We start from the raw sequence: 53,951 nt of genomic DNA on the forward strand, positions 1-53,951 counted from the left end.
AAAAACGCCTGCCAGTGATTTATCTCACTATACCTTAGGGTGTGCCATGTGCAAGATACCCAGGGAACCGGCGCGCGATGCTTGTCGTGCTCCGGTGCGGACTGGCTAAAATTTTTCGAAACTCAGCCGATGTGTCGATTTGAACGCATCGCTTCATTTCATGGCCTGGCGCCGTTCGCGCCTGGATGCACGATCAATTGAGCCTTCGGCCGTGATCGGTCGGCCGTATCGAGATCAGCAAAAGTCATAGTCGGGGGCAATCATGCCGAAGACCAAGCAGCAGCATCTTGATCGTGACGCAGGACCGAAGCGGATTTTGGCGCTCGACGGTGGCGGCATTCGCGGCATTCTGACGCTCGAATACCTGGCCGCGATTGAGACGCAGTTGCGCGAGCGGTGCAAGAACAACGACCTGTTGCTGTGCGACTATTTCGATCTGATCGGCGGTACCTCGACGGGATCGATCATCGCTGCCGGGCTTGCCTGCGGCATGACTGTGGACGCCCTGAAGAAGCTCTATCGCTCGATCGGCACGGACATCTTTCAGGAATCGTTCTGGCGGCGAGGGCTGCTGGCGCCGAAATTCAATTCCGACGCCTTGCAGCGTGCGCTCGATGCGCAGCTCGGCGCCGATACGGTGCTCGGCAGCGACCACATCCGCACCGGCTTGATGATCATGACCAAGCGGCTCGACACCGGCAGTCCCTGGCCGCTGCACAACAATCCGGATGCGGTCTTTGCCAAGCAGGACAGCGCGTTGCGGCTGACCCAAGTGGTGCGCGCCAGCACCGCGGCGCCAACCTATTTCAAACCGGAGGAGATCACGATCTCGGCGCGCGACGGCCACACGGTCAGCGGCGCCTTCGTCGACGGCGGCGTCAGCCCGTTCAACGATCCGGCTCTGCAACTCCTGATGCTCGCGGCACTCCATGGCCATGGCTTTCGCTGGCATAGCGGCAAGGACAAGCTGCTGCTGATCTCGGCGGGTACCGGCGTATTTAGGGCAACCTATTCGACCGACCAGATCGTTCACATGCCGGCGGCGGAGCAGGGTGTGCGCTCGCTGCAATCGCTCATGGACGATTGCAGCCGGCACAATCACGGCATGCTGCAATGGCTGACCAATTGCCTGACACCGTGGCCGATCGATCGCGCGGTGACGGATATGATTGCGGACAGCCAGAACGGGCCGCAACTCGCGACCTATGCGCGCTACAACGTGCTGCTGGAAACGGCTTGGCTGAAGGAGAAACTCCGCATCGATCGGACGCCGGACGCGCTTGTGGAGGTCGCAGCGATGGACGACCCGAAGAACATGGACGAACTCGCCGGCATCGGACAACTCGCCGCGAAGGAGCAGGTCAAGCCGGAACATTTCCCACAGGCCTTCGATCTCACGTGATGTCGCGCGCAGCGGCGTCACAACACGCGGATCCCGGCTTCGACAAGGAATCTGGCTTCAGTTAAGTTCGTCACCTGGACACAATGATCCAATCATGAGTCGAGGTGCCGCCATGGCCACGGAACAAGACGCCAAGTCACCGAACACGGTGGTTCTCTTCAGCGGTCACATGATCGATGCGCCAGATCGAAAAACGCCACGCTTTCCCCCGGACAAGGAGCCGGCTGCGGCCGCTGCGATCGCCGACGCGCTTTCGAGGATCGGTGTCACCAAAGGTGATCTCGCCATTTGCGGCGGCGCCTGCGGTGGCGACCTGTTGTTTGCGGAAGCTGCACTCGCGCAGGCCATGCAGCTTGAAATCTATATTCCATTCGATGAACCAACGTTCCTTGCCGGCTCGGTCGATTTCGCCGGCGGCAACTGGCGCGCGCGCTATTTCGCGGCGAAATCGAAGGCCACGCTCCACGTCATGCCCGACGAACTGGGGCCGCTGCCGGCCGGCGAGAACGCCTACGAGCGCGACAATCAATGGATGCTGGAGCGGGCCGCCCGGTTTGGCGACAAGAAGCTCGCCTTCATCTGCCTGTGGAATGGCGAAGGCGGTGATGGACCCGGCGGCGCCAAGCACCTGATGGATGAGGCAGGGCGCAAGACGACGTGGGTTTACTGGTTGGATACGAGAAAATTATGGGACTGAAGGATTTGCAAGATGCCGTCGTGTTTCATGATCATGCCTTACGGTCGCAAGCCGACCCAGGCCGACCCCAAGTCTGGTCCGGCTGAGATTGACTTTAACGCGCTATGGGATCGCTGCTACGTTCCGGTCATCAAGGCGCTCAAGTATGAGCCGGTGCGCGCTGATCAGGACACCAGCGCGTTGATTATCAGCGAGATGCTGGAGCGGCTCTACTTCGCCGATCTCGTGCTGGCCGACATGACGATCCCGAACGGCAATGTGTATTACGAGGTCGGTATTCGTCATGCATCGCAGGAGACAGGGTGTGTCCTGCTCGCGGCCGACTGGTCGAAGCCGCTGTTCGATGTCGCGCAGATGCGAACCATTCGATATCCGCTGCCCGAGGGAGAGATCACCGAGGCAACCGCCACCGCCGTGCAGAGCGCGATCAAGGATCAGATCGAGGCGCGTCGTGACGGAGTTTCGCCGATGCACCAGTCGATCCCTGGCTATCCCTGCAAGGTCGATCCGGAGAAGGCGATAACCATGCGAGATCAACTCGCCGAGCAAGCCGAATTCCAGACCAAGATTCGGGCAGTGCGCGCAGCACCCAAGGCCGAGCGCATGAAGCGCGCGCAGGCGTTGGTCGCCGCGGAGGGAAATCCACCCCTAAGCTACGCGAAGGCCCTTGCTTTGTTGCTGTTGTTGCGCGACTGCGTCGATACCAAAGCGGATTGGAACGCCCTGCTCGACTACACCCGCGGGCTTCCCAAGCGCTTCGCGAACGAGCCGGAAGTACAGGAAAATCGCGCATTCGCTGTTGCCCAGGTAGGGGACGATGTTCGGGCCATCGCCGAAATCCAGACACTGATTGATCTTGCGGGGCCGACACCGGAACGCTTAGGCCTGATGGGTGGTCGCTACAAGCGTCTCTTCAAGGCTCCGACCGCCAGTGCATCCGAGCGCAAGGGAGCCCTTTCCAAGGCGATCGACTGCTATGAGCAGGGAATGGACCTTGATCTCAACGCCTATTATTGCTCCAGCAATCTGCCGCGACTCTATCGGACGCGGGGAAAAGCAGGTGATGAGGAGCGCGCGCAGACGGCCCTTCGTGCAGTTATCGCCGCCTGCGAGCGCGCCAGACGGCTGCAGATCGCCGATAGATGGTATCGCCCGACGCTGCTTGTTGCAGCATTTGACCTGGGCGAGGCCGACAAGGCCGACGACCTTGCCGAGGATGTGATTGCCGAAGGCAAGGCCAAATGGGAAGTCGATAGCGTGCTGGACGACCTCGAAACCACTGTTACACAGGTCACCGACCCTGCTAAGCGCGCGCGCTTGTCCGCCATTGTCGACAAGATCAAGACAGCCTGATCACGCGCGTCTTGCATTTTGGCGTCAGCCGAGCCGCATCGATAGCTCGACATCTTCGCCGAATGGCACGGACAAATAGCCGCTCTCCGGTGAGCGCACCCGCGCCAGATAGTCGGGGCTGTAATCGGCATTGTCGGCGACGACGAAGGCGCCGGGCTTCAGGCGGCGCTCCACGAGATCGAGGATGTCGGGGTACAGCGCCTTGGCGCCGTCGAGCAGCACGAGGTCGATCGTCTCGGGCAGATCGGTGCGCAGCGTCGTCAGCGCGTCGCCCTCGCGGATCTCGACCAGGTCATCGAGACCGCCGGCGACGAGATTGTCCCGGGCACGCGCCACCTTGGGCGGCTCGAACTCGGATGTGATCAGCCGGCCGCCGCCATTGTCGCGCAGCGCGGCGGCGAGGTGCAGCGTCGAGATGCCGAACGAGGTGCCGAACTCGACGATGTTCCGCGCCCGCGTGCCGCGCGCCAGCATGTAGAGCAGCGTGCCGGTCTCGCGAGAGACCGCGAGCGGCACGTTGTTGAAGCGGCTGTAGAGCGCGCGGTAGTCGGTCCTGCTGCGCATCAGGCCCGCCTGCTCCTCGTCGGAAAGGTCGGCCACCGCGCGCCGGGTTTCTTCCCTGGCGGCGGAAGCTTGCTTGAACAGGCGGTCGAGCAGGCCCGCGAGCTCAGGTGAAACGAGGGTGGTCATGTGGGGTCTCCGGTCAAAAAGCGGCGCATCCTTGCGCCCCGCCAGAAATACGAATAATTAGTCGCATTCGCTAATCGCATTCCCCAGGGCATTCATGACCGGACGGCGAAGCTCTTCAATTTCCTCGCGAAAACAGCCGCAACAAGCCCGCTCGGCCGAACTCGTCGCGGCGATTCTCGATGCGGCTGTTCAGGTTTTGACGAAGGAGGGCGCGCAGCGTTTCACCACAGCGCGGGTGGCCGAGCGGGCCGGCGTCAGCGTCGGCTCGCTGTACCAGTATTTTCCGAACAAGGCGTCGATCCTGTTCCGGCTGCAGAGCGACGAGTGGCGGCAGAACTCCAGCCTGCTGCGCAACATTCTCGCTGACCGTACGAGGCCGCCGTTGGAGCGGTTGCGTTCGCTGGTACACGCCTTCATCCGCTCCGAATGCGAGGAAGCCGCGGTGCGCGTCGCACTCAACGACGCCGCGCCGCTCTATCGCGACGCGCCCGAAGCGCGCGAGGTGCGGGCATCCGGCGAGCGCATCGTCGAAGTCTTCATGCGTGAGGCATTGCCAAGGACGTCGGATGCCGTGCGTGCGAAGGCCGGCGACCTCATCTCGACGACGATGAGCACGGTCGGCAAGAATTTTTCAGAAAGCCCGCGAAGTCCGGCCGAGATCGAGAGCTATGCGGACGCGATGGCCGACATGTTCTGCGCGTATCTCAGGAGTCTTGGAACGCGCTGAAGTGCGCACCGTCGATCCGGCCGTCGTTCACGTGTAGTGCTTGGCGACGAGCAGAAACCCGAGCACGCCGCCGGTCACAGCGAAAACGGCCGCGCCATTGCAGAAACTCATGTAAGCGGCCGACCAATAAGAAGCAGTCCGAGAGGCGGTCGCAACTTTCTTCGGTTTCCGAGCCAAACCAATGTAATCCTGAAAAAGGCGCCGCCACCAGGTCAACGCAGGTGACGGCGCCCGTCTGAGGGCTTCAGGGCGAAACCCCGCTTGAACGTAAGCCGCGATGATGAACGGTTCGTATACCGCTGAACGTCGCCGGCTTGCATGTTAGCAGAGGCGTTCGAGAGTTCCCTTAGAACGAAGCGTAAGCGTTTCGGAACGCGATGGCGCCGGCCAGTGAGCGCGGCCGCGTGCGCACGGCATGTCCGTCGTTGCCGCTCTGGACGATCCACTGGCCGTTCTCTTGGCCCACGATCTTGCCGACGTGATGACGCCAGACGACGATCGCGCCGACCGAAGGTCCGCCTGCATTACTGCCGTATCGCGCCCAGGATCGCGCCAGATTGTATTGCGGACCGGGATCGCTGCCGACCTGCGTGCGCATGAACCACCCGCACCACGCAGCCGGGCGGCCGGAATGTGCATGGTGTCGATGATGGTGATGACGGCCGCGAGCTTCAGCAGCAGTTGAAGCGAAGGCCAAGAGCACGGCGACAGCCGCGAGAGTTTTACGCATTACAAAGTCCTCTTGTTGTTGGCAGACCATCCTGATTTTGGGAGGGGCGCAGCGATGATCTGCGATTTGGTTGCGAAGCGACCGCACCGGCCAGGCGACGCAAAACAGAGGCGGGACATGGCCCGCCCGGGCCTTTAAGAAACGGGCTATGGCCAAAATATGGCCGCTAAATCCCGTCTGGCGGCTGAGGCATGGCCCGACATGCTCTGCGCATATCTGAAACGCCGCGCGCAGTGCTGATAACGGCAGAATTGCTCCGAGAGCATGTTCTTGGGTACCGCGTCACGCAGAACCGGGTTAACAGAAGCGCCCGGCGGCAGACGGAGCTCGCTTCGCTCAGACCAGCGTTGCTAAAGAAGCTAAGCCGCGATCCGACAGGGGCCAGTTCGCTGGCAAGCAATCGTGAACCTCGAGCAACGTCTGAACGAACTCAACATCGAGCTGCCGATTTCGGCGGCGGCCGGCGGCGCCTACGCGCCGGTCGTGGTCCATGGCGACACGATCTATGTCAGCGGTCAGCTTCCGCGCGACGGCGACAAGGTGCATGTCGTCGGCCAGGTTGGCCGTGATGTCACACTGGAAGAGGCCAGGCGGGGTGCACGGCTGGCGCTGATCCGCGGATTGGCCGCGATCAAGGCGCATCTGGGGTCGCTCGACAATGTCACGCAGATCCTGAAGCTCACCGTGTTCGTGCACAGCGCCGCGGATTTCAGCGGTCAGACCGCGGTCGCCGACGGCGCATCGGAGCTCATCATGGAGCTGTTCGGTCCGGAGCGGGGACTGCACACCAGGACGAGCGTTGGCGTCGCGCAGCTTCCGCGCAACGCATCGATCGAAGTCGAGTTGATCGCAGCGCTGGCGCGCTAGGCCGAAGCGCGTCTTCCTCTTCCCATGCCAATTTCGCGGAGCACCTCAGCCAAAAGCTGCATGCTTACGCGTCTGTGTATTGACGGCTCCCGAGCTTCGGGACGACACTGATGCCAACAAGAATGAGCTCGTAGGCATCTGGTCTAAGTTCCCGGAGAGGACACCATGTCGAAACGCAGCGACTCGCGCCGCGCAGGCGCGCTCGATCTCGGCCGCCGAAATTTCCTGAAGGGTGCAACCGTCGCCGGTGCGGCGGCGCTGGCTGCCCCAGCCGCCGCCAACACCGCGATGTCAGGGATTTCCGAACAGCGCTCCAAGGCTGCGCCCCCAGGGCCGAGGCTCGCGGCGGCCGATGCGATGCCGCCGCCGGCCGATCCGGTCAATCAGACCTCGAGCGGCGGCGACTTCATGGTCGACGTGCTCAAGACGCTCGACATTGATTACCTGGCGATGAACTGCGCCTCGAGCTTCCGCGGACTGCATGAGGCCATCATCAATCATGGCGGCAACAAGAAGCCCGAGATCATCACCTGTCCGCATGAAGAGATCGCGGTGCATATGGGCCAGGGCTACGCCAAGATCGAGGGCAAGCCGCTCGCCATGATCTGCCACGGCGTAGTCGGGCTGCAGCATGCATCGATGGCGATGTACAACGCCTGGTGCGACCGCGTCCCCGTCATCGTGATGGGCGGCAACATCATGGAGGCCGACAAGCGCGCGCCCGGCGCCGAATGGCCGCATTCGGCGATCGACCCCGCGGCGCTGACCCGCGACTTCGTCAAGTGGGACGACCAACCGGCCTCGCTGCAGCACTTCGCGGAATCGGCGCTGCGCGCCTACAAGATATCAACCACGCCGCCGATGGCGCCGGTGATGCTGTCGCTCGATCAGGAGCTGCAGGAAAACCCGATCGAGAATCGCGACCGCCTGCGCATCCCGAAATTCACCCCGGCGCTGGCGCCGCAGGGCGACGACGCAGCGCTGGCCGAGCTCGCCAAAATGCTGGTCGCGGCGGACAATCCGGTGATCCTGTGCGACCGGATGGCGCGCACGCCCGCCGGCATGCCGCGCCTGGTGGAGCTTGCGGAAACCCTGCAATGCGCCGTGATCGACAATTTCGGGCGGATGAACTTTCCTTCGCGCCACCCGCTGAACCAGTCGTTCCGCCGCTCCATCCTGTCGCAGGCCGATCTGATCCTGGCGCTGGAGGTCAACGACATCTGGGGCTCGCTCAGCGATTTCCATGATCGCATCGTGCGCACGTCTGAGCCGCGCTACAAGAAGACGGCCAAGATCGTCACGCTCGGCACCCGCGGCCTGTACATGAAGGCCAACTATCAGGATCTCGGCCGCTATCAGGAGGTCGATCTCGACATATCAGGTGATGCCGAAGCGAGCCTGCCGGCCCTGATCGAGCAGGTCAAACGGCGGGTCGACGAGGGACGCAAGGCCGCGTTCGACGCGCGCGGCAAGAAGCTCGCGGCGGCCAAGCTCGCCACCGTCGAGCAGGCGAAGCTTGACGCCACGATCGGCTGGGACGCGAGCCCGATCACCACGGCGCGGCTGTGCGCCGAGCTCTACAGCCAGATCAAGGATGAGGATTGGTCGCTGGTCGGCACCTCGATCGGCCTGTCATGGCCGCATCGCTTGTGGGATTTCACCAAGCCGTATCAATGGAACGGCGGCTCCGGCGGCGGCGGTGTCGGCTACACCCTGCCGGCTTCGCTGGGAGCCGCGCTTGCGAACAAGCGGCACGGACGGTTGACGGTTGCGATCGGCGGTGACGGCGACTTCATGTTCGTGCCGTCGACGCTCTGGACGGCCGCACACCATCAGATCCCGATGCTCTATATCGTGCACAACAACCGCGCCTATCATCAGGAATACATGTATCTGCAGGCGATGGCGGCGCGCCACGGCCGCGGCATCACCAACGCCGATATCGGCACCACGATCAAGGATCCCTTCGTCGACTATGCGCCCGTTGCCAAGGGATTCGGCGTCTATGGCGAGGGACCGATCAGCGATCCGGATGCGCTGGCGCCCGCGCTGAAGCGCGCCATCGCCATGGTCAAGAGCGGCCAGCCGGCACTGCTCGACGTCGTGATGGATCAGCGGTGAAGCGGAGATGGCGATGATGAGGACATCTGTGAAGCGTCTTGCCGCCGTCGCCGCGATCGCGGGGGCTTTCGCTACTGGCAATGTCGTTGCATCGCGCGCCGAGGACGCGCCGGCAGGCGACGCCGTCAACGGCAAGCGGCTTTATCTTGCCGACGGCTGCTTCGAATGCCACGGCCGCGCCGGGCAGGGCGGCCGCTTCAATTATCTGACGCCTGCGCTGGCGCAGATCGCGCTGCCGGTGGAGTCCTTCATTGCCTTCCTGCGCGAGGCGCCGAACGACATGCCGTCATTCTCCGCCGACGTGCTGTCGGACAAGGATGCCGCCGACATCCACGCCTATCTCAGCTCGCTGCCGGGACCGAAGGCGGCCAAGGACATTCCGCCGATCCTGAACCAGTGAGGATGTTCGCGGCGCGCCGGACCGTCTCGTCCTTGCTCTCGCGCGCTTTGGCTTCGCCGGACGCGCTTCGCCCTTGCAGCCCATGAGCGGCGGCGCCACGCGACGCAACACGCACTTGTTGATCAGGCTCCGCGATTGGCTGTGTTCGATCGCGTTCGCCTTGTTTTGACGAGGTGATGCGAAACGGGCAGGGGCGTCGGCCATCGCCTGTTTCAGATGGCGTAAGGCGACGCGGCAGGGCATTCGTCATTGCGCTGAACGTTCAGTAAAATGATCTACTAAACATCAGGCAGAGCCCAGCGCCGGGTGCTTGCCACTATCGGCATTGGTGCACTGCAGCGATTCTATCGCGGAGGATAGCGCAGCCGGCTCTTCTTGAGGCTCGCAAGAAATCGGCTTGACGGGTTCCTGAATTTAGTAATACGTTTAGTATTACAAAAACGATAAACATCGCGCATCGAGCTGATGTGTGGGAGGAGCCCCGCCATCCGGACCCCAACTTCCGGACGCGTTCAGTCTCGCTCTCCATCATCGCTCATCAACTCGGTTTCGTAGTCTCGGCGTCAATCCGGCAGGGATGCGCCGGGCGAGTTAGGTGCTTCAACGATAGGGAGGAAATGGATATGCGAAGATTGGGATGGTTACGCAGTACGGTGGCGTCCGCGGTCGTTGCGGCCGCAGCACTTGGCGGTCTCGGCGGCGGGCAAGCCGCAGCGCAAGGCAAGCAGCTCACGCTGTGCTGGGCGGCATGGGACCCGGCCAACGCGCTGGTCGAACTGGGCAAGGACTTCACCAAGCAATCCGGCATCGAGATGAAGTACGAGTTCGTCCCCTGGACGAGCTACGCCGATCGCTTCCTCAACGAACTCAACTCGCACGGTAAGCTGTGCGACCTGATCATCGGCGACAGCCAATGGATCGGCGGCGCCGCCGAGAACAAGTGGTACGTCAAGCTCAACGACTTCTTCGACAAAGAGAAGATCTCGATGGACGATTTCGTCCCGGCGACCGTCGTCGGCTACTCGCAGTGGCCGAAGAACACGCCGAACTACTGGGCGCTGCCGGCCATGGCCGATGCGGTGGGCTGGACCTACCGCAAGGACTGGTTCTCCCGGCCCGAGATTCAATCCGCGTTCAAGGCCAAGTACGGCCGCGATCTGGCGCCGCCGAAGACCTATGACGAGCTGAAGCAGATCGCCGAGTTCTTCCAGGGCCGCGAGATCGACGGCAAGAAGGTCTACGGCGCCTACATCTTCACCGAGCGCGGCTCGGAAGGCATCACGATGGGCGTGACCAACGTGCTCTACAATTACGGCTTCGCCTACGACAATCCGAAGAAGGCGTACCAGATGCAGGGCATCGTCAATTCCGCCGACGCGGCCAAGGGGCTCGAGTTCTACAAGGAGCTCTACAAGTGCTGCACGGCGCCGGGCATGACCAACGCCTACATGCAGGAAGGACTTGATGCCTTCAAGTCCGGCCAGGTCGCGATGCAGATGAACTGGTTCGCCTTCTTCCCCGGCCTCTACAAGGATCCGAATGTCGGCGGCGACAAGATCGGCTTCTTCGTCAACCCGGCAGGTCCCAAGGGGCACTTCACGCAGCTCGGCGGACAGGGCATCTCGGTGGTCGCGACCTCCGACCACAAGGACGACGCGCTCGCCTACATCAAGTGGTTCGCGCAGCCCGCCGTGCAGCAGAAGTGGTGGCAGATCGGCGGTTACTCGGCGCTCAAGGCGGTGGTCGACGCACCCGACTTCCCGAAGAGCGCGGCGTTCGCGCCGCAATTCCTGGAGTCGATGGGTATCGTGAAGGACTTCTGGGCCGAGCCGTCCTACGCGCAGCTGCTGCTCGACATGCAGAAGCGGGTGCATGACTACGTCGTGGCCGACAAGGGCACGTCACAGCAGGCGCTCGATCTCCTGGTCAAGGACTGGACCAAGGTGTTCAAGGAGCAGGGCAAGGAAGTCGCCTCGCAATAGCCCCCGCCCACCTCATCTGAACTGGATTCCCCGAGGGCCGCCTCGGGGAATCCGAACCGGCCCAGCCCTGCTGATGGACACGATGACGACGATCCTCCAACCCGATCATGCTACGATCCCAGGCGTGAGCAAGCCTGTAAAATCCCGCGCCGGGCGGCGCGTCCACGGCCTGTCGGACCGGGCTATCGCCTGGCTGTTCGTCGCGCCGACGATCGCGCTGCTGCTCGCGATCAACATCTTCCCGCTGATCTGGATGATCCGGCTGTCCTTCACCAACCTCAACCTCAGCATGTCCTATCTGCCGCTGCGGTTCGTTGGCCTCGACAATTTCAGGGACATCCTCACCGACGAGGACGTCTGGTTCCGGCTGCAGACCACGGCGCAGTTCGTGATCTCGTCGGTGGCGTTGCAGGTGGTCATAGGCTTCGGCCTGGCGCTCCTGATCAACCGTCAGTTTCGCGGCCACAGCTTCTGGACCACGATCATCCTGCTGCCGATGATGCTGTCGCCGGCGGTGGTCGGCAATTTCTGGACGCTGCTGCTGCAGCCGCAGATCGGGCCGTTCAACTATCTGATCAGCCTGTTCACCGGCGTACCGCCGAGCTCGTTCAGCATGACCGGGCAGGTGTCGCTGGCGCCGTGGACCATCGTGCTGGTCGATACCTGGATGTGGGCGCCCTACGTGATGCTGATCTGCCTCGCCGGGCTGCGCTCGATCCCCGATTACATCTATGAGGCAGCCGAAGTCGATCGCGCCTCGGCCTGGCGGCAGTTCTGGTCGATCACGCTGCCGATGACGGTGCCGTTCCTGATGCTCGCGGTGCTGTTCCGTGCGATCGAGAATTTCAAGATGTTCGACATGGTCAACCTCCTGACCTCGGGCGGGCCGGGCTCGACCACCGAGCTGGTGTCGATCTCGCTGAAGCGCGCGGCATTCGAGAAATGGCGCACCGGCTATTCCTCGGCGCTCGCCATCATCCTGTTCGTGACCGTGTTCGGCGCCGCCAACATCTACGTCAAGACGCTCAACAAGGTGAAGCAACGATGACCGCTGCCGCCACCAAATCCACCGCGCATTCGATCGTCGAGGCCTCGCCGCGTACCAAGGCGTTCGCCGGCGGCCTCGTCATCCTGTATGCCTTGATCACGATCCTGCCGCTGCTGTGGATCGTCGCCACCGCCTTCAAGTCGCAGAGCGACGCCATCGCCTATCCGCCCAAGGTGATCTTCGAGCCGACCCTCGAAGGCTATGTCAACCTGTTCACCGTGCGGACGCGCCAGACGCCCGACTTCATCGCCAAGCTGCCGCCCCCGGAAACCTGGTACGACACGCTGGTGCGCAAGCGGGACATGGTGATCGCCGGGCCGTCCAAGGTCGTGCCGCGCTTCGTCAACTCGCTGATCATCGGCTTCGGCTCGACCTTCCTCGCGGTCTTCCTCGGCACGCTCGCGGCCTACGCGTTCTCGCGCTTCCGCATTCCGCTGGCCGACGACCTGCTGTTCTTCATCCTCTCGACGCGCATGATGCCGCCGGTCGCGGTGGCGATCCCGATCTATCTGATGTACCGGCAGCTCAATCTGACCGACACGCGACTCGGCATGATCCTGCTCTATACCGCCGTGAACGTCTCGCTCGCAGTCTGGCTGCTCAAGGGCTTCATCGACGAGATTCCGCGCGAGTACGAGGAGGCGGCGCTGGTCGACGGCTATACGCGACTGCAGGCGCTGCGCAAGGTGGTGTTGCCGCAGGCCGTCACCGGGATCGCGGCGACCGCGATCTTCTGCCTGATCTTCTCCTGGAACGAGTACGCCTTCGCGGTGCTGCTGACCAGCGGCGAGGCGCAAACCATGCCGCCGTTCATCCCCTTCATCATCGGCGAGGGCGGGCAGGACTGGCCGGCGGTTGCCGCCGCGACCACGCTGTTCGTCGTTCCGATCGTCATGTTCACCGTGCTGTTGCGCAAGCATCTGCTGCGCGGCATCACCTTCGGAGCGGTGCGCAAATGAGCGGGTCTGTGGTTGCCAAGAATGGCGCAACTCGGGGTGGCGTAGCGCGCTGGTTCCGTCGCGGGCCGTGGGAGGCCATCGCGATGACCCTGATCGGAGGCGGCATCGTCATGCTGGTGCAGCCCTGGTCGATCGATCTCTACAGCTACTCGTTCGTGACGATCCTTGCCGGCACGGTCGGCTTCGTGATCGTCAGCCATTTTCCGGAATAGCGCCATGGCACAGATCCGCATCGAAAACCTGCGCAAGTCGTTCGATCAGTTCACCGCGGTGGAAGGCTCGACCTTCACGATCGACGACGGCACGTTCTTCGCGATGCTCGGGCCCTCCGGCTGCGGCAAGACCACCACCTTGCGCATGATCGCCGGCCTCGAGCTGCCGACCGAAGGCAAGATCCTGCTCGATGGCGAGGACGTCACGTTCCACCGCGCGGCCGCGCGCGATATCGCCTTCGTGTTCCAGCTGTTCGCGCTCTATCCGCACATGAATGTCGGGGAGAACATCGGCTTTCCCCTGAAGTGCCAGGGCATGGGCCGGCGCGAGATCCGCCAGCGCGTGCAGGAGACCGCGCGGATGTTGCAGATCGAGCATCTGCTGTCGAGCAAGACCTCGAAACTCTCGGGCGGCGACCGGCAGCGCGTCGCGCTCGGGCGCGCCATGGTGCGGCGGCCGAAGGCGTTCCTGATGGACGAGCCGCTGGGCGCGCTCGACGCCGAGTTTCGCCATTTGATGTGCGGCGAGCTGCGCGACCTGCACGATCGCATCAAGGCGACCACGGTCTATGTCACGCATGACCAGCTCGAGGCGATGTCGATGGCCGACCAGATCGCCGTCATGAACAAGGGACGTGTCGAGCAGATCGGCACGCCGCGGGAGGTCTATGACCGGCCCGCGAGCATGTTCGTGGCCGACTTCATCGGCTCGCCGCCGATGAACTTCCTGCGCTTCGAGGGCGGCCTGCGATCCGGCGACCGCGCGGTCAGCTTCCACGACACCCGGCTTGCGGTGCCGGAGATCCGCGAGGACCGCGCCAGCGCGCCGCTGGCGCTCGGCGTCCGTCCGGAGCATATCCGTTTCGCCGACGCGGGCGCCGTTCGCGGCGAGGTGTTCGGCGCGGAATATCTCGGCACCACGCAGATCGTCACCGTCGACACGGCCTATGGGCGGGTCGCGGCGCGACTGCCGTCCAGCGCGTCGGTGCGGATCGGTGAAACCATCGGCCTCGAATTCAATGCTGCGCGGCTGGCGTTGTTCGACATCGGCAGCGGCCTTGCGATCAGGACCGCGAGCGCGGAGGGCGTGCGCCATGGCTGACGTCACCCTGCGCAATGTCAACAAGCGCTTCGGCACGGTCGAAGCCGTCCGCGACCTCTCGCTGACGGTGAGCGACGGCGAGTTCCTGGTCCTGCTCGGGCCGAGCGGCGCCGGCAAGACCACGACGCTGCGGCTGATCACCGGACTGGAGAGCCCCGATACGGGCTCCGTGATGATCGACGGGCGCGACGTGACGCATGATCCGCCGGGCTCGCGGGATATCGCCTTCGTGTTCCAGCAATACTCGCTGTATCCGCATCTCACGGTCTACGACAATCTGGCGTTTCCGCTGCGCTCTCCGGCGCGGCGGGTGGCGGAGCCGATCATCCGCAAGCGCGTCGAACAGACCGCGGAGCTGCTGCATATCGCAAGCAAGCTGAACAACCGCGCCACCCGCCTCTCTGGAGGCGAGATGCAGCGCGTGGCGATCGGCCGCGCCCTGGTCCGCGATCCCTCGATCTATCTGATGGACGAGCCGCTGTCCTCGCTCGACGCAAAACTTCGCGCGGAGCTGCGACTCGAACTCAAGCGGATCCAGATCGAGCTCGGCGCGACCATCCTTTACGTCACCCACGATCAGGTCGAGGCGATGACGATGGCCTCGCGTATCGGCGTGATCAGGGACGGCCGGTTGCTTCAGCTCGGCACGCCCCGCGAGATCTACGAGAGCCCGTCCAGCAGCTACGTCGCCTCGCGGCTCGGCACGCCTCAGATCAATTTCCTGCCGGCTCGCCTGCTCTCCGATGTCGCGGTGCCGCTGGGGACCGAGACGGTCGGCATTCGCACCGAGCATCTTCAGCTCGCTGCGCGCAACGGCGGGCAGATGGTCGGCCGCGTGCATCGGGTCGAGCACCTCGGCGAGCAGAATCATATTCATCTGGACTATAAGGGCGAGACGCTGGTGACGCTGGCGGATCCGCATCAGCCGCTGCAGGCCGGCCAGGAGGTCGATCTGCATCTGGTGCATCCGTTGTGTTTCGACCGCGCGGGGCAGCTTATTCCTGCGGCGGTTCATTAGAGGGGCGAGAGGATCGAGGAGATGTCGGTGCCATCAGAGACATTGAAGTCGTTGGTCAAGGCGGCTGCAGAGCAGGTCATCGCCAGCGCGCCGGAGCTGACGAGCCTGGATCAGGCGATCGGCGATGGCGACCACGGGACCAACATGAAGCGCGGTTGCGAAGCCGTGCTCGGCAAGCTCGATGCGATCTCGGCGCAGCCGCTCGACGAAGCGCTGAAGATGATCGGCAAGACCCTGGTGATGACGGTCGGCGGCGCCTCGGGGCCGCTCTATGGCAGCTTCTTTCTTGCCGCGGGTGAGGCGCTGTCGCACGACAAGCATCTGCCCGAGGATCTCGCCGACGTGTTCGGCAGCGCCGTGAACGCAGTGAGCGCGCGCGGCCGCTCGCAGGTCGGCGAGAAGACGATGCTGGATGTGCTGGTTCCCGTGCTCGAGACATTGAAGACGGCGGCCGGCCAGCCGGATCTGATCGCGCGGGTGCGCAGCACCGCGAGCGAGGCGGTCGAGCGGACGGCGCCGATGCAGGCCACCAAGGGACGCGCGTCGTTCCTCGGCGCGCGCAGCGTTGGGCATGTCGATCCCGGCGCGCGGTCGAGCTGCGTGCTGGTGCAGGCGGTGTGCGCCGGCCTGGAGGCACGGGCATGACCGACACCGTGGGGATCGTGATCGTCTCGCATTCCAGCGACATCGCCAAGGGGACCGCCGACATGGTGCGGCAGATGGTCGGCAGCGAGGTCAAGGTGGCGTTCTGCGGCGGCAATCCCGACGGCGGATTGGGCACCAGCGTGCCGCTGATCATCGATGCCATCAATGACGCCTGGTCACCGAAGGGTGTCGCGGTGCTGGTCGATCTCGGCGGCGCCGAGACCAACAGCGAAATGGCGGTGGAGATGCTGGAGCCCGCGCGGCGCGATCTCGTTGTTGTCTGCAACGCGCCGATCGTCGAGGGCGCCGTGATGGCGGCGACCGAGGCGGCGGGCGGCAGCTCGCTGGCCCAGGTCAAGGCGGTGGCCGAGGAACTCTCTGCCGATTGAGATGTCGGCGAAGCGATGATGGATGATGAGTATGCTTGATAAAGCGGACGGACAGATATTCACCGGCAATGTGCGGCTGGTGCATGCGGTGGGCATGCATGCGCGCCCGGCGGTCAAGCTGACCAAGCTCGCCAAGAAGTTTGAGGCGCAGATCTCCGTGCGGGTCGCGGGTGCGCCCGAGTGGATCAATGCCAAGAGCGTGGCCAAGATCATGGCGATGCGCGCCGCGCACGGCAGCACGATCGAGATCAAGGCATCCGGCAGCGACGCCGAGGCCGCCGTCGCGGCTCTGGTCGAGCTGGTTGCCAGCGATTTTCCGGATGGAGCAGGCTAGCATGCAGGGCGGCGCTGCAGGATCGGCTTACCGCGGCAGGACCGCCTCGATCGGTTTTGCCCATGGTCCGCTGGTCCGCGTCGATGCAGGCGCGGGCGGCGAGCGGGTCGCCGGCACGCTGGTCGAGGAGGCGCTTGCGTTGCGCAGGGCGATCGATCTGGCGAGCGGGCAGATCGCCGATCTTGCCGCCAGCGCCGGCGGCGAAGCCGCGCAGATCCTCGAATTCCAGGTCGCATTGCTGGAGGATGAGGATCTGATCGAGGCGATCTTCGCGTCGATCGGCGAGGGGCGTCCGGCCGACGTCGCATGGCGCTCGACGCTCGACGAGCACATCGCGGAGTACAATGCGGCGGCGGATGAGTATCTGCAGGCGCGCTCGTCCGATCTTGCGGACCTGCGCGACCGCGTTGTCCACATCCTGCGCGGCGACGAGGGCGAGCCGCTGAAGATCCCGAGCGGAGGCGTCGTCTGTGCCGACGACCTGCCGCCGTCGCGCTTCCTGGAGATCGACTGGTCCGGCGGCGGCGGCCTGGCGCTGCTGCACGGCAGTCCGACCAGCCACGTCGCGATGCTGGCGCGGGCGCGCGGCATCCCGATGGTCGTGCAGCTCGGCGCCATTCCTCATGCCGGTGCCACGGCGCTGCTCGATGGCGAAGGCGCGACGCTGGAGCTCGATCCCAGCGCCGAGCAGGTGCGCATCTTCGAGAAGCGGCGCGAGAGCCATCGCAAGAGCAGGGCATCCGCGCGTGCGATCCTGCGGCGACCGACGGCCTCGTGGCGCGGCGAACACATCAAGCTCCTGATCAATATCCAGCGGGTCGACGACCTCGATGATGCGGATGCGCAATATGCCGACGGCATCGGCCTGATGCGGACGGAATTCCTGCTCGCCGGGCGGAGCGAGCTGCCGGATGAGGAGACCCAGTTCCAGGCCTATGATGCGGTGTTGCGCTGGGCCGGTCAGCGGCCGGTCACGATCCGCACCTTCGATGCCGGCGGCGACAAGCCGGTGCCCGGCTTTACATTCGACGGCGAGGCCAATCCGTTCCTCGGCGTGCGCGGCTTGCGGCTGTGCCTCGCACGGCCCGAGATTTTTGCCGTCCAGCTCCGCGCGCTGGCGCGCGCCGCGGTGCGCGGCAATCTCAAGGTCATGTTCCCGATGGTGACGTCGGCGGACGAGCTCGAGGCGGGACGGAAGCTGTTCGCCGACATCGTGCAGCGCTTGCAGGCGGCCGGCATTGCCGCGATGCTCCCGGAGCTCGGAATCATGGTCGAGGTTCCGGCGGCGGCCCTGGCGGTCTCGAGCTTCAAGGCGTCGTTCTTCTCGATCGGCTCGAACGATCTCGCGCAATACGTGCTGGCCTGCGATCGTTCCAACGGAGCTCTCGCCCCCCTGATGGACCCCTTGCATCCCGCAGTGCTCGAACTGATCGCGCGGACCGCCGAGCACGGCCGCCGCGCCGGCGTCAGTGTCAGCCTGTGCGGCGACATGGCGGGTGATCCGCGCTGTCTTCCCGCGCTGCTGAATTGCGGCCTGCGCGAATTGTCCGTGAACGCGTCGGCACTGGCGCAGATCAAGCAGACCATCGACCGGCTGAGCAGCGGAGGCGCTGTTGGCTGACACGGCGGCCGATGAAGCGCCCGAAGCCGGCGCGGTTGCGGTCTACAAGCGCATCTTCAAGGAAGTGCTGGAGAGCCGCCCGTCCGGCATGCGGCTGCGCCTCGCCCATGCCATCGGCAAGAACCGCAGCTTCGTCAGCCAGATCAGCAACCCGGCCTATCCGGTGCCGATCCCGGTGCAGCATCTCAACACCATCTTCGATGTCTGCCACTTTCCGCCGCAGGCGAAGACCGCCTTTTTGCGCGCCTATGCGCGCGCGCATCCGCGCCGCGTCGGCCGGCTGAGCGAAGGCTCGCACGAGCGGACGCTGACATTGCATCTGCCGGATCTCGGCAGCGCCAAGCGCAACGCCGAGCTCGACGCGCTGCTGCAGGAATTCACGCGGCGCCTGATCGGCATCATGCGGGAAAAATAGGCGAAAACGCCGAACGAAGCGTTTTCGAGCGAAGTGGATACCGGTTCGCGTGAAGAAAACGCGTCAAAACAACAACCTGGAGCTTCGTTCCGATTGATCGGAACGAAGCTTTGGACGAAGCGGGGAGGACACCATGAAGAAGTTCATCAATGCGGTTGACAATTTGCTCGGCGAAAGCCTCGACGGCTTCGCCGCAGCGCATGCCGATCTGGTCGTGCTGGGCGCCGAGCGCAAATTCGTGCGTCGCCGCGAGCTGAACGGCAGGAAGGTCGCGCTGGTCTCGGGCGGCGGCAGCGGGCATGAGCCGCTGCATGCCGGCTTCGTCGGCCACGGCATGCTGGATGCGGCCTGTCCCGGACAGGTGTTCACCTCGCCGACGCCCGACCAGATCGTCGAGGCTGCGCAGGCAGTCGCAGGCGATGCCGGAGTGCTGTTCATCGTCAAGAACTATGCGGGCGACCGCATGAATTTCGAGATGGCGGCCGAGATCGCCGAAGGCCGCACCGCCACCATCGTGACCGACGACGACGTCGCGGTCGAGAAATCGACCTACAGCATCGGGCGCCGCGGCGTCGCCGGCACATTGATCGTCGAGAAGATCGTCGGCGCTGCCGCCGAGAAGGGCGCCGATCTCAAGACCTGCGTGGCGCTCGGCGAGCGTGTCAACGCGCGGACGCGTTCGATGGGCGTGGCGTTGACCAGCTGCACCGTCCCGGCCGCGGGTACACCGACCTTCGCGCTCGGCGCGGACGAGATGGAGATGGGCGTCGGCATCCACGGCGAGCCGGGCCGCCGCCGCGTCAAGCTTGCGGAGGCCGACGCGATCGCATCGGAAATGACGACCGCCATTGCCGACGATCTCGCTGCGCCCGCAGGCTCGGAGGCGCTGCTGCTGGTCAACGGCTTCGGCGGCACCCCGACGATCGAACTCTATCTGATGTACAACGCCGCGCGCCGCATGCTCGAGAGCCGCGGCCTGCGCATCGCGCGCTCGCTGGTCGGCAGCTACGTCACCTCGCTGGATATGGCCGGCTGCTCGCTCACCGTCAGCCTGCTCGATGCCGAGACGTCGGCGCTGTGGGACGATCCGGTGCGCACGGCCGCATTGAAATGGTGATTGCGGCCGGTGTTATCGGCATGGGGCTTCGTTGAGCCAGTCCGCCTTCGCCAAGGCTTCGGCGGGACAGCCTTCGCCGCTTCGCATCGATAGAATCGCGTCTGGCTTGCCAAGCCGTAGCTGCGAAGCAGCGAAGGCTGGTGCCCCTGGCCGGAATCGAACCAGCACTCCTTGCGGAACTCGATTTTGAGTCGAGCGCGTCTACCAGTTCCGCCACAGGGGCATTCGCGGTGGTCCAAGCCGAAACGGGGCCGGGGTCGCGAAGCGCGGCGGACTATAGCGGGCGGCCCGTCACGGTCAACCCGCGCGGATGTGATTGTCCCGCGCCTCGACAGCGGTATTTTCACGCGATACGACCCGGGTTGAGCATCGAGCAGGGGCCATGACCCTGCCGAACGATGCTCGCAGGAGGACTGCCGTGACGCTCGCCACCGCCCATCCGTCGGATGCTTCCGCCACCGGCAATCCGGCACTGACCTCGGCGCTGGCGATTGCCGTGATCGCGGCGGCAACGCTGGCCGGCGCCTGGTTCTTCCAGCTGGTGCTGGAGATCATGCCCTGTCCGCTCTGCCTGGAGCAGCGCTATGCCTATTACCTCGCGGTCCCGCTCGGCGCCGTGGTGGCGCTCGCGGCCGCCCGTGGCGCGGCGCGCCCGGTGCTGCTCGCGGGCCTTGTGATCCTCGGCCTCGCTACGCTCGCCAATGCCGGGCTCGGCGCCTATCACGCCGGGGTCGAATGGGGGTTTTGGCAGGGGCCGACCGACTGCACCGGCCCGATGGTGGATTTCGGCAAGGCCGGCTCGCTGCTCGATCAGCTCGACAAGGTCAAGGTGGTCCGCTGCGATGAGGTGCAGTGGCGCTTCCTCGGCATCTCGCTCGCCGGCTACAACGTGCTGATCTCGCTCTTGATGGCCGCGATCGCCGGCTGGGGCGTGGCGAAGGCAGCCAAGGTCTGACTGAGTGGCCTGATTTGCAGGCCTCGTCTCAATCGATCTATTTCTTCTTCCCCGGCGTGAAGCTCGGCTGTCCGCCCTTCAGGCTGGGTGCCGCGGCGATCACCTTGATCTTCTCCTTCTTGGGTTTCTTGGTTTCCCGGTTGCCGTGTCGCTCGCCTTTGGACATGTCGGTCTCCCTCTGTCTCTCGAGATCATCGGCTCGGTCAGAGCCTGCCCTCCGGAGCAGTCCCGAACGTCGACGTGGATTTGCTTTGCCGGAAGTGATGATGATCGACCGTAGGCCGATCGCACCGGAATAGCGAGCGCCAAAGCGGTCTGCGGCGCACTGTGGCAACAACACGCAGGATGCTGTGAGAAGCGGTCTTTGCCCCGCGTTCGGCGAGAAAGCCAGGAACACCAGGAAAACCAATAAGAAAGCATTGGCTATTGCTGCCGAAGCGGCGCATGCTGCCACTGGGGCCGCGCACCGGCGCAAGGCGTTTCGCAAAAGGCTGGCCCATGACCATGCGCTCCCGACGTGAAATCGTCACCTTCCAGCATCCATTCCGGATCAGAGGCATCGATCGTGAATTGCCCGCAGGCGCCTATGACGTCATCACCGATGAAGAGGCGATCGAAGGGCTCTCATTCGCGGTGTTCCGCCGTGTCGCCACGATGATCATCGTCCCGGCACAAGGCTCGCGCGGATTGACGACGGAGATGGTGTCGATCGGCTCGGTCGATCTGGCGGACGCCCAGCGTATCGACGCGAGCGCATCCAATGACTGACGAACCGCTCGACCTCGATCGCCGCCGCGGTATGGCAGCCCAGAAAGCCACCGATATTCGCCGTGCGCTGGCGGAAATCGAGACCCATGCGAGGGATCTGCGCGAACGGCAGGCCTCACTCGAGACCGGACTGCTGGCGGTACCTGCGACGTCGTGGCCGGAGGTGGCCGCCAAGGCGCGCTACGTTCTGAATCTGTACGCCGCGAGCCTGCCGCCGGAGGATACAAGGCATCGCGATCTGGTCACGGCAATTCTCGAGGACTTTGTCCGACTCACCGAGCCGCGATGAACCAGAACCACTTCGCGGCTTTGAAGGAGCTGGTCACATGACGCTTACCCAGGGTCGCTTCATCAGCTACGAATACGACCGGATGGTCGTGCTGTTTTCGATGCATGACGACGAGAAGGAGATCCATTGCGCGATCTCGACCTCTGCCATGGATGAACTGGAAGGCGGGGTGCTCGGGCGCGCGGGCCACCGCGAGACTCAGTTCATGCGGCTGCGCGAGCGCATCGAGGCCTGCGCCGATGGCAAGTACCAGGCGAAGGAGTTCGAGGGGGCGCCGCCCCGGATCATCCTGCGCAGCATCGATTTCCGGAAGCCAAGGTAGAGGATTCCCTGTGCGAAGGCCCTGACGCGCGTGTCAGGTGTTTCAAGGTGGAGGCTATCCCGCCTTCACCGTTCCCGATCATGCGCGACAGACGAGCCTATGCTGATCATCGTGCACCGCGTCCCCGTCGAATTGTTGCTGTTGGCCAATGAGACGTTGTTACGCCTCAAGAGCCGGCGCAATCTCGTCGCCACGCTGATGAGCGAGCAGCGCCCGAGATATACGATCTCCGAGATCCATGGTGCGAGCAGCCGGCTGACCGCGCTATGGCGCGCAGTGGCCAGGGAGCGGCTCGAGGAGTGGAGCGAAGCACAGCCCGATTCGGTCTATGCCCAGATCACCGGGCCGTTGTGGCACGCCGCAGCCGTCGCGAAACTACAAATGGACCGGGACGAGGAGCTATGGTTCGATCCCGGCGAACTGACAGCGTTGGCGCGATCGTTTCGCGATCAGCCGGACCAGTCAGTGTCTGAAGTGTGATCCGGAACCTGATCACCTAATCGTCGACGTCGTCCTGCGGCCGTCCGAACAGGTGGATGATGCCCGGCGTCGAGATGGTGACGAACAGGAAGCGCGACAGATGATGCGCGCCGACGAAGATCGGGTCGATGTGCAGCGTCAGCGCCAGCGCCAGCATCGCGTCCATTGCGCCGGGGGCGAAGGCGACCACGACGTCGGCGAGCCGCACATGGGTGGTGAAGCCGATCACCGCGACGAACACGGCCGAGATTGCGATCGCGATCGCAAACGAGCCGAGCCCGGCATTGACGTGACTCAGCAGGGTCGAGGTCTTCATCCGCGCAAACCGGGTGCCGATCAGCGCGCCGATGCCGACCAGCGCGATGTTGCGCAGCCAGGGCGGCAGGCCGCCATCGACCAGGCCCGAGCCGTGCAGCAGGCTGGAGGCGAGCATCGCGCCGAACATCCAGCTGGCGGGAAATTTGATCCAGCGCAGCAGCAGCGAGACGCCGATCGACCCGGCGACCAGGGCGACAAGGCCGAACGGCGAGGCCACTGTCGTCGGCAATGGCGGCGGCGCCGCGTGCGTCACCCCGGTCAACGCCAGCACCAGCGGCAGCGCCGCGGTCAGGATGATGACGCGCATGGTCTGCACCACGGCGATCGCCGCGACGTCGGCGCCCTTTTCCGCGGCGAGGATCGTGATCTGCGAGAGCGCGCCGGGGCTGCCGGCGAGGAAGGCCGAGGTCTGGTCCCAGCCATGCATGCGCTGCAGATAGACGCTCGATCCGAAGGTCGAGCAGAACGTCGCCAGCGCCAGCAGCGCGATGGTGAGCGGATAGGAACTCATGTGCTGCAGCAATTGCTGCGACATCAGCGAGCCCAGCGAGATGCCGAGCAGCAGCAGCACCGATTGCGTCAGCACCGGCGGCACCGCGAGCGGCCGTCCGGCCAGTGCGGCGATCGCGACCGCGCACATCGCACCCGAGATCAGCCCGCCCGGCAATCCCGCCCATAAAAACAGCAAGCCGCCGGCGGCGCCGATGACGAGTGTCTCGAGCCCGTTCAGAACTTTGCTGCGGTCGGGAATGGCGGTCGCCATCGAAGCGCGGATCAGGGTCACGCCGCCTTATGGCAAATTCGCAACCACGCGACAATTGCATCTCGCGATTGCAGCATTGCGAATGAAAAAGCGGCCGCGTCTTCCCTTACCCTCCCCTGGAGGGGAGGGTCGCTTCGCATGAAGCGAAGCGCAATGCGAAGCGGGGTGGGGTGATCTCTCAACACGGGCAGCGCCCGCCGTGAGAGACCGTCACCCCACCCCGCCGCTCATTTCATTCGCGTCGACCCAAGAGCGAGCTTCGCTCGTCTCGCCCCCCCCAGGGGAGGGTGGGCCGATCACACGTACTACTTTACTTCGCGGCCGGCGCTGCGGCAGCTCCGCCCGCCTTCTTGCACTCGGAGCGGAATTTCTTGCGCTCCTTGCCGTGCAGGCCCTTGGCGTCGGCCTCCTTCGAGCATTCCAGCGACTCGGCGGTGCGCGGCTTGGCTTCCTTGGCCATCTTGCCGTCAGCCTTCGGAGCGGCCTCCTTGGCGGCGGGGGCGGCGGTTTGCGCGAAAGCTCCGCCCATCAGCAGCAGGGAGGCAAGGGCGGTTGCGGTCGCGAGCGTGGAAATCTTCTTCATGGGGCACCTCGTGAGGGAAGGAGCCGAAACGTTGCGCGGCGATGATGAACCGTGGATGAATATGCGGTGGTCCCGCCGCCACAATATTTTAACAGCCAAGGGCGTCCGCACGTTGTCGCAAGTCGGGGTTGCGCTAGGATAATGGTCTTACGCCAATGCCCCCCACGGGAAACCCCAAGGGAGACCCAAAGGGAAACCAGGGATGACGGGAGACCAGGGATGACCATTCAGACCAGATTGTTGTGTGTGATTGCGGTGTCGGGCTTTGCAGCCTTTGCGGCGAGCGCGCCGGCGCAGGCCCTGACCGCGCAGGAATGCAGCGCCAAGTACCAGGCGGCCAAGACGGCCGGCACCCTCAACGGCCAGAAGTGGAATGATTTCCGCAAGGCGCAATGCGCCGCCGACGCGACCCCGGCTGCGGCGCCCGCCGCTCCGCCGCCCGCTGCCGCCGCGCCCGCTCCGGCTGCGCCGAAGGAAGCCAAGCGGGAAGCCGCGCCCGCCGCGGCACCCGCCGCACCGGCAGGGCCCGCCGTGTTTCCGAACGCGGTCGATCCCAAATATGCCCAGGAGACCCCGGGCAAGCAGCGCTTCAAGACGTGCGACGATCAGTACAAGGCCAACAAGGCCACCGGCGGCAATGGCGGCCTGAAGTGGATCCAGAAGGGTGGCGGCTACTGGAGCGAGTGCAACAAGCACCTGAAGGGCGCCTGAGCCAGCTGAAGCGAATTTGACGGGCGGCCGGCGTAAGCCGGCCGCTTTGCTTTCGGCCGCAGCGTTATTGGCTTTCCGTGAGCAGCTTGTCCGCCGATTGCGCCAGCAGTTGCGCGCGCTTGCGCGGGCCGCGTTCGAGAAACAGCAGGCTCTGGCCGAAGATGAAGCAGTAGAACAGGAAGGCCTGCGCATTGGCCTCCTCGGCCGGTAGCCCGGTGGCGCGATAGAGCTGGCCGACATTCTTCAGCCGCGCGGCATCGACGCTCGCAGCGGCGGTGGCCGCGGCTTCGTCGGTACGCGCCCATTGCCGGATCGCGAGCTCCACCGCCATCGCCTCGGTGTTCATGCGCTCCGAATAGAGCGTGATGATCGCCTTCAGCCGCTCGCGCGCGCTGGCGCCGTCGAGCGCGGTCTGCTTCTCGATTGCGGCGATGCGGCCGTCGCGCCAGCGCGTCAGCATGGCCTCGAGCAACGCGGCGCGATCCCTGAAGCGGCGGTAGAAGCCGCCCTTGGTGACGCCCAGATTCTTCGCCAGCACCTCGACGCGCACGCCGTCGACGCCGGTATGCGCGAGCTCGGCAAAGCCGGCCGCGACCCAGACGTCGCCCTTGCTTTCAGTCATGTGATCTCCGCGGAGCGGTCCCGATACGGTGCCGTATTGCTAGCCCGCTTCGTGCCTGATACGCTACCGTATCAAAAATGGAGGAGCGGCACGATGGAGGGCGAGGCGACCTATCGCGGCACGGTCTATCCCTGGCATTGCGACCACATCGGCCACATGAACGTCATGTGGTATGTCGGCAAGTTCGACGAGGCGAGCTGGAACATGTTCGCGCGGCTCGGGCTGACGCCGAGCTATCTGCGCGAGTCCGGCCGCGGCATGGCCGCCGTGCAGCAGAACATCTCCTACCAGCGCGAACTGCTTGCCGGCGACCTCGTCGAGGTCAAGAGCCGGCTGGTCGAGTTCCGCGACAAGTCGGTCCGCATCCTGCATGAGATGCGCAACGCGGAGACCGGCGACGTCGCCGCGACCTGCGAGATCGCGGCCGTGCACATCGATCGCGCCGCGCGCAAATCGGCGCCGTTCGCACCGGCGATCCGCTACGCCGCGATGCCGCACCTCGTGCCGTCAGAACCCGTGACTGCGTGACCGCCATGCCCCGCTTTGAGCCGAAGAATCCCGACTTCCGCGCGGTGGCCACCGCCACATTCGCGCGCCAGCGCGCAATGCAGACGCTTGGTATCTCGATCGCGCGCATGGAGCCGGGCGAGGTCGATCTCGCGATGCCCTACGCGCCGGAGTTCTGCCAGCAGAACGGGTTCGTGCATGCCGGAATCATCACCGCGGGGCTCGACAATGCCTGCGGGATCGCCGCCTTCACGCTGATGCCCGACGGCTCCGACATCCTCACGGTGGAGTTCAAGACCAATCTGCTGGCGCCGGCCCGCGGCGAGCGATTCGTATTCCGCGGCGTCGTGGTCAAGCCGGGCCGCACGCTGACGGTCTGCGACGGCCGCGCCTATGCCGTGCAGGACGGCATCGAGACGCTGGTCGCGACCATGAGCGGCACGCTGATGGCGCTGCAGAGGCGGGAGCCGCCAGTGACGAGCGGAGCTTCATCTCCGTCACCCTGAGGAGCCGCGAAGCGCCGTCTCGAAGGGTCGACGGCCCCACTCTCTCGGTAGCCAGAAAGTAGTGTGCGGAGATAACCGGGCCGTGCATCCTTCGAGGCGCGCAAGGGCGCGCACCTCAGGATGACGGGACTGAGAGACCGGCGTGCCCAGCATTTGCGCACACGCTTGAGTCCCGCGCATTGACAAGCGTCCGCCCCAACGACCTGATACGCGCATGTTTCGCGTGAGCGCCTTGTCATGATCGCCAGCCTCAGTCTGATCCTGCTCTGTCAGTTGGCCGGCGAGGTTGCCGTGCGGGCGCTGGCCGTGCCGGTGCCGGGACCGGTGGTCGGGCTGGTGCTGCTGCTGTTGCTGCTGTTGGCGCGCGACCGCTTTCCGGTGCTCGCGCGCGGGCCGCTCGGCGATGACGGGGTCGAGAGCGCGAGCCGCGGCATGCTTGCCAATCTCTCGCTGCTGTTCATTCCGGCCGGCGTCGGCGTAGTGCAGAAGCTCGATCTGCTCGCCGAGCACGGTATCGCGATCCTGGTGATCCTCGCGGTGTCGGTCATCGTCACGCTGCTGGCGACGGTCGCGACCTTCGTCGCGGCGAGCAGTATGTTTGCGCGCGAGGAGGAGAACCCGTGAGCGACAATCCGTTCTCGCTCTGGGTCTATCTGTCGCAGTCGCCGCTGCTCTGGCTGACGGTGACGCTGCTGACCTATGCCGCGACCGATGCGGTGTCGCTGAAGACCCGCCGGCATCCGCTCGCCAATCCCGTGCTGCATTCGCTGTGGATCATCGGCGCGTTCCTGCTGCTGACCGGGACCTCCTACACCACCTATTTTGCCGGCGCGCAGTTCGTGCACTTCCTGCTCGGGCCGGCGACGGTGGCGCTCGCGGTGCCGCTCTACGAGAACCGCAGGCGGGTCGCGGCCGCGGTCCTGCCGATGCTGGTTGCGCTGGCGGTCGGCTCGCTCACCGCGATCGTCTCGGTGGTGCTGTTGGCGCGGGCCTTCGGTCTGCCGCGTGACATCATCCTGTCGCTGGCGCCGAAATCGGTGACGGCCGGCGTTGCCATGGGCATCAGCGAATCCCTGCATGCCGATCCCTCGCTGACGGCGGTCTCCGTGATCCTCACCGGCATCATGGGGGCGATCATCGTCACGCCCTTGATGAACTTCACCGGTGTCACCGACTTCCGTGGCCGCGGCTTTGCCGCCGGCATCGCCGCCCATGGCATCGGCACCGCGCGCGCCTTCCAGGTCGACGAGGTCGCCGGCGTCTTTGCCGGGATCGCGATGAGCCTGAACGCGCTGGTCACCTCGCTGCTGGTACCGCTGGCCGTGACATATCTGCTGCGCTGACACTGGTTGCAGGGCAGTTTTGTGCTATTGGTATGGCGTTGTGCAGCAAATCCTTCTAGGGTTTCGGCCTCTAACGCGAGTCTGTTCCCCTTGGTCTTCTCCGCAACTCAGAGCGTGCTTGGGCTGGCATCGGGCATGCTGGTCGGCTTTTCGCTGGGCCTGGTCGGCGGCGGCGGGTCGATCCTTGCCGTGCCGCTGATGGTCTATGTGGTCGGGGTGGCCCAACCGCATGTCGCGATCGGCACCTCGGCGATCGCGGTCGCCGCCAACGCCGCGATCAACCTCTCCAACCACGCCCGCGGCGGCACCGTGATCTGGTCCTGCGCACTGCTGTTCGCACTGTCAGGCATGTTCGGCGCATTCGGCGGCTCGATCCTCGGCAAGATGCTGGACGGGCAGAAGCTGCTGGCCCTGTTCTCGATCGTGATGCTTGTCATCGCGGGGTTGATGTTGAAGACCCGCGCGCGGGTCGGGCTGACCGACGTCAAGATCTCGATGTCCAACACGCCCGCGATCGTAGGTCTCGGGCTTGCCACGGGAACCATGTCCGGCTTCTTCGGCATCGGCGGCGGCTTCCTGATCGTGCCGGCCCTGATGCTGGCGACCGGGATGCCGATCATGAACGCGGTCAGTTCGTCGCTGGTGGCCGTTACCGCCTTCGGTATGACCACGGCCCTCAGCTATGCGTGGTCCGGGCTGGTGTCATGGGGCCTGGCGGGGCTATTCGTCGCCGGCGGCATCGCGGGCGGCCTGCTGGGCACACGGAGCGCCCGGCACCTGTCGGAACGGCGCGGCGCCCTTAATATCGTGTTTGCGACTGTGATTATCGTCGTGGCGATCTATATGCTGCTGCGTAACATCGATGTGTCCTGAACGTAGAAGGGCGAGGAGCCCTTCCGGAAGCGAGCTATGAACCAGCTGACGAAATTCCCCCTCGACAACGCCGGCGCCACCCGGCGCGGCGCGCTCGGCCTCATCGGTGCCGGCATTGCGCTCCTTGCCGCAGGAGGCGCGCGCGCCGAGGACGACAATGTCCTGACCGAGCAACAGGTGCTGCGCGATCCGGATATTCCGGTGATCGGCAATGCCAAGGGCGACATCACGATCGTCGAATGGTTCGACTACAACTGCCCGTATTGCCGCAAGCTCGCGCCGGAGCTCCGCCAGGTGGTGCAGGACGACGGCAAGGTCCGCCTGGTGCTGAAGGATTGGCCAATCCTCGGGCCGGTGTCGAAGGTCGCGGCGCGGATGGCGCTGGCGGCGAAATACCAGGACAAGTTCGAAGCCGCGCATGAGGCGATGATCTCGGTGAATTCGCGCATCACCGAGCCGCGCATTGCCGAGCTGCTGTCGGGCGCCGGCCTCGACATGGACCGCCTGAAGAAGGATCTCGACACCAATGCCAAGGCGATCGACGCGGTCTTGGCGCGCAATAACGAGCAGGCGATGGCGTTCGGCTTCAACGGCACGCCGTCATTCATCGTCGGCAAGTATCGCGTGCCGGGCGTGCTCAGCATCGATCAATTCGAGCAGGTGATCGCGGACGCCCGCAAGGCCAATATGGGCCGCAAGACCGAGCAGAACTAAACCCCTTGGCGTTCACTCACGCGGAGCCCTTGCGCTTGGCATAGGCGCGCCGCGCGCGCTCGCGATTGCCGCACACTTCGCTGGAGCACCATCTGCGGCTCCGGTTCGGGCTCTCGTCGACGAAGAACCAGCCGCAGCCGTCAGCCTCGCAGCATCCGATGCGGCTTGCGTCATCGGACGCCAGCAGGGCCGTCAGCGACCACAGCACCGGCCACAATGGCTCCGTCACGTCGGTCCCCGCCAGCGCATGGCGATAGCCGCGATCCTGCCGCACAAGATCGGGCTGCCGCGGAGCCGCCGACAGCATCCGATTGACGAGACGGAGGTCTACGCCGCGGCCACCGCGGAGCGCGTCGGAAATCGCCCAGATGTCGCGACGCAAATCATGCGCCTTCTGCATCGCGGCCACGGCAGCGCTGCTCGCCGAATACGCTTTCAGCTTCCTGATCGCCGCGAGCGGCAAGGTCCCGCGGCGTTCGCTCCAGGACAATAGCGCAGCGTAATCCGGGATCAGCTCCTGCGGATCGTTCGACGTCCGCCAGTCGAGCGTGTTCGCGAAGTCGAGGCAGACCCGTCCACCGAAGAACTGTGTCGCTGCCCGCGCGGGATCCCTTGACATCACGGCCTCTCACCAAGTTTAATCTAACGGTCATGACCATTACAAGCGTCCAGCCGTCGCAACGCGTCCCAACGATGACGGCCGCCGGATTCCGGCGGGGCCTGGTCGCGGCCTTGCCGTTCCTGCTCAGCAACGGCGCCGCCGGCCTCGTGATGGGACTGACCTACAAGGGGCTTGGGCTGGGGGCGCCGCAAGCGATTCTGTTTAGCCTGCTCGTCTACTCCGCCACCGCCCAGGCGATCACGCTGAGCATGTGGGCGAGCCCGTTGCCGGTTGCCGCCATGGTCGTTGCCTGCATCGCCACCAATTCTCGATACTTACTGATGGGCGCCCACCTGCGCCAGCTGTTTGGCGGACTAGCCCCCCGGAAGATCCTGCTCAGCCTGTTTCTGCTCGCCGATGCGTCGTGGCTGATGACGAGTTCGGATGCCGACCGCAACGGACCCGACGCCGGCTATCTGCTCGGATCGAGCATCCCGATGGCCATCGGCTGGGTCGGCGGCACCGCGCTCGCCTATGCCGCCCCGCTCGCAACCAACGGACCGCTGCGGCTCGCCGCAGCGCTGCTGCCGACGATGTTCATTGCGACCCTGCTTCCCAGCCAGTGGAAGAACGCGACATCCCGGTGGCCGTGGCTGGTCTCGGCGGTCGTCGCGCTCCTGGTCAGCCGATTCGTGGATCCGAGCTGGTCCATGCTGATCGGTGGCGGATGCGGCACGCTCGTCAGCATGATGGAGCGGACCGATGCGTGACCTGATGCAGCATTTGATGAAGGACTTGGACGTTCTCGGCGTGATCTTCATCCTCGGGCTGACATGCTATGCCATGCGCGCCGGTGGATACGTTCTTGCCGCGTCGATGCGCGACGACAGCATCGCCGCCCGGTTTCTCCGGCTCGCGCCCGGCAATCTGTTCATCGCATTCATTGTTGGCGGTTGCCTGTCCGGCGGGCTAGCAGGTCTCGTCGGCACGATGGTCGCGCTGGTGACGATGGCTGTCACAGCGAGGGAATGGGCCGCGTTAGGTGCCGGCTTCGGTGCGGCCTTGGCGGCGTCTACGATCGGGCTGTGACGTCAGCGGTTACTTGGACGCGATCTTGTCCCACTGCTCGCGGGTGCGCGTTTTCAGCAGGTTCCAGTCATGGGCTGCAACATCCCAATTCACGATGGTGCGGGTATCCTGCGCCACTTCGCCATTGGCGACGCTCGACGTCCGCATTGAATCGTAGACATAGACGCCGCAAACCAGCAGCAGCGCGCCCAAAATCATGCCGAAAAACGTCCGCATCGCTCAATCCCTCCGGTGTCGGCGGGATAACGTCGTGGGGTTCGCTGTGGTTCCGGACGGCGACGGATCATCAACCTCGTATCTCGTTGCGGTACGCCACAAGGGACGTTCTGCGTGGAAAACGCCGCTTGAATCAGGTACAATGAGCCATGACGGCAACAGGCTTACCGAGCGATCTGTTGGAGCAATTTCGCCGCAAATATTTGTGGTGGAGTCCGGTGGACGGACGGCCGTTTCCCGAAGAGCGTATCGTCGCGCAAACGATGAATCTCGGAACGTATGACGACATTCTTTTGCTCGAAGATGCGGTCGGCCATGGTCGCCTGGTCGAGGTTATGCGCAGCGCGGAGCCGGGCTGGATCAACGATCGCTCGTGGGAATTCTGGCGGGGCCGGCTGACATTTGCCACGGGCCTGGCAATTCCGGACAGGGCCCCCCGCAGGGGCTTCCATGCCGCAGTTTGAGCCGCGCCTTGATATCCTTCCTGCGGCGCAACGCGAGATGTGGCCCAGCCTCATTTCGGCGCAACAAATGAAGTTCGTTCTGTACGGGGGGACGGCGGTTGCGCTCCAGCTTGGTCATCGCCAATCGCTCGATTTTGACTTCTTCTGCACCGAGCACTTGGACAAAGGGCGACTTCGCACCGAATTCGCGTTCGTCGCCGGCGCGGCGATCCTGCAAGACGCGCCGGACACGTTGGTCGTGCTGGCCGAGATGCCGTCAGGCCCGGTCAAGGTTTCGTTCTTTGGCGGCCTCAAGCTCGGCCGTATCAACGACCCGCTTCAGACCTCCGATGGCGTGCTGCTCGTCGCGTCGCTCGACGATCTGATGGCGACCAAGCTCAAGGCGACGCTGGACCGCGCCGAGGCCAAGGACTATCGGGATATTGCTGCAATGTTGTCCGCGGGCGCTTCGTTGCCGACAGCCTTGAGCGCTTTCCGGACGATGTTTCACGGCGAGCCCGCGCAGGTGCTGCGCGCAATCGGATTCTTTGGCGACGGAGATCTGAATTCAGTGACCACGGCTGACAGGACTATCCTGTCGAACGCGCGAGATCGCGTAGGCGAGTTGCCCGAGCTCCATCTGAAGGACGGGCTTTGCTGACCGGCATCCGGCGATCGATCAACTGCGCGCGAATACCCGCATCACATAGTCGATGAACACGCGCACGCGCGGCGACAGTTGGCGGTTGCGCGGATAGAGCAGCGATACCGGCACCGATGGCGGCGGACATTGCTGCAGCACCGGGATCAGCGTGCCGCTCGCGAGATCGGCTTCGGCATGGAAGCGCGGCACCTGCACAAGGCCGAGGCCGAGCCTGGCGCTTGCGAGATAGCTCTCGGGGCCGGTCACCGACATCGGCGCGGGCAACGGAAATTGTTTGAGCGCGCCGTCGATCACGAATTCCATCGGGCGCAAGCGGCCCGTCGTCAGCGAGCGAATCCCGATCATGCGATGGCCGTCGAGCGTGGACGGATCGGTCGGGGTACCCCAGCGCGCTAAGTAGTCCGGCGTGGCGCAGGTCAGCCGCTCCAGCATCGTGACCTGCCGCGCGATCATGTCGCTATCGGGCAATTGGCCGAAGCGCAGCACGCAGTCGACGCCTTCGCGGATCAGGTCGACCCAGCGGTCGCTCTCGCTCATGTTGATCTCGATATCAGGGTATTGGGCGAGGAAGCCGGGCAGGTTCGGTAGCAGGAAGTGCCGCGCCAGGGTGCCTTGCACTTCGAGCCGCAGCAGGCCCTTCGGCCGCGCCCCGCCGAACGCGCCCTCGGCGTCTTCGAGGTCTGCGATCAGCGACAGGCAGCGGCGGTAATGCGCCTCGCCGTCGAGCGTCGGGCGCACCGTGCGCGTGGTGCGCTCGAGCAGCCGCACGCCGAGCCGCGCTTCCAGCCCCTTGACCGCGTCCGTCACCGTCGAGCGCGGCAAAGCGAGATCGTCGGCGGCAAGTGAGAAACTGCGCCGTTCCACCACCCGGCTGAACACGCGCATCGCGTCGAAGCGGTCCATCTATTATCCGAAAATTGCGAATAGTGTTGCCAGAAGATGCCTGATTATCCGGTTGATGCCAAGGCCTAGTGTCCTCCCATCGAACGCGGCCTTGGCCGCCAACCTGACGGGAGACTGAAAATGACCAACCAAACCAACAAGGTAGCGCTGGTGACGGGCGCCTCGCGCGGGATCGGTGCCGCGGTTGCCGAGCGCCTCGCCCGGGACGGCTTCACCGTCGTCATCAACTACTCCGGCGATGCCAGGCCCGCCCAGGCGGTGGCCGACCGGATCGAAGCCGCCGGCGGCCGGGCTCTGACGGCGAAGGCCGATGTCAGCGACGCCAGCGCGGTGCGCGGCCTGTTCGACGCAGCGGAAGCCGCCTTCGGCGGCGTCGATGTGCTGGTCAACAATGCCGGCATCATGAAGCTCGGCAAGATCGCCGACAGCGACGATGCGGCCTTCGACCAGCAGGTCGCGGTCAACCTGAAGGGCAGCTTCAACACCATGCGCGAGGCGGCACGCCGGGTGCGCAATGGCGGACGTATCGTCAACTTCTCGACCAGCGTCGTCGGAACCAGGCTCGAGACCTACGGCATCTATGTCGCGACCAAGGCCGCGATCGAGTCATTGACCGCGATCCTGTCCAAGGAATTGCGCGGCCGCGGCATCACGGTGAATGCGGTCGCGCCGGGCCCGACCGCGACCGATCTGTTTCTCAACGGCAAATCGGACGAGCTGATCGATCGCTTCGCCAAAATGGTCCCGCTGGAGCGGCTCGGCACGCCCGACGACATCGCGAACACCGTGTCGTTCCTCGTCGGTCCCGACGGCTCCTGGATCAACGGCCAGACCCTGCGTGCCAATGGCGGTCTGGTCTGACGTCTCCACACCTTCAACCCAACGCTCGCTCAACCCGCCATCACAAGGATACGTGTCATGAAACAGGTCATTGTCATTACCGGCGCTTCCAGCGGCTTCGGCCGCCTCACCGCCAACGCGCTCGCCAGGGCCGGCCACACCGTCTACGCCTCGATGCGCCACACCACCGGCCGCAACGCCGCCGCGGTCGCCGACATCGAGGAGTTCGCCCGCGACAACAACGTCGATCTGCGCGCGCTCGAGCTCGATGTCGGCTCGCAGGCGTCGGTCGATAAGGCCATTGCGCAGATTGTTGCCGAAGAAGGCCGCCTCGACGTCGTCATGCACAATGCCGGTCACATGGTGTTCGGTCCGGCCGAGGCCTTCACGCCCGAGCAGCTCGCCGAGCTCTTCGACGTCAACGTGCTCTCGACCCAGCGCGTCAATCGCGCCGCGCTGCCGCAGCTGCGCAAGCAGGGCAGGGGACTTGTGGTCTGGGTGTCGAGCTCAAGCTCGGCCGGCGGCACGCCGCCCTATCTCGCGCCGTATTTCGCGGCGAAGGCCGGCATGGATGCGATGGCCGTGATCTATGCCCGTGAGCTGTCGCGCTGGGGCATCGAGACCTCGATCATCGTGCCCGGCGCCTTCACCGGCGGCACCAACCATTTCGCGCATTCCGGCCGTCCCGCCGACCAGGCGCGCGTCGCCGAATATGAAGCCGGTCCCTATGCCGGCTTCGGCGACGAGATCATGAAGGCGTTTTCGGCGATCGTGCCCGAGGATGCCGACGCCGGCTCCGTGGCCGATGCGATCGTTGAGGTCGTCGACACGCCGTTCGGCAAGCGGCCGTTCCGCGTCCACATCGATCCGACCCAGGACGGTGCCGAAGTCGCATTCGGCGTGATCGACCGCGTCCGCAACGAAATGCTGCACCGGGTCGGCTTCTCCGACCTGCTCAAGCCACGAGACAACCAGTAACGTTGTCCGCGCTGAATCCGGGATAGCGCCCGCGCGGCTCCATCCATCACCGTCATCCCCGCGCAAAGGCTTTCCCTTTGTCGCTGGAGGATCGCGAAGCGCGTCTCGAAGGATGCACGGCCCCGATGGAGCCACGCGCGGCCGCAGCCGGGCCGTCGACCCTTCGAGACGCGCTTCGCGCTCCTCAGGGTGACGGGAAGAGAGTCCCTCAAGTGCCGTCGGCCTGCTCGCCGTTCAGCCACCGAAAAATCTCCGCATTGATCTCGCGCGGATAGGTGTGGCTGAGATCGTCGATCTCGCGATAGATCACCTTGGCGCCGGCAGCCGACAGCAAGCCTTGCGTCTGCCGCGCGGTCTGCACCGGGAACATCCAGTCGAGCCGGCCATGGGTGATGAAGATCGGCAAACCGCGCAGCCGCTCGGCGTCGGCCATCTCGGCCATCAGCGGATGGAAGGTCGCGGCAACCGGCGCCAGATGCGTGAAGCGCGAGGCGCCGTCGAGCCCGCTCACATAGCTGAACGTGCCGCCGTCGCTCATCCCGGTCAGCAGCATGCGGGTTTCGTCGATGCGCCAGCGCGCGCGCACCTGGTCGATGATGCGGTTGAGGTTCGGCGTGTCGGTGTCGTCGCCCATCAGCGCCCAGGTCTGGCCGGTCGCGGTCGGCGCCACCAGGATGGCGCCGCGGCTGCGCGCATCGCGCAGCCAGCTCCACAGGAAACCGCGGCCGTTGCCGCTGCCGCCGTGCAGCGCCATCACCAGCGGCCAGGTGCGATCAGGCGTGTAATATTCCGGCACGTACATCGAGAAGCCGCCGCGGCTGCCCGGCTCGTTGCGCTCATGGAAGATGCCGGTGTCGGCGTTCGGCACGGCCGCGAGCTTCGCCTGCAGGTCGGCGTCCTCGCGCATGTCGGGCGCGATGAAGAAGCCGCTGACCGGCGGCAGCTCGGTCAAGGGATAGAGCGCCTCCTGTGCGCGCGGCAGATAGCGCAGCGCGCGGAATACGCTGACCAGATCGCCTTCGCCATTCTGCGCCGCGCGCAGGCCCGCATAGCCGGCCAGTGCCGGTTCGATCGCAGCTTCCAGTGCGGTCTGGATATGCGCGAATTTCTCCGGCCAATCGGCAAGCCGAGGCCGCACCGCCTGCAGGGCCTCCTCAGGCTCGCCTGCGATCTGCATCACGCGATCGAAGTCCGGCGGATTGAGATTGCGCGCGACAAAGGACAGCGATTCCAGTGTCTGCAACAGCGGCGGCAGCACGGCCACGATGTCGTCAACCACGGCCTCGCTCATCGTTGCTGCCTCTTTTCTTTCTCTTAATGCAGCCGCGGGGCCTTCAACAGCTTCATGCGGTCGATCGAGGTCAGCGTCACGTCGAAGGTGACGCCCTCGTGGTAGATGGTCAGCGGCACGTCGACGCCGGCTGCGCCGAGCGACCAGAGCTTGCGGTAGAAGCCGGTCTGGCTCGTCACCTTGTCGCCGTCGACCGCGAGGATCACGTCGCCGGTCTTGAGTTCGGCGCGCGCCGCCGGTCCCTTGCTGGCGACGCCGACCACCACGAGGCGGTTGTCGATCTCGGTCGTGTACATGCCGAGCCACGGCCGCGCCGGCCGGTCGACGCGGCCGAATTTGCGCAGGTCGCTCAGCACCGGATTGAGCAGATCGATCGGCACGATCATGTTGACATGCTCGGCGCGGCCCGAGCGTTCGCGTTCGAGCTGCAGCGAGCCGATGCCGATCAGCTCGCCGGCATTGTTGATCAGTCCGGTGCCGCCCCAGTTCGGATGCGACGGATAGGTGAAGATCGCCTCGTCGAGCAGATATTCCCAGTAGCCCGCGAACTCCTGCTTCGCCGCGATCTGGCTCGCGACCGAGCGCGTCCGGCCGCCGGCGCCGCCGAGCACGACATTGTCGCCGACCTGCGTCGCCGCCGACGAGCCGATCGGCAGCGGCTTGATGTCGAGCTGTCCCAGCGCCTGCACCAGGCCGAAGCCGGATTCGAAATCGAAGCCGAGTGCGTGGCCCTCGACCGCGCGGCCGTCGCCGAGATGCAGCCACACCGTGGCGGCTTCGGTGATCAGATAGCCGATCGTCAGCACCAGCCCGTCGTCGATCAAGACGCCGTTGCCGGCGCGCTCGGTGCCGAGCGTCTCGGCGCTGAAGGCGTCAGGCGGAATGATCGAATGCAGCCCGATCACGCTCGTCAGCGCACGATCGAGGTCGTAGCGGTAATCTTCGGGGCGGGGCTGAAAGGCCGCCGGCACTTTCCATTCGGTGGTGGAGGGCATCAAGGATCTCCTGGCGTGCAGGGCGCTGGAACCTCATGGTAGTCCGAGGTTCTGCCGGCAGGGAAGATGGAATGATATACCTTGCGCGGCGGCCTGCACAGCTCATCTGGCGTGCAGAGCTGCCCCTCGCAAGATGAACTGAACCTAATCGCTCTTTGCTGCCGCACGCGCCGGCATGATGCGGAAGGCGCGGTCCTCCTTGATCCAGGCGGCGCGCTCGTCGCGCAGCATGGTGCGGCGAACCTTTCCGGAATCATCACGCGGCGCCGTGCCGACGCGCTCGAAACTTTCCGGATGCTTGTAGCGGCTGAGCCGGTCCTTCAGGAAGTCGCCCATGCCGTCGGCGATCTTCTGCGCATCGGCAGTCTCGGCGAGTTCGAGGATCGCATGCACGCGCTGGCCGAATTCCGGATCGGGCAGTCCGACCACGACGCAGGAGCGCACCTCGGGATGCTCGCTGACCGCGGCCTCGACCTCGGCCGGATAGATGTTGGCGCCGCCGCGCAGCACCATGTCGGCGAGCCTGTCGCCGAGATAGAGATAGCCGTCCTCATCCAGCCGGCCGATATCGCCGAGCGATTCCCAACCGTCCGGCCGCCGCTTCGGTGATGCGCCGAGATAGTGATAGGTGGAGCCGGCGCCGTCATTGGGCAGGAAGTAGATCTCGCCGGTCTCGCCGGGCGCGACGTCGTTGCCGTCCTCGCCGATGATGCGAAGGCGCGCGGTCTCGCCGATCCTGCCGACCGAGCCCTTGTGCGCCATCCACTCGACGCCGGAGATCACGCAGGCGCCCTGCCGCTCGGTGCCGCCATAGAGCTCCCAGACCCGTTCCGGCCCGAGCCATTCGATCCACTTCTCCTTCAGCCAGGGCGGCATCGGCGCCGCCATGTGAAACACGATTTGCAGGCTGGAGACGTCGTAGCGGTTGCGTATCTCCTCGGGCAGCGCCCAGATCCGGTGCATCATGGTCGGCACGAAGTTGACCCATTGCACGCGGTCGCGCGCGATCAGCCGCAGCGTCTCCTCGGCATCGAACTTCACCATGCCGGTCAGCCGTCCGCCGCCGAACAGCGCCGCGTGCGACAGGATGAACGGCGCGTTGTGATAGAGCGGGCCCGGGTTGAGCACCGACGCATCATGTGGCATGCCGAGCAGCAGCGGTGTCGTGGTTTCGATCACGGCGGGGTTGTGATCGAGGATCACCTTCGGCCGCCCGGTCGAGCCGCCGCTCGTCATCGCCTTCCAGTAGCGCGCGACCGGTGCATCGAGCGGCTCCTCGGAAAATCCCTCCGGCACGAAACCCACCGGCAGCGAATTCGGTGCATTCCAGTCGGCCTCGCCGCCGACCACCAGCGACGGTTTCAGGATCTCGAGCACCGCGGCGGCCTCGCCGCGCGGCAGCCGCCATGACAGCGAGGTCGGCGTCGCGCCGCATTTCCACACCGCGAAAGTGGTCTCGAAGAATGCGTTGCTGTTGGGCAACCCGATCGCGACGAAGTCGCCGGGCTTGACGCCCTTGGCGGCAAACGCGCGCGCCCGCGCATTGGCGCGGCGCTCGAGCTCAAGCCAGGTCAGCGTATCCGCGCCGTGACTGACGGCGATCGCGTCGGCGGGCTTGCGTTCGGCATACCAGCGCGGCACGTCGGCGAGGGGGATCAGCATGGGGCGTTTCCGTCAAAAGGAGCCGGCTTGGAGCGCTCTTGTTGCAGGGATGTGGCCAGCGCCACGGCCGCTACTTCACCAACTATGCGGTCCCCGTGTCAAGCCGACGGCTGCCCACGCGGCCGGTATCCCGCTGATGGAATTGCGGAATCTTCGTTTGCTAAAAGCCGGGGCAAGATTCCGGTAAAGTTCAAGCGATCGCGCTAAGCCGGACTTTACGGGCGGATGGCATTGTGGCCCCTGCGGTTGTGTGCCGGGCGCGTCGATCGACCTGCCGGCCTCCAATTTTTTTAAGGACCAATGTCTTCGAGGACGAGACGATGGCGAGCAATGGAGCACGGATCAAGATCAGTCGCGAGCCGCGGCGCCAGCTCAACAACCGTGCGGCGTGGATCACGGTGGATGACGGCGTGACCGAGAATGCCTGTGCTGTGGTCGACATCTCGCCCGGCGGCGCCAAGATCACGACCGAGGTCGAGTTCGACGTGAAGGATCGCCTTGCACTGACACTGCTCGCCGATCACGCCAAGCGCTACCCTTGCGAAGTGGTCTGGCGTCGCGGCAAGACCTACGGGCTCAAATTCGTGACCGCCGACGCCGAGCCGGACGAACCGGCCGCGGAGCCCGCCGCCGCCATCTAGCACCGCGCCTCAGCGCCCCTGCGCGCTATTGACGTTGCCGGTCGTGCTCACCGAACCGCCGGGAGCGGCCGGCGCCGCGCTGAAATTGCCGCCGGAGGACGGTGCATAGCGCTGGCCGCTCTGGGCTGGAAGCGCAGTGCCGCCAACGCCGTCCGACGAAGCAGCGCGGTCGCCCGGCCTCGGTGGCAGTGGGGAGCCTCCCGTGCTTTGCGCGAAGAGCTGAGCCGGGGCGAGCGTCAGGCCGGCGGCGACGATGATGGCGAATGTGTTTCTGAACATGGGCTGGTCCGGATGGTGCGGTGAGGTTCGAGCGGTGGCGAGATCCGCCAAGCCTGCACGACTTCGTCTGCAATAACGTAGGCGGTGCTGGTCTCGTTCCCAGAGGCTACGGCCAAACCGCAAAGCAAATATCCGTGTGGTGGACCCCGTCGGCGCCGCGTTCGCTCTGTTAACCCCGATACCTCAGCGCCTGCACCAGCAGCGCGAAGGCCGGCGAGGATTGCCGGCGGCTCGGGTAGTAGAGGTGATAGCCGGGAAACGGCGCGCACCAGTCGTCGAGCACCTGGACCAGCTGGCCCTTGGCAAGTTGCGCCTGCACCTGATCCTCGGCGACATAGGCAAGCCCGAGCCCGGCCAACGCCGCCTTGATCCGCAAGGCGTTGCTGTTGAAGACCAGTTGTCCGTCGACGCGGACCTTGATCGGGCGTCCGCGCTTCTCGAATTCCCAGGCATAGATGCCGCCATGGGTCGGCAGGCGGATGTTGATGCAGGCGTGCTGGGTCAGGTCCTGCGGCCGCTTCGGGCGCTCGCGCCGCTTGAAGTAGGACGGCGCGCCGACCACGACCATGCGGAAATCCGGCGCGATCCGCACCGCGATCATGTCCTTTGCCAGTTGCTCGCCGAGGCGAACGCCGGCGTCAAAACGTTCTGCGACGATGTTGGCGAGCCCGTTGTCGACGGTCAGGTCCACCTTGATGTCGGGATAGCGCGGCAGGAACTTTTCCAGCGCCGGCCACAGGATGGTCTCGGCGGCGTGCTCGCCGGCGTTGATGCGGATGGTGCCGGCCGGCTTCTCGCGCAGCGCGTTGAGCGCTGTGAGTTCGGCCTCGATCTCCTCGAAGCGTGGCCCGATGCCCTGCAGCAGCCGCTCGCCAGCCTCGGTCGGCGCCACGCTGCGGGTGGTGCGGGTCAACAGCCGCACCCCCAGCCGTTCCTCCAGCGCGCGCATGGTGTGGCTGAGCGCCGATTGCGACACACCGAGCCGCGCCGCCGCGCGGGTGAAACTGCGTTCGCGCGCGACGGCGAGGAAGGCGATCAGGTCATTGACGTCGTGCCGCGGCATTGATGAATCCAGCTCATAAGTCCATCCCGATTTCTACGTCTAATAGGGTGCGCGTGCACGCCCTAAATCCCGCAGCGGCAGGTTCCAGCCCTTTGATGCGGAGAGACATCATGCAGAAACGTAAACTCGGTAACAGCAATCTGGAGGTATCGGCGATCGGCCTGGGCTGCATGGGCCTCAGCTTCGCCTATGGCCCGGCGGTCGAGAAAGCCGCAGGCATCGCGCTGCTGCGCGGCGCCGTCGAGCGCGGCGTCACCTTCTTCGATACCGCGGAGGTCTACGGTCCCTTCGTCAACGAGGAGCTGGTCGGCGAGGCGCTGGCGCCGGTCCGCAGCGACGTCGTGATCGCCACCAAGTTCGGTTTCGATATCGGCAACATGGCCGAGCGGCACCGGTCGCTGAACAGCCGGCCCGAGCACATCAAGGCGGTCGCGGACGCCTCGCTGAAGCGGCTGAACATCGATGTGATCGATCTGTTCTATCAGCATCGGGTCGATCCCAACGTGCCGATCGAGGATGTCGCCGGCGCCGTGAAGGACCTGATCGCCGCCGGCAAGGTCCGCCATTTCGGCCTGTCGGAGGCCGGCGTGCAGACCATCCGCCGCGCGCATGCGGTGCAGAAGGTCACGGCCTTGCAGAGCGAATATTCGCTGTGGGAACGCGGGCCGGAAACGGAGATCCTGCCGGTGCTGCAAGAGCTCGGCATCGGCTTCGTGCCGTACAGCCCGCTCGGCCGCGGCTTTCTCACCGGCGCGATCAGCGCGTCGACGACGTTCGCCAGCGACGACTTCCGTAACCTCGTGCCGCGTTTTTCGCCGGAAGCCCGCCGCGCCAATCAGGCGCTGGTCGATCAGCTCGGCCGCATCGCGGCCGGCAAGGGCGCGACGCCCGCGCAGATAGCGCTGGCCTGGCTGCTTGCGCAGAAGCCGTGGATCGTGCCGATCCCGGGCACCACGAAGCTCAATCGGCTCGACGAAAACATCGGCGCCGCGCGGATCGAGCTGAGCTCCGCCGATCTCGCCGACATCGGCAAAGCCGTCGCCGCCGTCGAGGTGCAGGGCGCGCGCTATCCGGAGCAATTGCTCGGGATGGTCGGACGCTGAGTCGAGCCACACACGCAGTGTCGTCCCGGGCTTGACCCGGGACCCATAACCACCAACGGCAATTGCTGCGCGACGCTGGTGCCACAGTCCGCTGCAACGACGCAACCCTGTGGTTATGGGTCCCTGCTTTCGCAGGGACGACGATTGTGGATGTAGGCCGCGCCGTACATTCAGTGTCGTCCCGGGCAAGCGCAGCTTGACCCTGGACCCATAACCACAAATGGCAATTGCTGCGCGACGCTGGGGCCACAGCTCGCTTCAACGACCCGACCCTGTGGTTATGGGTCCCGGCCTGCGCCGGGACGACGATTGTGGAAGTAGGCCGTACCACACATTCAATGTCGTCCCGGGCTTGACCCGGGACCCATAACCACCAAAGGCAATTGCTGCGCGACGCTGGGGCCACAGCCCTCTGCAACAACACAACCCTGTGGTTATGGGTCCCTGCTTTCGCAGGGACGACGATTGTGGAAGTAGGCCGTGCCACACATTCAGTGTCGTCCCGGGCTTGACCCGGGACCCATAACCACCAACGGCAATTGCTGCGCGACGCTGGGGCCACAGCCCTCTGCAACAACACAGCCCTGTGGTTATGGGTCCCTGCTTTCGCAGGGACGACGATTGTGGAAGTAGGCCGTGCCACACATTCAGTGTCGTCCCGGGCTTGACCCGGGACCCATAACCACAAATGGCAATTGCTGCGCGACGCCGGGGCCACAGCCTTCTTCAACAACACAACCTGTGGTCATGGGTCCCCGCCTTCGCAGGGACGACGATTGTGGAAGCAGGCCGTGCCACACATTCAGTGTCGTCCCGGCGAAAGCGGAGCGCGAAGGCGTGTGCCCGCTAGCGTTCCGTCAGCTTCAGCTCGATGCGGCGGTTGCGCTTGTAGGCGTCTTCGGTCTGCGCAGTGTCGAGCGGCTGGAATTCGGCGAAGCCGGCGGCGACCAGGCGCTGCGCGGGCACGCCGAGCGAGACCAGATACTGCACCACCGAGATCGCGCGCGCAGAGGACAGCTCCCAGTTCGACTTGAACAGCGGGCTGTTGATCGGCCGCACGTCGGTGTGGCCGTCGACCCGCAGCACCCAGGCGATTTCGGCCGGGATCTGCTTGTCGAGGTCGATCAGCGCGTTCGCCACGGTGTCGAGCTCGGTCTTGCCTTCCGGCAGCAGCGTCGCCTGGCCGGTGTCGAAGAACACTTCGGACTGGAACACGAAGCGGTCGCCGACGATGCGGATATCGGGGCGGTTGCCGAGGATCGCGCGCAGCCGGCCGAAGAATTCGGAGCGGTACTTCGACAATTCCTGCACCCGCTGCGCCAGCGCGACGTTGAGGCGCGAGCCCAGATCGGCGATCCGGCTCTGCGATTCCTTGTCGCGCTTCTCGGAGGCGTCGAGCGCCTCCTCGAGCGCGGCGAGCTGGCGGCGCAGCGCGCTGATCTGCTGGTTCAGCACCTCGATCTGCGCCAGCGCGCGCGACGACACGCTCTTCTCGGACTCCAGCGCCTTGTTGAGTTCGTTGGCACGACCCTGCGCGTCGTTGCCGGAATTGGCGAGCCCCTCATAGAGCCCCTTCATGCGGTCGCGCTCGCCCTCGGCCGAAGCGAGCCCGGCGCGGAGCTGCGACACCTGGTCGTCGAGCGTCAGCTTGGAGAGCTTCTCCAGCGACAACAGGTCGTTGAGCTGGGCGATCTTGGCGTTGAGCTGCTCCAGCGCCTTGTCCTTGCCGGTGACCTCCTGCGACAGGAAGAATTGCACGACCAGGAATACCGACAGCAGGAACACGATCGACAGCACCAGCGTCGACAGCGCGTCGACAAAGCCGGGCCAGTAGTTGAAGCCGGATTCGCTGCGGCGCGAGCGGGCGAGGGCCATCAAGCATTCTCCTCAACTCTCGTGTCCCGGACGCGGTGCAGCGTGCAGCGCTGCGGCGCAGGGCCGGGACCCATGAATCTCCGCAGGCCCCGGCTCTGCAGCGCATCACTTCGTGCTGCGCAGCGTCCGGGGCGCGCGTTCCTAGCTCTTTTCGGGCTGGCGGGCGAGGCGCTCGAGCAGCCGCTTGATCTCGCGGTTCTGCTCGCCCTGGCCGTCGGCCCATTCGCGGATCATCTGCTGCTCGGTGCGCATATGTGCGACCAGCCCCTGGATCGCCTCGGCAAGATTAGCCATCGCCGCCGTGGTGCTGCGGCCGCCGCCGCCGGCGCCGCCTTCTTCGAAGGTCGCACGCAGCCGGTCGATCGCGCCCTGCAGGTCGGCACCGCCGGCGCCGACACCGTCGCCGGAAATGCCGCGCACGGTGGTGGCGAGCCAGTCTTCGAGGTCGGTGTAGAAGCGGTTCTGGGCCTGGCTCGATTGCAGGTCGAGGAAGCCGAGGATCAGCGAGCCGGCGAGGCCGAACAGCGAGGACGAGAACGAAATGCCCATGCCGCCGAGCGGCGCGGCGAGGCCCTCCTTCAGCGTATCGAACAGCGCGCCGGCGTCGCCGCCGACCTTGAGCCCGTCGATCACCTTGCCGACCGAGCCGACCGTCTCGATCAGGCCCCAGAAGGTGCCGAGCAGGCCGAGGAACACCAGCAGGCCGGTCATGTAGCGCGAGATGTCGCGGGCTTCATCCAGGCGGGTTGCGATCGAATCGAGCAGATGCCGCATGGTCTGCTGCGAGATCGACATCCGCCCGGTGCGCTCGCCGCCGAGAATGGCTGCCATGGGAGCAAGGAGCGTCGGGCGGCGCTCGATCGCGAGGCCGGGATCGGCGATGCGGAAATTGTTGACCCAGGCGACCTCGGGATAGAGCCGGATCACCTGGCGGAACGCCAGGATGACGCCGATCAGCAGCACGGCGCCGATCAGGGCGTTCAGCCCGGGATTGGCAAAGAAGGCGGTGACGATCTGCTTGTAGAGCACCACTCCGACCAGGCCGCAGAGCACCAGGAACACCAGCATCCGCACCAGGAAGATCCTGGGCGAGGACAGCTTGCTCAGTTCGATCTCCATGTCGGAGCGGGAAGGGGGCATTGCCGGGTCATCCGTTCGCGAAAGCCGCATCTGCCAGCAATATGGCACAGCGGCGGAGTGAGGAAAGCCGAATCCAAAGGCTGTCAGCAGAACCTTGGGTTGAGACCGGGCAGAGTGTTGCCGCTTTGCGCAGCATTCCGGCGCTTCGGCGCATCAGCCTGTTCGGAAGGTGCCGATCCCACGCGCGGGTCGCGAGACGAACTCGGGTTGCACGCATCGCCGGGCGAGGCGCGCCGCGATCGGCGATTCGCGCGCCGCGCATGACGACTTTGCAATCTGCGGCATTCCCGCACAGGCAAAAGGCGTATTCCCGCTCACGCAGTCCTTAACGCATTCCCACAGCCTGCGATGGAACCCGCTCACAATGCAGTGACCCGATAAAACATGCCGCGAAATCAGGGCGATAGCGTTCTGTGACAATGAGCCGCCAAGAAACGCATTGCGTCGCAGCAACGAGATTTTATTTTCACCCCAGCAACGCGAGCGCTGTCGCCGTGACACCGCCGTTCGTTTGTTCAAACCTCTCAGGGGCGATCATCTCAATGTCTGGACTTCGCGCGCAATCGGCATGCATTGCTCTGATGCTGGCCGTGACGGCGCCACTGCTTGCTGGCTGCGACGAGCCGAATTCCGCAACCGCCGCCGTACAAGCACCCGAGCCGGACGTCAGTGTCGTCACTGTGAAGCAGCAGGCGCGCGCGATGGTGCGCGAGCTGCCGGGCCGCATCGCGCCGACCCGCGTCTCCGAGGTGCGCCCGCGCGTCTCGGGCATCGTCGTCAACCGCATGTTCCATCAGGGCAGCGAGGTGAAGACCGGCGATCCGCTGTATCAGATCGATCCGCGCCCGTTCGAGGTCGAAGTGCAGTCGACCGAGGCGGCGCTGGCGCGCGCCAAGGCGGTGCTCGAGCAGACCTCGCTGCAGGCCCGCCGTATCGCCACCCTCACCAACCAGCGCGCGACCTCGGAGGCCGAGAACGAGAAGGCGATCGCCAACCTGAAGCAGGCCGAAGCCGACGTGCAGGGCCGCGAGGCCGACGTCGCGCGCGCGAAACTCAATCTGGACTATGCGACGATTCGCGCGCCGATCGACGGCATCATCGGTGCTGCGGTCATCAGCGAAGGCGCGCTCGTCGTGCAGAACGACGCGGCGAGCCTTGCGACCATCCAGCAGCTCGATCCGATCTATGCCGACTTCCAGCAATCGGTCACCGAGATGAACCAGCTGCGCCGCGCCTTCGAGAACGGCGATCTCGACCGCATCGAGGCCGACGCGATGAAGGTGCGTCTCGTGCTCGACGACGGCTCGATCTATCCGGTGCCGGGCAAGCTGTTGTTCTCCGAGGCCAAGGTCGACGCCCATACCGGGCAGGTCACCCTGCGCGGCGAGTTCCCGAATCCGAATCGAGTCCTGCTGCCGGGCATGTATGTCCGCGTGCAGATCGAGCAGGGCATCGACACCGACGCGATCGCCGTGCCGCAGCAGGCGATCCAGCGCAATGGCGGTGGCGGCAGCGAGGTGTTCGTCGTCAAGGACGACAACCACGTCGCGGTGCAGCCGGTGCGCACCGGCTCGCTGCAGGGCGGCTCCTGGTTCGTGACCGAAGGCCTCAAGGCCGGCGACAAGGTCGTCGTCGAGGGTTTCCAGAAATTCGCCGCCGGCGACAAGGTACGGCCGCTCGTCTGGCGTGAGATCGACGCTGCTGCGGCACCGGATTCGCAGCAGACCGCGCACGCGGTGAAGTGATCCGACATGCCCAACTTCTTCATCGACAGGCCGATCTTCGCCTGGGTCGTCGCGCTGTTCATCTGTCTGGTCGGCGCGATCTCGATTCCGTTGCTCGCGGTCGCGCAGTACCCGATCATCGCGCCGCCCTCGATCTCGATCTCGACCAGCTATCCCGGCGCGTCGCCTGAAAACCTCTACAACAGCGTCACGCGGTTGATCGAGGAGGAGCTCAACGGCGCCGCCAACATCCTGAACTTCGAATCGACCTCCGACTCGCTCGGCCAGGTCGAGATCATCGCGAACTTCAAGCCGGGCACCGACACCAGCCAGGCCTCGGTCGAGGTGCAGAACCGTCTCAAGCGCGTCGAGGCGCGGTTGCCGCGCGCCGTGATCCAGCAGGGCATCCTGGTCGAGGAAGCCTCGTCTGCCGTGCTGCAGATCATCACGCTGAACTCGACCGACGGCTCGCTGGATGAAGTGGGCCTCGGCGACTTCATGATCCGCAACGTGCTGGGCGAGGTGCGCCGCATCCCCGGCGTCGGCCGCGCCACGCTCTATTCGACCGAGCGTTCGCTCCGGATCTGGATCGATCCGGCCAAGCTGGTCGGCTACGGCCTGTCCGCCGACGACGTCAACAAGGCGATCACGGCGCAGAACGCCCAGGTCGCCTCCGGCAGCATCGGCGCCGAGCCGAGCACCGACACGCAGAAGATCTCCGCGCAGGTCCTGGTGAAGGGCCAGCTCTCCTCGCCCGACGAGTTCGGCGCGATCATCCTGCGCGCCAATCCCGACGGCTCGACGGTCCGGCTGCGGGATGTCGCGCGGATCGAGATCGGCGGCCTCAGCTACCAGTTCAACACCCGCCTCGACGGCAAGCCGACCGCCGGCCTCTCGGTGCTGCTGTCGCCGAAGGGCAATGCGCTGGCGACCGCGGGCGCGGTCGAAGCCAAGATGAAGGAGCTGTCGCGCTTCTTCCCGGCCAATATCTCCTACGAGATCCCCTACAACATCACGCCCGTCGTGAAGGCCTCGATCGAGAAGGTCCTGATGACGCTGGTCGAGGCGGTGGTGCTGGTGTTCATCGTGATGTTCCTGTTTCTGCAGAACATCCGCTACACCATCATTCCGACCATCGTGGTTCCGGTGGCGCTGCTCGGCGCCTGCGCCACGCTGATGATCGCGGGCTTCTCGATCAACATGCTGACCATGTTCGGCATGGTGCTGGCGGTCGGCATCCTGGTCGACGACGCCATCGTCGTGGTCGAGAACGTCGAACGTATCATGGCCGAAGAGGGCCTGCCGCCGAAGGAAGCCACCAAGAAGGCGATGTCGCAGATCACTGGCGCCATCATCGGCATCACGCTGGTGCTGATGGCGGTGTTCGTGCCGATGGCGTTCTTCCCCGGATCTGTCGGCATCATCTATCGCCAGTTCTCGGTCACCATGGTGGCAGCGATCGCGTTCTCGGCGCTGCTCGCGCTGTCGCTGACGCCGGCGCTGTGCGCGACGCTGCTCAAGCCGGTCGAGAAGGGTCACGGCCATGCCCGCAAGGGCGTGTTCGGCGCCTTCAACCGCGTGCTCGACCGCAGCCGCGCCGGCTATGTCACTACGGTGCAGGCCGGGCTGAAGCGCACCGGCCGCCTGATGCTGATCTATCTCGTGCTGTTCGCCGGCGTCGCCTACGGCTTCGTGCGGCTGCCCGGCGGCTTCCTGCCGGTCGACGACCAGGGCTTCATCACGACCGACGTCCAGACGCCGTCGGAGTCGTCCTATGCGCGCACCGAAGCTGCGGTCGAGCAGGTCGAGAAGTACCTGAAGGATCGCGCCGGCATCGAGAACGTCACGTTCCTCACCGGCTTCAGCTTCCTCGGCCAGGGCATGAACACCGCACAGGCCTTCATCACGCTGAAGGACTGGTCGGAGCGCGGCTCCAAGGATTCCGCCGCGGCCATCGTTGCCGATATCAACCGCGACCTGTCGTCGACGATCCGCGATGCCAGGATCTCCGCGCTGCAGCCGCCGCCGATCGACAACCTCGGCAACTCCTCGGGCTTCTCGTTCCGCTTGCAGGACCGCGGCCAGAAGGGCTATGCGGCGCTGATCGCGGCGTCCGACCGCCTGATCGCGGAGGCCAATGCCAGTCCCGTGCTGCAGAAGGTCTATGTCGAAGGCCTGCCGCCGGCGCCGCAGGTCAATCTGATGATCGACCGCGAGAAGGCGGGCGCGTTCGGCCTCACCTTCGAGGACATCAACAACACGATCTCGACCAGTCTCGGCTCGAACTACATCAACGACTTCCCGAACCGCGGGCGCATGCAGCGCGTCATCGTGCAGGCCGACAAGACCAGCCGCATGAACGCGGACGACATCCTCAATTACAACGTCAAGAACAGCCGCGGCCAGCTGGTGCCGTTCTCGGCCTTCGCCACCATCGAATGGTCGAAGGGGCCCACTCAAATTGCGGGCTTCAACTACTATCCGGCGGTGCGCATCTCCGGCGAGGCGAAGCCCGGCTTCACTTCGGGCGACGCGATCGCGGAGATGGAGCGGCTCGCCGACAAGCTGCCGCGCGGCTTCGGCTATGAGTGGACCGGCCAGTCGCTGCAGGAGAAGCTGTCGGGCTCGCAGGCGCCGTTCCTGCTCGCGCTCTCGGTGCTGGTGGTGTTCCTGCTGCTCGCGGCGCTCTACGAGAGCTGGACCATTCCGCTCGCGGTGCTGCTCACGATTCCGCTCGGCATTCTCGGCGCCGTGGTGGCGGCAACGCTGCGTGGGCTGTCCAACGACGTCTATTTCACCGTCGGCCTGATCACCATCATCGGCCTCGCCGCCAAGGACGCGATCCTGATCATCGAGTTCGCCAAGGACCTGCGCGCGCAGGGCAAGCCGCTGGTCGAGGCGACCATTGAGGCGTGTAGCTTGCGCTTCCGCCCGATCCTGATGACCGGTCTCGCCTTCGTCTGCGGCGTGCTGCCGATGGCGATCGCCACCGGCGCGGGCGGCGCCAGCCAGCAGGCACTGGGCACGTCAGTGATGGGCGGCATGATCGCCGTCGTGATCCTGGCGCTGCTCTTGGTGCCGGTGTTCTTCGTCAGCGTGCAGCGCGTGCTGGCGGGAGATCGCGAGAAGGCGCCCGACAACGCCGAAGTCTACGGCCCGCCCGCGCCGGCAAGGATCGGTCACTGATGTCAGAGATCGGTGCCGATCGGATCGGCGGCTTGCCTTCGCAAGCCGTTCAATCCAGATTGCATCTCTGGATTGAACGGGGCGCGTGCAGGCAACCCGGGAATTGAGGGCATGTGATGCGGCCGACCGATATTGCGATCTCGAATTATCGCTCCATTCGGCGGCTCCACATGCCCATTCAACCGCTGTCGGTCTTCGTCGGCGAGAACGGTGTCGGCAAATCCAATCTCTACAAGTCCCTGTCGCTGCTGCGCGACGCGGCGACCGGCCGGATCACGCGCACCATCGCCGACGAAGGTGGATTGAACTCGGTCTGCTGGTCCGGCATCCGCAGGCGCGGCGAGGATGGACGGCTGCGGCTGGCGGCCAGATTCGAACACGTCAACTACGCGATCGAGCTCGGACATCCCGGTCCGGTCGAGGCGGCATTTCCCGGCGAGCCGATGATCAAGTCCGAACGCATCGAGGCGATCCACGGCAAGCGGAAGGTCCTGATGATGGAGCGGACCAATTCGCGCGTCAGCGTCCGCGGCGAGAGCGGCGCCTGGAGCGAGCACAAGGATGCGGTGCTGCCGTCGGAAACCGCGCTCGCGGATTTCCTCGACGGCAAAGCGTGCCCCGAGATCGACCTGATCCGAAACGCGCTGCAGAGCTGGCGCTTCTATCACGATTTTCGCACCGATCCGGCGTCGCCGATCCGAAAGCCATGTCTGGCGATCACGACGCCGTCGCTGAGCGCCGATGGCAGCGACCTGGCTGCGGCTTTGGCAACGCTCAGCGCGATCAGGCAGGATGCGGCCGACCTGCAGGATGCGATCGAGGATGCGTTCCCGGGCGCCGAGCTGCGGGCATGGGCGGACAACGGGCGGTGCGAATTCGAGCTGCAGCAAGCGGACGTGCCGCGTCCGTTCAAGGCGCACGAACTATCCGACGGCACGCTGAAATATATCTGCCTGCTCGCCGTGTTCATGGGCTACCGGCTGCCGCCGTTCATCGCGCTGAACGAACCCGAGACCAGCCTGCATCCATCGCTGCTGGCGCCATTGGCGAGGCTGATCGCCAAGGCGTCGCGCCGCGCCGACATCTGGATCGTCACCCATTCGGAGCCTCTGATGGAGGCGCTCCGCAGCGAGAGCTCGGTCCCGCTTCGCCGGGTGATCAAGACAAAGGGCGCCACCACCATAGAGGGCCTGACCCTCGGCGGTGAATTTCGTGACGGCGAGGACGACGAAGATGACGACGACGGCTAGATCGCGCCGTCGCGTCACGGCCCGAGCGGCTTCAGGATCTTGATCAGCTCGCCGTGCACGAACTCGTTGCCGCAGACGACGTGGCCGGTTTGCAGCGGGTCGTCACTGCCCTGGATGCCGGAGACGGTGCCGCCGGCTTCGCGGACCATCAGCAAGCCGGCCGCGACGTCCCAGGACTGCAGATTGCGTTCCCAATAGCCGTCGAGGCGGCCGGCTGCGACGAAGGCGAGGTCGAGCGAGGCGGCGCCGAAGCGGCGGAAGCCCGCGACCTTGTTCTGCAGCGCGGCCATCTCCTGCAGCGCCAGCTGGTGGTTGCCGCGGCCGATATGCGGCAGGCCGCAGGCGACCACGCATTCGTTGAGCTGGCGGCGGCCGGCGACGCGCAGCCGCTGGTCGTTGAGGAACGCGCCCTTGCCGCGCTCGGCGATGTAGAGCTCGTCATTGGCGGGATTGTAGATCACGCCCGCAATGATCGTGTCTTCGCGCTGAAGCCCGATCGAGATCGCGAATTGCGGGATGCCGTGCAGGAAGTTGGTGGTGCCGTCCAGGGGATCGACGATCCAGGTGTGGCTCTTGTCGCCGCCTTCGCGCTTGCCGCCTTCCTCGCCGAGGAACCCGTAGCCGGGCCGGGCCTTTTCGAGGTCGGTGTAGAGCATCTCCTCGGCGCGCTTGTCGGCGAGCGAGACGAAGTTCGCCGGCCCCTTGAGCGACACCTGGAGATGTTCGATCTCGCCGAGGTCGCGCTTGAGGCTGCGGCCGGCGCGGCGCGCGGCCTTGACCATGACATTGATAAGGGCGGAGTAGAGCATGATGAACGGTTTCTTTGCGATTGTGCTGGAGGGCCGGCCAAACGTGGTCCCGTCATCCTGAGGAGCGCGGAACGCGCGTCTCGAAGGATCGACGGCCACCAGCGGGGCCGTGCATCCTTCGAGGCTCGCTTTGCTCGCACCTCAGGATGACGGGGTGAGAGGGAACTGGCCTTGGATTGCCGGACTGGGTGCCCTCTGGAGGCGGTCCCGTCAAGGCGTCATTTGACGTTGTTTCCGATCCATTTTCGCGCGGCTGCCTCGCCCTTGGCGCGGTCTTCCTGGCTCATATCGGCGAGGATGTCGTCGAGATCGGGGTCGCCCTTGCCGGCGGTCTTGGCGACGGTGTGCCATTTCAGCGCCTCGACCTTGTCCACCGGGGCACCGGCGCCGGTCGCCAGCACATGGGCGAGGCGGTTTTGCGCGATCGCGCTGTTCTGCCGGGCCGCCTTGCGCAGCAGCGCCACCGCCGCCGGCACGTTCCGCGGCGTACCGGCGCCGTTGTAGAGCGCGATGGCATATTCGACCTCGGCATCGACATTGTCGGCCAGCGAGGCGGCCTGCAGCAGCCGGGCCGCCTTTTCGAGGTCCTTCGGCACGCCGGTGCCTTCCTTGTAGAAGGTCGCGAGCGCGTATTGCGCCTCGGGGCTGCCGGCGTCGGCGGCCATCCGCAACAGCTCGGCGGAGCGCTTGAGGTCCTGCGGCAGGGTCTGGCCGTCGAGATAGAGCAGCGCGAGGTTATAGGCCGCCTTCGGCTCACCGAGCTTGGCCGACGAGGCCAGCAGCTTGACCGCGGAATCCTTGTCTACCGTGCCGCCACGGCCAGCGATCCGCATCATCGCGAGTGCGAACATCGCCTCACGGTCGCCGGCGTCGGATGCGCGCTTGTACCAATCGTCCGCCTTGACGTAGTCGCGCTTGACGCCGAGCCCGTTGGCATAGAGCTCGCCCAGCATCGTCATTGCCTTGGCATCGTTGCTGTTCTGGGCGCGCACCAGCGCCAGATCGAATGCGGTCTTGTACATGCCGCGCTGATAGGCGCCATAGACGAGATCGACATTGGGATCGTCAGGCGTCGGGGTCGGCGAGGGCGTCGGGGTGGCCGTTGGTGTGGCGGCGGGCTTCGGCGCGGGCTTCTTCGCGGCGGGCGCATGCACCTTCGGCTTCTCTTTCGGCGCCTCCTTCTTCGCGGGCGGCGGCGTCTGTGCCGGCGGCGTGATCGAGAGCTGCGCCATCGCACCGCTCGCCAGCATCATGCAGCCGAGCGCAACACCTATCTGACGCAGGCGGTTCATTCCGGCGTCATCCCTCGGCCTTGGCCTGGCCTAACGTGCCGGCATGCGCCTGCGCAATCGCTGCGCCGATCTCGGCGAGTGCGGCCTTGGCGCCGCGCGGGTCGGACCAGATGAAATCTCCGACCAGCACGAAATCCGCGCCGGCCGCGGCGAACGCCTCGGCCTCCTCGCGCGAGGTCGCAAAGCCGACGCAGGGCGGCTCGAACAATTCGTCCCACCATTCCAGACGCTCGGCGATCGCCTCAAGCGAGGGCCGCTGTCCGTTGGCGTCGGGCTCGCCGAACAGCACATAATCGGCACCGGCTTCGCCCGCGGCCATGGAAT

At 65.2% G+C, this 53,951-nt stretch carries 61 protein-coding genes and 1 tRNA gene (1 of these 62 cut by a window edge); 42 read left to right on the forward strand and 20 right to left on the reverse strand.

All coding sequences use genetic code 11. From position 1 onward, the window contains the following. Positions 1-262: 262 nt before the first annotated feature. The 3 genes from ACOIX3_RS04760 to ACOIX3_RS04770 all read left to right on the forward strand — a co-directional run bounded on the left by ACOIX3_RS04760 (position 263) and on the right by ACOIX3_RS04770 (position 3,452). Positions 263-1,402 carry a patatin-like phospholipase family protein gene (locus ACOIX3_RS04760; protein WP_420968638.1) on the forward strand — a complete coding sequence of 380 codons (1,140 nt, stop codon included), beginning with the start codon at positions 263-265 and terminating at the stop codon, positions 1,400-1,402. A gap of 112 nt (positions 1,403-1,514) precedes the next feature. Next, positions 1,515-2,099 (forward strand): hypothetical protein, encoded by a 585-nt coding sequence (locus ACOIX3_RS04765; RefSeq protein ID WP_420968639.1) that lies wholly within the window; start codon positions 1,515-1,517, stop codon positions 2,097-2,099. Positions 2,100-2,111: 12 nt separating this feature from the next. After that, entirely contained in the window at positions 2,112-3,452 is a 1,341-nt protein-coding gene (locus ACOIX3_RS04770; RefSeq protein ID WP_420968640.1) for a tetratricopeptide repeat-containing protein, read from the forward strand. A gap of 24 nt (positions 3,453-3,476) precedes the next feature. Here the strand turns inward: ACOIX3_RS04770 and ACOIX3_RS04775 are convergent, their stop codons facing one another. Continuing rightward, positions 3,477-4,142, reverse strand: a complete 666-nt coding sequence (locus ACOIX3_RS04775; protein WP_420968641.1) for an O-methyltransferase — start codon at positions 4,140-4,142, stop codon at positions 3,477-3,479. A gap of 94 nt (positions 4,143-4,236) precedes the next feature. Between ACOIX3_RS04775 and ACOIX3_RS04780 the strand changes: the two genes are divergently transcribed. After that, the gene (locus tag ACOIX3_RS04780) at positions 4,237-4,869 is read left to right on the forward strand and encodes a TetR family transcriptional regulator (protein WP_420968642.1); all 633 of its coding nucleotides are present in this window, start codon (positions 4,237-4,239) and stop codon (positions 4,867-4,869) included. Positions 4,870-5,215: 346 nt separating this feature from the next. Here ACOIX3_RS04780 and ACOIX3_RS04785 read toward each other — a convergent pair whose 3' ends face one another. Next, entirely contained in the window at positions 5,216-5,467 is a 252-nt protein-coding gene (locus ACOIX3_RS04785; RefSeq protein ID WP_420968643.1) for a hypothetical protein, read from the reverse strand. Positions 5,468-6,001: 534 nt separating this feature from the next. On the opposite strand from ACOIX3_RS04785, the gene ACOIX3_RS04790 reads away from it, so the two are divergent. From ACOIX3_RS04790 to dhaK, 15 genes are all read left to right on the forward strand, one after another. Further along, a complete protein-coding gene (locus ACOIX3_RS04790; protein ID WP_420968644.1) occupies positions 6,002-6,466 on the forward strand; it encodes a RidA family protein in 465 nt (154 codons plus the stop codon). A 165-nt stretch (positions 6,467-6,631) separates the two neighbouring features. Continuing rightward, positions 6,632-8,587 (forward strand): thiamine pyrophosphate-binding protein, encoded by a 1,956-nt coding sequence (locus ACOIX3_RS04795; RefSeq protein WP_420968645.1) that lies wholly within the window; start codon positions 6,632-6,634, stop codon positions 8,585-8,587. A 13-nt stretch (positions 8,588-8,600) separates the two neighbouring features. Further along, positions 8,601-8,987: a c-type cytochrome gene (locus tag ACOIX3_RS04800; RefSeq protein WP_420968647.1), complete on the forward strand. Its 387-nt coding sequence runs from the start codon at positions 8,601-8,603 to the stop codon at positions 8,985-8,987. 623 nt (positions 8,988-9,610) lie between these two features. Further along, positions 9,611-10,969, forward strand: coding sequence for an ABC transporter substrate-binding protein (locus ACOIX3_RS04805; RefSeq protein ID WP_092118707.1), 1,359 nt, complete (start codon positions 9,611-9,613; stop codon positions 10,967-10,969). 73 nt (positions 10,970-11,042) lie between these two features. Then, complete coding sequence (locus ACOIX3_RS04810; RefSeq protein WP_420968648.1) at positions 11,043-12,017, forward strand: carbohydrate ABC transporter permease; 975 nt, start codon at positions 11,043-11,045, stop codon at positions 12,015-12,017. After that, entirely contained in the window at positions 12,014-12,976 is a 963-nt protein-coding gene (locus ACOIX3_RS04815) for a carbohydrate ABC transporter permease (protein ID WP_420968649.1), read from the forward strand. Before ACOIX3_RS04810 ends, ACOIX3_RS04815 begins: the two co-directional genes overlap by 4 nt. After that, complete coding sequence (locus ACOIX3_RS04820) at positions 12,973-13,188, forward strand: hypothetical protein (RefSeq protein WP_420968650.1); 216 nt, start codon at positions 12,973-12,975, stop codon at positions 13,186-13,188. Before ACOIX3_RS04815 ends, ACOIX3_RS04820 begins: the two co-directional genes overlap by 4 nt. A gap of 4 nt (positions 13,189-13,192) precedes the next feature. Further along, positions 13,193-14,290 (forward strand): ABC transporter ATP-binding protein, encoded by a 1,098-nt coding sequence (locus ACOIX3_RS04825; RefSeq protein WP_420968651.1) that lies wholly within the window; start codon positions 13,193-13,195, stop codon positions 14,288-14,290. Next, a complete protein-coding gene (locus ACOIX3_RS04830; protein ID WP_420968652.1) occupies positions 14,283-15,308 on the forward strand; it encodes an ABC transporter ATP-binding protein in 1,026 nt (341 codons plus the stop codon). Before ACOIX3_RS04825 ends, ACOIX3_RS04830 begins: the two co-directional genes overlap by 8 nt. Before the next feature lie 21 nt (positions 15,309-15,329). Continuing rightward, positions 15,330-15,953 carry a dihydroxyacetone kinase subunit DhaL gene (gene dhaL / locus ACOIX3_RS04835; RefSeq protein ID WP_420968653.1) on the forward strand — a complete coding sequence of 208 codons (624 nt, stop codon included), beginning with the start codon at positions 15,330-15,332 and terminating at the stop codon, positions 15,951-15,953. Beyond that, a complete protein-coding gene (dhaM, locus tag ACOIX3_RS04840) occupies positions 15,950-16,342 on the forward strand; it encodes a dihydroxyacetone kinase phosphoryl donor subunit DhaM (protein ID WP_092118687.1) in 393 nt (130 codons plus the stop codon). Before dhaL ends, dhaM begins: the two co-directional genes overlap by 4 nt. A 22-nt stretch (positions 16,343-16,364) precedes the next feature. Beyond that, complete coding sequence (locus ACOIX3_RS04845; RefSeq protein WP_420968654.1) at positions 16,365-16,676, forward strand: HPr family phosphocarrier protein; 312 nt, start codon at positions 16,365-16,367, stop codon at positions 16,674-16,676. Position 16,677: 1 nt separating this feature from the next. Continuing rightward, positions 16,678-18,297 carry a phosphoenolpyruvate--protein phosphotransferase gene (gene ptsP, locus ACOIX3_RS04850; RefSeq protein ID WP_420968655.1) on the forward strand — a complete coding sequence of 540 codons (1,620 nt, stop codon included), beginning with the start codon at positions 16,678-16,680 and terminating at the stop codon, positions 18,295-18,297. After that, positions 18,290-18,712, forward strand: coding sequence for a hypothetical protein (locus tag ACOIX3_RS04855; protein WP_420968656.1), 423 nt, complete (start codon positions 18,290-18,292; stop codon positions 18,710-18,712). Before ptsP ends, ACOIX3_RS04855 begins: the two co-directional genes overlap by 8 nt. Before the next feature lie 133 nt (positions 18,713-18,845). Then, positions 18,846-19,829, forward strand: coding sequence for a dihydroxyacetone kinase subunit DhaK (gene dhaK / locus ACOIX3_RS04860; protein ID WP_420968657.1), 984 nt, complete (start codon positions 18,846-18,848; stop codon positions 19,827-19,829). A 138-nt stretch (positions 19,830-19,967) separates the two neighbouring features. Here dhaK and ACOIX3_RS04865 read toward each other — a convergent pair. Next, positions 19,968-20,052, reverse strand: a tRNA-Leu gene (locus ACOIX3_RS04865). A 159-nt stretch (positions 20,053-20,211) separates the two neighbouring features. On the opposite strand from ACOIX3_RS04865, the gene ACOIX3_RS04870 reads away from it, so the two are divergent. After that, a complete protein-coding gene (locus ACOIX3_RS04870; RefSeq protein ID WP_420968658.1) occupies positions 20,212-20,784 on the forward strand; it encodes a disulfide bond formation protein B in 573 nt (190 codons plus the stop codon). Positions 20,785-20,821: 37 nt separating this feature from the next. On the opposite strand, the gene ACOIX3_RS04875 is transcribed toward ACOIX3_RS04870, so the two are convergent. Next, complete coding sequence (locus ACOIX3_RS04875; protein WP_420968659.1) at positions 20,822-20,950, reverse strand: hypothetical protein; 129 nt, start codon at positions 20,948-20,950, stop codon at positions 20,822-20,824. 332 nt (positions 20,951-21,282) lie between these two features. On the opposite strand from ACOIX3_RS04875, the gene ACOIX3_RS04880 reads away from it, so the two are divergent. The 4 genes from ACOIX3_RS04880 (at position 21,283) to ACOIX3_RS04895 (ending at position 22,643) form a co-directional block, all read left to right on the forward strand. Further along, positions 21,283-21,552 (forward strand): hypothetical protein, encoded by a 270-nt coding sequence (locus tag ACOIX3_RS04880; protein ID WP_420971975.1) that lies wholly within the window; start codon positions 21,283-21,285, stop codon positions 21,550-21,552. Then, a complete protein-coding gene (locus ACOIX3_RS04885) occupies positions 21,545-21,841 on the forward strand; it encodes a hypothetical protein (protein ID WP_342724604.1) in 297 nt (98 codons plus the stop codon). The genes ACOIX3_RS04880 and ACOIX3_RS04885 overlap by 8 nt, the downstream gene beginning before the upstream one ends. 37 nt (positions 21,842-21,878) lie before the next feature. Next, positions 21,879-22,163: a DUF1488 family protein gene (locus tag ACOIX3_RS04890; protein WP_420968660.1), complete on the forward strand. Its 285-nt coding sequence runs from the start codon at positions 21,879-21,881 to the stop codon at positions 22,161-22,163. Between the two features lie 99 nt (positions 22,164-22,262). Next, positions 22,263-22,643, forward strand: coding sequence for a hypothetical protein (locus ACOIX3_RS04895; protein WP_420968661.1), 381 nt, complete (start codon positions 22,263-22,265; stop codon positions 22,641-22,643). A 16-nt stretch (positions 22,644-22,659) separates the two neighbouring features. Here ACOIX3_RS04895 and ACOIX3_RS04900 read toward each other — a convergent pair whose 3' ends face one another. Next, complete coding sequence (locus ACOIX3_RS04900) at positions 22,660-23,745, reverse strand: AbrB family transcriptional regulator (protein ID WP_420968662.1); 1,086 nt, start codon at positions 23,743-23,745, stop codon at positions 22,660-22,662. Between the two features lie 289 nt (positions 23,746-24,034). After that, complete coding sequence (locus ACOIX3_RS04905; protein ID WP_420968663.1) at positions 24,035-24,307, reverse strand: PsiF family protein; 273 nt, start codon at positions 24,305-24,307, stop codon at positions 24,035-24,037. Positions 24,308-24,526: 219 nt separating this feature from the next. Here ACOIX3_RS04905 and ACOIX3_RS04910 point away from each other — a divergent pair, with 219 nt between their 5' ends. Next, complete coding sequence (locus ACOIX3_RS04910; protein WP_420968665.1) at positions 24,527-25,018, forward strand: hypothetical protein; 492 nt, start codon at positions 24,527-24,529, stop codon at positions 25,016-25,018. 64 nt (positions 25,019-25,082) lie between these two features. Here the strand turns inward: ACOIX3_RS04910 and ACOIX3_RS04915 are convergent, their stop codons facing one another. After that, the gene (locus ACOIX3_RS04915; protein WP_420968666.1) at positions 25,083-25,640 is read right to left on the reverse strand and encodes a TetR/AcrR family transcriptional regulator; all 558 of its coding nucleotides are present in this window, start codon (positions 25,638-25,640) and stop codon (positions 25,083-25,085) included. 93 nt (positions 25,641-25,733) lie between these two features. Here ACOIX3_RS04915 and ACOIX3_RS04920 point away from each other — a divergent pair, with 93 nt between their 5' ends. The 6 genes from ACOIX3_RS04920 (at position 25,734) to ACOIX3_RS04945 (ending at position 29,583) form a co-directional block, all read left to right on the forward strand. Continuing rightward, positions 25,734-26,168, forward strand: a complete 435-nt coding sequence (locus tag ACOIX3_RS04920) for an acyl-CoA thioesterase (RefSeq protein ID WP_420968667.1) — start codon at positions 25,734-25,736, stop codon at positions 26,166-26,168. Between the two features lie 5 nt (positions 26,169-26,173). Further along, positions 26,174-26,653 (forward strand): PaaI family thioesterase, encoded by a 480-nt coding sequence (locus ACOIX3_RS04925; protein ID WP_420968668.1) that lies wholly within the window; start codon positions 26,174-26,176, stop codon positions 26,651-26,653. Between the two features lie 237 nt (positions 26,654-26,890). Next, the gene (locus ACOIX3_RS04930) at positions 26,891-27,277 is read left to right on the forward strand and encodes a CidA/LrgA family protein (protein ID WP_420968669.1); all 387 of its coding nucleotides are present in this window, start codon (positions 26,891-26,893) and stop codon (positions 27,275-27,277) included. Beyond that, positions 27,274-27,996 (forward strand): LrgB family protein, encoded by a 723-nt coding sequence (locus ACOIX3_RS04935; RefSeq protein ID WP_342709214.1) that lies wholly within the window; start codon positions 27,274-27,276, stop codon positions 27,994-27,996. Before ACOIX3_RS04930 ends, ACOIX3_RS04935 begins: the two co-directional genes overlap by 4 nt. A 135-nt stretch (positions 27,997-28,131) precedes the next feature. Then, on the forward strand, positions 28,132-28,869 hold the full coding sequence (locus tag ACOIX3_RS04940; RefSeq protein WP_420971976.1) for a sulfite exporter TauE/SafE family protein: 738 nt from the start codon (positions 28,132-28,134) through the stop codon (positions 28,867-28,869). A gap of 36 nt (positions 28,870-28,905) precedes the next feature. Further along, positions 28,906-29,583, forward strand: a complete 678-nt coding sequence (locus ACOIX3_RS04945) for a DsbA family protein (protein ID WP_420968671.1) — start codon at positions 28,906-28,908, stop codon at positions 29,581-29,583. Between the two features lie 16 nt (positions 29,584-29,599). On the opposite strand, the gene ACOIX3_RS04950 is transcribed toward ACOIX3_RS04945, so the two are convergent. Next, positions 29,600-30,202 carry a CGNR zinc finger domain-containing protein gene (locus tag ACOIX3_RS04950; RefSeq protein ID WP_420968672.1) on the reverse strand — a complete coding sequence of 201 codons (603 nt, stop codon included), beginning with the start codon at positions 30,200-30,202 and terminating at the stop codon, positions 29,600-29,602. A gap of 113 nt (positions 30,203-30,315) precedes the next feature. Between ACOIX3_RS04950 and ACOIX3_RS04955 the strand changes: the two genes are divergently transcribed. Then, positions 30,316-30,954, forward strand: a complete 639-nt coding sequence (locus ACOIX3_RS04955) for an AzlC family ABC transporter permease (RefSeq protein WP_420968673.1) — start codon at positions 30,316-30,318, stop codon at positions 30,952-30,954. After that, complete coding sequence (locus ACOIX3_RS04960; RefSeq protein WP_420968674.1) at positions 30,947-31,273, forward strand: AzlD domain-containing protein; 327 nt, start codon at positions 30,947-30,949, stop codon at positions 31,271-31,273. Before ACOIX3_RS04955 ends, ACOIX3_RS04960 begins: the two co-directional genes overlap by 8 nt. Before the next feature lie 9 nt (positions 31,274-31,282). Here ACOIX3_RS04960 and ACOIX3_RS04965 read toward each other — a convergent pair whose 3' ends face one another. Continuing rightward, on the reverse strand, positions 31,283-31,489 hold the full coding sequence (locus ACOIX3_RS04965; RefSeq protein ID WP_176533628.1) for a hypothetical protein: 207 nt from the start codon (positions 31,487-31,489) through the stop codon (positions 31,283-31,285). Between the two features lie 149 nt (positions 31,490-31,638). On the opposite strand from ACOIX3_RS04965, the gene ACOIX3_RS04970 reads away from it, so the two are divergent. Next, entirely contained in the window at positions 31,639-31,953 is a 315-nt protein-coding gene (locus ACOIX3_RS04970; RefSeq protein WP_420968675.1) for a hypothetical protein, read from the forward strand. After that, positions 31,940-32,593: a nucleotidyl transferase AbiEii/AbiGii toxin family protein gene (locus tag ACOIX3_RS04975; protein WP_420968676.1), complete on the forward strand. Its 654-nt coding sequence runs from the start codon at positions 31,940-31,942 to the stop codon at positions 32,591-32,593. The genes ACOIX3_RS04970 and ACOIX3_RS04975 overlap by 14 nt, the downstream gene beginning before the upstream one ends. Before the next feature lie 18 nt (positions 32,594-32,611). Here ACOIX3_RS04975 and ACOIX3_RS04980 read toward each other — a convergent pair whose 3' ends face one another. Next, positions 32,612-33,499, reverse strand: coding sequence for a LysR family transcriptional regulator (locus ACOIX3_RS04980; protein WP_420968677.1), 888 nt, complete (start codon positions 33,497-33,499; stop codon positions 32,612-32,614). Between the two features lie 120 nt (positions 33,500-33,619). Here ACOIX3_RS04980 and ACOIX3_RS04985 point away from each other — a divergent pair, with 120 nt between their 5' ends. Then, on the forward strand, positions 33,620-34,360 hold the full coding sequence (locus tag ACOIX3_RS04985; protein ID WP_420968678.1) for an SDR family oxidoreductase: 741 nt from the start codon (positions 33,620-33,622) through the stop codon (positions 34,358-34,360). Positions 34,361-34,417: 57 nt separating this feature from the next. Beyond that, positions 34,418-35,317, forward strand: a complete 900-nt coding sequence (locus ACOIX3_RS04990) for an SDR family oxidoreductase (RefSeq protein WP_420968679.1) — start codon at positions 34,418-34,420, stop codon at positions 35,315-35,317. 208 nt (positions 35,318-35,525) lie between these two features. Here the strand turns inward: ACOIX3_RS04990 and ACOIX3_RS04995 are convergent, their stop codons facing one another. The 3 genes from ACOIX3_RS04995 to ACOIX3_RS05005 all read right to left on the reverse strand — a co-directional run bounded on the left by ACOIX3_RS04995 (position 35,526) and on the right by ACOIX3_RS05005 (position 39,265). Further along, the gene (locus tag ACOIX3_RS04995) at positions 35,526-36,608 is read right to left on the reverse strand and encodes a phospholipase (protein ID WP_420968680.1); all 1,083 of its coding nucleotides are present in this window, start codon (positions 36,606-36,608) and stop codon (positions 35,526-35,528) included. 23 nt (positions 36,609-36,631) lie between these two features. Further along, the gene (locus ACOIX3_RS05000; protein WP_420968681.1) at positions 36,632-37,603 is read right to left on the reverse strand and encodes a S1C family serine protease; all 972 of its coding nucleotides are present in this window, start codon (positions 37,601-37,603) and stop codon (positions 36,632-36,634) included. A gap of 144 nt (positions 37,604-37,747) precedes the next feature. Next, on the reverse strand, positions 37,748-39,265 hold the full coding sequence (locus ACOIX3_RS05005) for an AMP-binding protein (RefSeq protein WP_420968682.1): 1,518 nt from the start codon (positions 39,263-39,265) through the stop codon (positions 37,748-37,750). A gap of 320 nt (positions 39,266-39,585) precedes the next feature. Here ACOIX3_RS05005 and ACOIX3_RS05010 point away from each other — a divergent pair, with 320 nt between their 5' ends. Next, a complete protein-coding gene (locus ACOIX3_RS05010; RefSeq protein ID WP_420968683.1) occupies positions 39,586-39,906 on the forward strand; it encodes a PilZ domain-containing protein in 321 nt (106 codons plus the stop codon). A gap of 9 nt (positions 39,907-39,915) precedes the next feature. On the opposite strand, the gene ACOIX3_RS05015 is transcribed toward ACOIX3_RS05010, so the two are convergent. Together ACOIX3_RS05015 and ACOIX3_RS05020 are read right to left on the reverse strand one after the other, a co-directional pair. Beyond that, positions 39,916-40,185, reverse strand: coding sequence for a hypothetical protein (locus tag ACOIX3_RS05015; protein ID WP_420968684.1), 270 nt, complete (start codon positions 40,183-40,185; stop codon positions 39,916-39,918). A gap of 169 nt (positions 40,186-40,354) precedes the next feature. Then, complete coding sequence (locus ACOIX3_RS05020; protein ID WP_420968685.1) at positions 40,355-41,248, reverse strand: LysR family transcriptional regulator; 894 nt, start codon at positions 41,246-41,248, stop codon at positions 40,355-40,357. Between the two features lie 110 nt (positions 41,249-41,358). Here ACOIX3_RS05020 and ACOIX3_RS05025 point away from each other — a divergent pair, with 110 nt between their 5' ends. Further along, positions 41,359-42,351 (forward strand): aldo/keto reductase, encoded by a 993-nt coding sequence (locus tag ACOIX3_RS05025; protein WP_420968686.1) that lies wholly within the window; start codon positions 41,359-41,361, stop codon positions 42,349-42,351. A gap of 846 nt (positions 42,352-43,197) precedes the next feature. Here ACOIX3_RS05025 and ACOIX3_RS05030 read toward each other — a convergent pair. Next, a complete protein-coding gene (locus ACOIX3_RS05030; RefSeq protein ID WP_298378679.1) occupies positions 43,198-44,226 on the reverse strand; it encodes a peptidoglycan -binding protein in 1,029 nt (342 codons plus the stop codon). Positions 44,227-44,367: 141 nt separating this feature from the next. Then, on the reverse strand, positions 44,368-45,366 hold the full coding sequence (locus ACOIX3_RS05035) for a flagellar motor protein MotA (RefSeq protein ID WP_420968687.1): 999 nt from the start codon (positions 45,364-45,366) through the stop codon (positions 44,368-44,370). Positions 45,367-45,908: 542 nt separating this feature from the next. Here ACOIX3_RS05035 and ACOIX3_RS05040 point away from each other — a divergent pair. The 3 genes from ACOIX3_RS05040 (at position 45,909) to ACOIX3_RS05050 (ending at position 51,526) form a co-directional block, all read left to right on the forward strand. Further along, positions 45,909-47,111 (forward strand): efflux RND transporter periplasmic adaptor subunit, encoded by a 1,203-nt coding sequence (locus ACOIX3_RS05040; protein ID WP_420968688.1) that lies wholly within the window; start codon positions 45,909-45,911, stop codon positions 47,109-47,111. Between the two features lie 6 nt (positions 47,112-47,117). Continuing rightward, entirely contained in the window at positions 47,118-50,276 is a 3,159-nt protein-coding gene (locus tag ACOIX3_RS05045; protein ID WP_420968690.1) for a multidrug efflux RND transporter permease subunit, read from the forward strand. Positions 50,277-50,392: 116 nt separating this feature from the next. Further along, positions 50,393-51,526 (forward strand): AAA family ATPase, encoded by a 1,134-nt coding sequence (locus ACOIX3_RS05050; protein WP_420968691.1) that lies wholly within the window; start codon positions 50,393-50,395, stop codon positions 51,524-51,526. 14 nt (positions 51,527-51,540) lie between these two features. Here the strand turns inward: ACOIX3_RS05050 and ACOIX3_RS05055 are convergent, their stop codons facing one another. The 3 genes from ACOIX3_RS05055 to ACOIX3_RS05065 form a co-directional block, all read right to left on the reverse strand. Continuing rightward, positions 51,541-52,335, reverse strand: coding sequence for an inositol monophosphatase family protein (locus ACOIX3_RS05055; protein WP_420968692.1), 795 nt, complete (start codon positions 52,333-52,335; stop codon positions 51,541-51,543). A 218-nt stretch (positions 52,336-52,553) separates the two neighbouring features. After that, a complete protein-coding gene (locus ACOIX3_RS05060; protein WP_420968693.1) occupies positions 52,554-53,627 on the reverse strand; it encodes a tetratricopeptide repeat protein in 1,074 nt (357 codons plus the stop codon). Between the two features lie 7 nt (positions 53,628-53,634). Continuing rightward, positions 53,635-53,951 carry the final stretch of a thiamine phosphate synthase gene (locus ACOIX3_RS05065; RefSeq protein ID WP_420968694.1) on the reverse strand. 361 nt of this gene lie beyond the right edge of the window, so 317 of the gene's 678 nt are visible here — the last part of the coding sequence; the start codon falls outside the window, past its right edge; it ends in the stop codon at positions 53,635-53,637.

Source organism: Bradyrhizobium sp. B120, from assembly GCF_049075665.1.
GTDB lineage: Bacteria > Pseudomonadota > Alphaproteobacteria > Rhizobiales > Xanthobacteraceae > Bradyrhizobium.

Bases quoted from the DNA above. Each gene is read 5' to 3' on its own strand.
- ACOIX3_RS05015 (WP_420968684.1), bottom strand. From the start codon at position 40,185: ATGTTCAGAAACACATTCGCCATCATCGTCGCCGCCGGCCTGACGCTC.
- ACOIX3_RS04940 (WP_420971976.1), top strand. From the start codon at position 28,132: ATGCTGGTCGGCTTTTCGCTGGGCCTGGTCGGCGGCGGCGGGTCGATC.
- ACOIX3_RS04805 (WP_092118707.1), top strand. From the start codon at position 9,611: ATGCGAAGATTGGGATGGTTACGCAGTACGGTGGCGTCCGCGGTCGTT.
- dhaK (WP_420968657.1), top strand. From the start codon at position 18,846: ATGAAGAAGTTCATCAATGCGGTTGACAATTTGCTCGGCGAAAGCCTC.
- ACOIX3_RS04870 (WP_420968658.1), top strand. From the start codon at position 20,212: ATGACCCTGCCGAACGATGCTCGCAGGAGGACTGCCGTGACGCTCGCC.
- ACOIX3_RS05000 (WP_420968681.1), bottom strand. From the start codon at position 37,603: ATGCCCTCCACCACCGAATGGAAAGTGCCGGCGGCCTTTCAGCCCCGC.
- ACOIX3_RS04960 (WP_420968674.1), top strand. From the start codon at position 30,947: ATGCGTGACCTGATGCAGCATTTGATGAAGGACTTGGACGTTCTCGGC.
- ACOIX3_RS05040 (WP_420968688.1), top strand. From the start codon at position 45,909: ATGTCTGGACTTCGCGCGCAATCGGCATGCATTGCTCTGATGCTGGCC.
- ACOIX3_RS05025 (WP_420968686.1), top strand. From the start codon at position 41,359: ATGCAGAAACGTAAACTCGGTAACAGCAATCTGGAGGTATCGGCGATC.
- ACOIX3_RS05050 (WP_420968691.1), top strand. From the start codon at position 50,393: ATGCGGCCGACCGATATTGCGATCTCGAATTATCGCTCCATTCGGCGG.
- ACOIX3_RS04985 (WP_420968678.1), top strand. From the start codon at position 33,620: ATGACCAACCAAACCAACAAGGTAGCGCTGGTGACGGGCGCCTCGCGC.
- dhaM (WP_092118687.1), top strand. From the start codon at position 15,950: ATGACCGACACCGTGGGGATCGTGATCGTCTCGCATTCCAGCGACATC.
- ACOIX3_RS04895 (WP_420968661.1), top strand. From the start codon at position 22,263: ATGCTGATCATCGTGCACCGCGTCCCCGTCGAATTGTTGCTGTTGGCC.
- ACOIX3_RS04945 (WP_420968671.1), top strand. From the start codon at position 28,906: ATGAACCAGCTGACGAAATTCCCCCTCGACAACGCCGGCGCCACCCGG.
- ACOIX3_RS05030 (WP_298378679.1), bottom strand. From the start codon at position 44,226: ATGGCCCTCGCCCGCTCGCGCCGCAGCGAATCCGGCTTCAACTACTGG.
- ACOIX3_RS05055 (WP_420968692.1), bottom strand. From the start codon at position 52,335: ATGCTCTACTCCGCCCTTATCAATGTCATGGTCAAGGCCGCGCGCCGC.
- ACOIX3_RS05010 (WP_420968683.1), top strand. From the start codon at position 39,586: ATGGCGAGCAATGGAGCACGGATCAAGATCAGTCGCGAGCCGCGGCGC.
- ACOIX3_RS04995 (WP_420968680.1), bottom strand. From the start codon at position 36,608: ATGAGCGAGGCCGTGGTTGACGACATCGTGGCCGTGCTGCCGCCGCTG.
- ACOIX3_RS05035 (WP_420968687.1), bottom strand. From the start codon at position 45,366: ATGCCCCCTTCCCGCTCCGACATGGAGATCGAACTGAGCAAGCTGTCC.
- ACOIX3_RS04990 (WP_420968679.1), top strand. From the start codon at position 34,418: ATGAAACAGGTCATTGTCATTACCGGCGCTTCCAGCGGCTTCGGCCGC.
- ACOIX3_RS04845 (WP_420968654.1), top strand. From the start codon at position 16,365: ATGATGAGTATGCTTGATAAAGCGGACGGACAGATATTCACCGGCAAT.
- ACOIX3_RS04780 (WP_420968642.1), top strand. From the start codon at position 4,237: ATGACCGGACGGCGAAGCTCTTCAATTTCCTCGCGAAAACAGCCGCAA.
- ACOIX3_RS04815 (WP_420968649.1), top strand. From the start codon at position 12,014: ATGACCGCTGCCGCCACCAAATCCACCGCGCATTCGATCGTCGAGGCC.
- ACOIX3_RS04890 (WP_420968660.1), top strand. From the start codon at position 21,879: ATGACGCTTACCCAGGGTCGCTTCATCAGCTACGAATACGACCGGATG.
- ACOIX3_RS04765 (WP_420968639.1), top strand. From the start codon at position 1,515: ATGGCCACGGAACAAGACGCCAAGTCACCGAACACGGTGGTTCTCTTC.
- ACOIX3_RS04980 (WP_420968677.1), bottom strand. From the start codon at position 33,499: ATGGACCGCTTCGACGCGATGCGCGTGTTCAGCCGGGTGGTGGAACGG.
- dhaL (WP_420968653.1), top strand. From the start codon at position 15,330: ATGTCGGTGCCATCAGAGACATTGAAGTCGTTGGTCAAGGCGGCTGCA.
- ACOIX3_RS04970 (WP_420968675.1), top strand. From the start codon at position 31,639: ATGACGGCAACAGGCTTACCGAGCGATCTGTTGGAGCAATTTCGCCGC.
- ACOIX3_RS04915 (WP_420968666.1), bottom strand. From the start codon at position 25,640: ATGACTGAAAGCAAGGGCGACGTCTGGGTCGCGGCCGGCTTTGCCGAG.
- ACOIX3_RS04930 (WP_420968669.1), top strand. From the start codon at position 26,891: ATGATCGCCAGCCTCAGTCTGATCCTGCTCTGTCAGTTGGCCGGCGAG.
- ACOIX3_RS04910 (WP_420968665.1), top strand. From the start codon at position 24,527: ATGACCATTCAGACCAGATTGTTGTGTGTGATTGCGGTGTCGGGCTTT.
- ACOIX3_RS04810 (WP_420968648.1), top strand. From the start codon at position 11,043: ATGGACACGATGACGACGATCCTCCAACCCGATCATGCTACGATCCCA.
- ACOIX3_RS04785 (WP_420968643.1), bottom strand. From the start codon at position 5,467: ATGCGCACGCAGGTCGGCAGCGATCCCGGTCCGCAATACAATCTGGCG.
- ACOIX3_RS05045 (WP_420968690.1), top strand. From the start codon at position 47,118: ATGCCCAACTTCTTCATCGACAGGCCGATCTTCGCCTGGGTCGTCGCG.
- ACOIX3_RS04950 (WP_420968672.1), bottom strand. From the start codon at position 30,202: ATGTCAAGGGATCCCGCGCGGGCAGCGACACAGTTCTTCGGTGGACGG.
- ptsP (WP_420968655.1), top strand. From the start codon at position 16,678: ATGCAGGGCGGCGCTGCAGGATCGGCTTACCGCGGCAGGACCGCCTCG.
- ACOIX3_RS04975 (WP_420968676.1), top strand. From the start codon at position 31,940: ATGCCGCAGTTTGAGCCGCGCCTTGATATCCTTCCTGCGGCGCAACGC.
- ACOIX3_RS05060 (WP_420968693.1), bottom strand. From the start codon at position 53,627: ATGAACCGCCTGCGTCAGATAGGTGTTGCGCTCGGCTGCATGATGCTG.
- ACOIX3_RS04905 (WP_420968663.1), bottom strand. From the start codon at position 24,307: ATGAAGAAGATTTCCACGCTCGCGACCGCAACCGCCCTTGCCTCCCTG.
- ACOIX3_RS04880 (WP_420971975.1), top strand. From the start codon at position 21,283: ATGACCATGCGCTCCCGACGTGAAATCGTCACCTTCCAGCATCCATTC.
- ACOIX3_RS04760 (WP_420968638.1), top strand. From the start codon at position 263: ATGCCGAAGACCAAGCAGCAGCATCTTGATCGTGACGCAGGACCGAAG.
- ACOIX3_RS04925 (WP_420968668.1), top strand. From the start codon at position 26,174: ATGCCCCGCTTTGAGCCGAAGAATCCCGACTTCCGCGCGGTGGCCACC.
- ACOIX3_RS04795 (WP_420968645.1), top strand. From the start codon at position 6,632: ATGTCGAAACGCAGCGACTCGCGCCGCGCAGGCGCGCTCGATCTCGGC.
- ACOIX3_RS04775 (WP_420968641.1), bottom strand. From the start codon at position 4,142: ATGACCACCCTCGTTTCACCTGAGCTCGCGGGCCTGCTCGACCGCCTG.
- ACOIX3_RS05005 (WP_420968682.1), bottom strand. From the start codon at position 39,265: ATGCTGATCCCCCTCGCCGACGTGCCGCGCTGGTATGCCGAACGCAAG.
- ACOIX3_RS04800 (WP_420968647.1), top strand. From the start codon at position 8,601: ATGATGAGGACATCTGTGAAGCGTCTTGCCGCCGTCGCCGCGATCGCG.
- ACOIX3_RS04885 (WP_342724604.1), top strand. From the start codon at position 21,545: ATGACTGACGAACCGCTCGACCTCGATCGCCGCCGCGGTATGGCAGCC.
- ACOIX3_RS04875 (WP_420968659.1), bottom strand. From the start codon at position 20,950: ATGTCCAAAGGCGAGCGACACGGCAACCGGGAAACCAAGAAACCCAAG.
- ACOIX3_RS04965 (WP_176533628.1), bottom strand. From the start codon at position 31,489: ATGCGGACGTTTTTCGGCATGATTTTGGGCGCGCTGCTGCTGGTTTGC.
- ACOIX3_RS04830 (WP_420968652.1), top strand. From the start codon at position 14,283: ATGGCTGACGTCACCCTGCGCAATGTCAACAAGCGCTTCGGCACGGTC.
- ACOIX3_RS04920 (WP_420968667.1), top strand. From the start codon at position 25,734: ATGGAGGGCGAGGCGACCTATCGCGGCACGGTCTATCCCTGGCATTGC.
- ACOIX3_RS04825 (WP_420968651.1), top strand. From the start codon at position 13,193: ATGGCACAGATCCGCATCGAAAACCTGCGCAAGTCGTTCGATCAGTTC.
- ACOIX3_RS04820 (WP_420968650.1), top strand. From the start codon at position 12,973: ATGAGCGGGTCTGTGGTTGCCAAGAATGGCGCAACTCGGGGTGGCGTA.
- ACOIX3_RS04770 (WP_420968640.1), top strand. From the start codon at position 2,112: ATGCCGTCGTGTTTCATGATCATGCCTTACGGTCGCAAGCCGACCCAG.
- ACOIX3_RS05020 (WP_420968685.1), bottom strand. From the start codon at position 41,248: ATGCCGCGGCACGACGTCAATGACCTGATCGCCTTCCTCGCCGTCGCG.